The organism is Bacillus sp. FJAT-27245 (assembly GCF_001273955.1).
In the GTDB taxonomy this organism is placed as follows: Bacteria; Bacillota; Bacilli; order Bacillales; family Cytobacillaceae; genus Bacillus_D.
In genome coordinates this window covers 849,332-907,002 of the sequence record NZ_LIGI01000001.1, presented here as the reverse complement: position 1 = coordinate 907,002, position 57,671 = coordinate 849,332, and the positions used below count along the sequence as shown (strand labels likewise).

Here is a 57,671-nt window from a genome sequence, read left to right as displayed (position 1 = left end):
AAAATTGTAGACAGGGCTGAACGTGAGCGCCACCCCAAAAACAATGCCCATGATGATTTCCGTCGGGAAGCCCGGGTCGACTGTGTTCAGCCAGCCTTGGTAATAGTATGCGGCAGTCCCCAACAGGAAAAAGAGCACAATGACCAGGTGGCCGTTAAAAATATATTTCAGGTACCGGCCAAGCTCTTTCATCGTTTTGCCGGCTCGTTCACTCCACATCTTATTCCCGTCAAACATGGCTTTCTTCCTTCGTCAGCTGGATATAGATGTCATCAAGGGTCGCGCCCGGCATTGAGAATTCACGCCTCAGCTCTTCAAGTGTCCCTTTTGCCCGGATTTTTCCTTCATGGAGAATGACAAATTTATCGCAATACCGTTCTGCGGTTGCCAGGATGTGCGTCGACATCAGGATGCCGGCACCATTCTGTTTCATTTTATTCATCAAGTCCAACAGCGACTGAATGCCCAATGGATCAAGGCCCACAAACGGCTCGTCCACGATATAGAGGGACGGCTGGACCAGGAACGCGCAAAGGATCATTGCCTTTTGCTTCATCCCCTTCGAAAAATGGGCAGGGAACCATTTAAACCTTTTCTCCATCCTGAACTCCTTCAGAAGGAGCGGCATTCGTTCCTTATACTGAGCCCGATCGAGCCCGTACGCCATTGCCGTCAGTTCAAGATGCTCCTCAAGTGTCAGTTCTTCATAAAGGATTGGCGTCTCGGGGATAAAGGTAAATTGTTTTCGGTACTCTTCCTTATTCTCCTTAAAGGATTTGCCGTTTATCCTGATTTCGCCCTTGTGAGGCTCCATCAGGCCGATGATATGCTTAATGGTCGTACTTTTCCCGGCTCCGTTCAGGCCAATCAGCCCGACGAGCTCCCCTGCACCGACCTCGAAGGTGACATCCTTCAATACAGGATTTTTCGTATAGCCGCCTGTAAATCCGTCAATTGATAATAAAGACATAGTAAACGCCCTTCCTCGCTTAATACCTTCTATTTTAGCAAAAATTCCCCTTCTTGCGAAATATGGACCCTTTTTTAAAAAGAACTATGGAAATCGATTCCACCTATAGTCCACTCCCTTTTTGGCCATTCTATTGATGAAGGGGAACAAGCTTACACCAGATTGAAGAGGGGTGTCTGTCAAAGACAGTTTCGATTCAAGATAAGCTGCTTCCACAACGTTCAAACCGAGGGGATGGTTGTCTTGCACAGGCCTTTCGACCAATAACGGCACCGGACTGCCTGACTCGCAGGCGGCATTTTAAAAAAATGAGGTGTTTGCCAAAGAACATCAAACAGCCTTATACGTTGAAGACAACTTATAAGAGTTTGGAGATGGTCATCTTGGACGAATCCGTTTAAGCCTGTACATTTCATTGCCAAATGAGGTGTTTGTCAAAGAAACTTCCTGATTGGACGAAACAAAGAAGATTTCCCCTTCACGAGGGCGGGATTCCACGCGGATCCCGTCCTTTTCGGACGACCTTCCACTTAGCCGGCCATAATGGTTTTTCAGCTTGCATTTTTATGCTAAAATACGGGAAAACATTGAAGGGTGTGGTATGGATGGATAACTGCATTTTTTGTAAAATTATCAAGGGTGATATTCCGTCGGCAAAGGTGTACGAGGATGAACATGTCTTCGCATTCCTTGACATTAGCCAGGTGACAAAGGGGCATACTCTTGTGATTCCAAAAGTACATAAAGAAAACATTTACGAGCTTACCCCCGAAATTGCCGCGAACCTTTACAAAGCCGTTCCGGCAATCGCCAGCGCGCTAAAGGAAGAGTATTCGCCAATCGGTTTGAACACACTGAACAATAATGGTGAAAAAGCCGGCCAGTCCGTGTTCCATTTCCATCTTCACCTCCTTCCGAGATACGGGCAGGGCGATGGGTTTGGCGCGGTTTGGAAAACAAACGAGAGCGGCTATACAGGTGAAGATTTGCAAGCCATGGCCAAGGCAATCGCCTCACATATTCGTTAACCTGGCTGATTTTGCCTGATTTTTTGAAAATTAATCCTTTTCGCCAGCGGTTCTTTTATGCTATAATGACAACAAGTTTTTCGCTGCAGGCAACGAGCGCACTGCAGGAGGAACGAAACAAATTAGCTTAGATAAGCAGAGGAGAGATGAGAAATGAATACGAAGAACCTTGTAATCCTGTCCCTATTGATTGGTATCGGGGCAGTGCTCCACGCTGTCATCCCCGGAATCGGGAACGGCATGAAGCCGGATATGATGCTAACGATGATGTTCCTTGGGATTATGCTTTTTCCTGATAAAAGGAATGTCCTCCTGGTCGGGATCGTCACAGGCGTATTGTCTGGTTTGACCACCACATTCCCTGGCGGTTTATTCCCGAACATCATTGACAAGTTTGTTACCGCATTTGTGTTTTACCTGCTGTTCCTTGCGCTTAAGAAATTCAGCCAAACGCTTGTTGGGGCTGGCGCATTGACCGCCGTTGGGACGATTATTTCAGGAGCCATCTTCCTTGGCACAGCCCAATATCTCGCGGGCCTTCCAGGGTCGATGACATTCACCGCGCTGTTTGTTGGCATTGTCATTCCAACAACGGTACTCAACACAATTATCATTGCGATTGTTTATCCAATTGTCCAATCGATTATGAAACGGAGCGGCTATGTGCCAACAAATGCTGCTATCCAGGAACAGAAATAATTTATAGAACGCAAAGAGCCCGGACTGCACCGGGTTCTTTTTTTTTATTAAACATTTACCCGCATTTTTCGGCATTTGCATTTTTTCCAAACCCCTCCATTATCCCAAAAAAACAATCAACATGCCAAATATGAAAAAAAGTACCGCACCTGCAGCAAGGGCGGCTGCCCGTGCTTTCAAAAGCTGTTTTGGCGGATACATTCCTGGCCTTGTGTAAAGCGCAACTTGGTACAGGGCAGCAACCGCAAGCAAGGCCCCTGCCAAAAAGAATAGAAATGCGGCAGCCTTCATTTTAAAAGCCTCCTTTGGCTTTTTATCAAATATTCGCCTGCCAACGAGTTTAACGGGCGGCGCGGAGGTTTAATATTTTCGTTTTGTGCTATTAAAGACTATGGCTGGATTTGTCATCCTATTCTCAAATTGGGTAAAATATAGGGAAGGCAATTCATTTAGTGAGGTGTATAAAATGGGAGCAAAACGATTTTTGTATGGATTCCTTCTTGGAAGCGCTGCCGCCGGTCTGGCCACGCTGTTCTCGGCGCCACAGTCGGGCAGGGAAACCAGGGAAGCCATAAAAACGAATAAAGACCTGTTTGTCAGCCAATTGAAGGACTTGAAAGCAAGCATTATGGATGTAAAGGAAGCATCGGCACATGCCACCAAGGAAGGCCGTGTCCATGTCTCCCATTTCATTCAGGAAGTAAATACGGCAATCGGAAAATGGAAGGCCGAAACATTGCCACAGCAGATTGAAATCCAAAAGGAACTGGGTGAAATTGAGGCGGCGATCAGCCAGCTCGAAACCGAATTGGCTTCTCACCAACCAGAAAAAAGCGCCCACCACTGAAAAAAGTCCTTCTTCTGCCCACTGCAGAGGAAGGATTTTTTTAAAAAATTTGCTTTTTACGGAAAAATATATCAATTTCTAAAAATTTAGTAAATTTATATCTTTATTAATTTTTATTTTATTGGCATAATGATAATATAGAAAATAAGAATGTTTTGGCAAATATGCCCCTCCTGCCCTAAGTTTTACTGACGGCTTTAAGGACAGTGTCCCATGGTTTCGCCCGGGAGCCTCGTCAACTACATTTTTTAAGAGGTGAGAAAAAAATGGCTGAAAAACAATATAGCATGAAAGAAGCGATGCTCTTTAGCCAGCGAATTGCCCAGTTAAGCAAAGCCTTATGGAAATCGGTTGAGAAGGATTGGCAGCAGTGGATTAAACCTTACGATCTCAACATTAATGAACACCACATTTTATGGATTGCCTATCACCTGAACGGCGCGTCCATTTCCGATGTGGCCAAATTCGGTGTCATGCATGTTTCAACAGCTTTTAATTTTTCCAAAAAGCTAGAAGAACGAGGTCTGCTGCAATTTTCCAAAAAGGAAAATGATAAGCGCAATACGTATATTAAACTGACCGAGATGGGCGAATCAATTTTGCTTGAACTAATGGAAGCGTACGACCCCGGCAGCAATTCGGTCTTTTCGGGAGCGATGCCCTTAAGGGAGCTATACGGAAAATTCCCGGATATCATTGAAATGATGGCCATTGTCCGCAATATTTATGGTGATGATTTTATGGAGATTTTTGAGAAATCGTTCCATAACATTGAGTGTGAATTTACCGAAGAAGATGGCAAGCTTCGTAAAAACGGCAAATCAAGGGAAGTCGTCTAATTAAACATACTTCTTCAATTCACTCATTAACGAAAGATACAATTTTTGCTCTAAGCACGCATGGACAACGTCCCTGGGATTTAGCTTTGGAGATAATAACGATAGGAATTCCTGAAAAAGCGGATGAAAATTCAAAAACCCTTCCGCTTTTTGTTCTTCCAACCGTTTGTTCATTTCCTCACACAATAAGAAAAACTCGTTTGTTTCTCGTTCGGATAAATTGCTTTCGACCACTAGTTTCGTAAATTGGTATTTTGTGCCGCCAAGCACCTCGGCCATGATCCGAAGATGATACTCGAGTGTCCGAATTTTTTCGTCAATTTCTTTTAGATCCATTCCAAACCCTCATTTCCCCTTCCTTCTCCCCTTCTATTATTCACCTTTTCACGTTTAAGGTAAACCTTAAAGTAATAGGATTGCCTTGTGGCAGGAAGGAATTTGGAACTTTCCTTTTTAAAAATTTTTTGATATTGTAAATTAGCACGACATATACAAGGGGGGAGTCTTGGTGAACTACATTTTTATTATTTTTGCATTTTTTATCCTATATTCGGTCAATAGGTTGACAACCTCCCTTTGTATCCAAAAGGAAATACCCGAAGAGAACCAGCAAAGGGTTTTTAGGACCATCAACATACTGGTGACAATCCTGTTGATTTCATCTTATGTAGAAGTACTTTTTTCATAAAAAGCTGGTCGGCGCGATTAAACATAATGGAACATGGGGCTTACCTGCCTCCATGTCCCACTTGTTTATAGCCAGGCAGCCCCTACAATAATCAATAGAATGAATAGGACGACAATTAAAGCAAAGCCCCCACCGAATCCTCCATGGCCCATAACGGCACCTCCCTTACCGAAAGCTACCATATACTATTCCTTTCCTTCTCCTTTCGAAATAGGCAACCGTCCACATGCATTTCTTTAATTTCCCACAGCATTCCGGCTCTTTCAAATCATAACCGCCATCCGGCCGGCAATTTATTTTTCCCCGCAGATTTTTGGCACTCATGGCCATTTATGATATAGTAATGGATGTGGGTTAAAAACCTGCTAGAAATTTACTTTTTAGGAGAGATACATCATGAAAAAATGGATGCTTGCCCTTGCTCTCACTGGCGGGGTTATGACCCTTGGCGCTTGCAATAATGCAGCGAATGGAAACAGCGGAGAAACTGTTGCCGAAACGAAAGCCGGCAATGTCACTAAAGATGATATGTATAACCTTATGAAGGACAAGGCTGGACAACAGGCACTTCAGCAGCTTGTTTATGAAAAAGTTCTCTCTGATAAATACAAAGTGACCGATGAAGAAGTGAATAAAAAGATTGACGAATTGAAGAGGGATCTCGGCCCGAATTTCGAAGCAGCAATTGCCCAATACGGATATAAAAGCGAGGAAGACCTGAAAGAAACATTCAGGATTGGCCTTCTCCAGGAAAAAGCGGCCCTGAAGGACGTAAAAGTGACTGAGAAGGAAATGAAGGATTACTACGACAATTACAAGCCTGAAATCAAGGCGCGCCACATCCTGGTTAAGGATGAAGCAACCGCAAAGACAGTGAAAGAAAAGCTTGATAAAGGTGCAAAGTTCGAGGACTTGGCAAAAGAATACTCAACTGACACCGGTTCCGCAGCTCAAGGCGGCGACCTTGGCTGGTTCAGGCCTGGCACTGGCAAAATGGTCGAGGAATTCGATACCGCGGCTGCGAAGCTAAAGAAGGGTGAAATCAGCGAACCTGTTAAATCCGAATTTGGCTACCACATCATCCAGGTTACAGACATTAAAGAAAAGAAATCTTATGAAGATATGAAAAAAGACATCGAGTACGAAGTGAAATCTGCGAAGGTTACCCCGGAAATGATTAACGAAGCGATGCAGCGTGAGCTCAAGGATGCAAACGTAAAAATCAAGGACAAAGATCTGAAAGACACCTTTGAAACCGGGACGCAACAATAATCCAAAAGCGATATACGGGACAAGCCCCATTAAAAAAACCTGTGCAAAATTACTGCACAGGTTTTTTTGGTTCCATTTTCCGAACCGCCCCTCTGCCTTCCATGAGCTGCTTTAGTGGAGGTACTGAAATCCCAAAAAGGATCAGGATGACACCGAGCCATTGTAAAGTTGAAACTTGTTCTTTTAAAACAAAAATGGAAACGATGATGGCAGCAGGCAGCTCAGCGCCGCCAAGGATTGTCGCGAGGCCAGGGCCTGTTTTCGGCGAACCGATGGAAAAGAAAGTTATCGGGATTGCTACACCCAATACGCCTAGCATGATTCCATATTTCAAAAGTCCCTCTCCAAGCGAACCATCATAAATAAATCCCGGGGAATAACAAAAAATTAATAGCAACGTTGCACCGGCGGACATGCATAGTCCTTTTAATAAAAATGGCACATCAGTCCCCAGCCTACCGCTTATAAAAATAAAGAAAGAAAACGTGACGGCCGATAATAATCCAAATACAATCCCTTTTACTTCAAAATCCTGGGCGCCCTCACCTAACATTCCGCTGGCGAGCAGTGTCCCAATCAATAGAACGGCAACAGAGATAATCTTTTCCCTGCTAGGGAATCGCCTGTCGATCAATGCTTCAAGCACAATCCCAATCCAGGTAAATTGAAATAACAGGACGATGGCTATTGAGGCTGGAATGGTTTGCAGCGATATGCCATAAAAGATTCCGGTCAGGCTGCTGCTCGTTCCTGCCAGGATTAATATTCCGATTTTTTTTAAGGGGACCCGTTTCCTCGAAACCAAAAGGTATAGGAGCAATAAGAAAAACCAGCCAAAAAAATACTGGCTGGTGATGACCTGGCCAACCGTAAATCCATCCTGGTAAGCTAGCTTGATTATCGCGGCAATCACCCCGTAACTGCATGCTCCAATAAAGACAAAAAGCGGATATTTGATTGATTTTAACATAGATGCACCTTCTAAAATATCGTTAGGGGATCCCGCCGCAACCGATTGGAACCGGCGGGATGCATTAAGGGGAGAATTATTTTTTCAAATAGCCGATAAAGTCGTTAAGGAACCGTTCATGGTCGACTTCAACACAAATGCTGACATTCGGCTCTTTCTTAAGGATATTCCTGAAATCTGCAATCGTCTGGCCATAGCTCAATTCACTTTTTGTTTCAACATCGACATAAACCTTTTCCGTCTTTACGTAGCCAGGGTCGAAAGCTACGCCGGCAGCAAGCGGGTCATGCAAGGCGCATCCGTTAATGCCGTACAGCCCTGCGGAAAAATTCCTGTATACCTCGGTGCTTGTCCGGACAAAGTCATAATACTTCGTCCCTTTTAATTCTTCAATATGCTCTTCCATCAACAGAACCTGCCGCGTTACATCCAAACTTACGAGGGTAATATCCAAGCCTGAATGGAAAACGATCCGGGCTGCCTCCGCATCTGCGTAAATATTGAATTCCGATGTCGGAAGCGTGTTTCCTCTTCCGGCAGATTGTACTAACCCGCCCATGATAACGGCTTTGCCGATCCACTCTGCGATTCTTGGCTCTTTCCTTAAAGCCAGGGCCAGGTTTGTGAGCGGCCCTACCATGACGAGGGTCAACTCTCCTTTATGTTTCTTCGCCTGCTCGATGATAAAATCGGGTGCAAACAAATCGTTATCAGGCACATCAGCGTGAATATGGTTGAGCGCCCCGCCAATTCCATCATTCCCGTGGACGCGAAATTCATGATACGGCTGCCTGATAAGCGGAGCGGATGCCCCTTTGTAAACATTTATATTATTCTCAAGCCCCATAAATTTTAACAGGCGGTTTGTGTTGACTGCCACCTGCTCAAGCGGTACATTTCCGGAAACCGTGGTAATTCCGAGAATATCAGCTTGTCCGCTGTTCGCCGCATAAATCAGGGCCAGGGCATCATCCACCCCAGTATCAACATCAAAGATGACCTTTTTCATATCTATATTTCCTCCATTTGTTCTTTTAGAAATAGATTCCCGCAATAGCTCCGCTCATTAGGTTTGCAAGCGAACCGGCCATTAAAGCCCGGAAAGCCATGCTCTGAATTACACTTTTCTTATTAGGGGCCATGGAAGAGAGTGCTCCAACCAGAATCCCAATTGAACCAAGATTCGCGAATCCGCAAAGCGTGAACGTAATGACTGCCTGCGCTTTTGCTGAAAATTCGCCCATTTGCCCTGCATAGGAAGTAAAGGCAACAAATTCATTGAATACGAGTTTTTGGCCAATCAGGTTCCCTGCCATCACTGCTTCATTCCAAGGAATACCGATAATAAAGGCAATTGGTGAGAATAGATAACCAAAGATCAATTGCAGGGAAAGCTTGTCAAACCCGATTAAACTCCCAATTCCGCCAAGCAGCCCATTGACAAGGGCAACAAGGCCGATGATGGCAACGAGCATGACCGCAACACCGAATGCAATTTTTGCCCCATCATTCGCCCCATCCATGATTACTTCCAAAATGTTTCTTCTTTTCTTTGTTTCTTCCGATGCACCAGCAGCGGCTTTTAAATTAATTTCTGTATTGTCCTCAGTTTCAGGCATAAGCATTTTTGCCATAACGAGCCCTGCCGGAGCGGACATGAAGGATGCAGCAATTAAATATTCAATGGAGACGCCCATTGCCGCCAAGCCAATCATGACGGCCCCTGATACAGACGCGAGGCCACCTACCATAACGGCAAATATTTGTGACTTTGTCATATGGGGAAGGTACGGCTTGATAACAAGCGGCGCTTCCGACATCCCAACGAAAATATTGGCTGTTGCCGACATTGATTCCGTTTTGCTAACTTTTAAGATTCTTGAGATGAACCCGCCAATGATTTTAACAAAAAATTGCATAATGCCAAGATAGTACAATAGTGAAATTAAAGCTGATAAGAAGATTACGATCGCCAATACCCTGACCGCGAATACTGATCCGGCCGGCCCGGTTTTATCCGCCAGGCTTCCGAACACAAATGCCAGGCCGACGTCGCCATAGTGGATAACTTTATTGACACCATTCGAGGCCGCCTGCAGCACCTCACGTCCAAGCTGTGATTTTAACACAATATACCCAAAGACAAGCTGCAAAAGAAAACCAAGCCCTACTGTCCGAAAATTGATTGCCTTCCGGTTTCCCGACACGAGATAGGCAATGCTAAAGATAATGGAACAGCCCATTAAGCCCCATAAAATATTCATTTTGCTACACCCCAATGTTGTTTAATTTTTTTATTTTTGTTCTTCCATTCTTGCTGGCGATGAAATTCAATTGGCCAGCCCTTTTAAGTAACCGGTTTCATATACTTAGAAAAAAAAACGGCCAATAAGTGAGCAGCTTTTTTCCCAAGGTATACTTTTGTTGTGTAACCGATTACACATAGCTTCCACATCTATTCTTGTTGATGGCCTAAAAGATAGTATTTCTTAAGTTGAAATTCCCCCTTTTACTGTAACCGGTTACACGTAGTTTATAATTATTTTGCTAATGTGTCAATCGGTTTTTTTATTGAATTTTTGCTAAAGCGAAAGAGCCTTATATTTATAGCACAAATACAAGGCTTTTCCATTCTATTTTTTTCAGAGGCTTAATTAGCTTGAAAGTCCCCGCCGCTCTTTTTCTAGCTCCAGGCGTTTCATGTAGATTTCGCCCTCTCTTTCTATTATTTCGTGTTCAAGCTTGCGGTCCTCCTTGCCGGTTTTAACTGCCATTCCTGCGCTTACCGCGATGCCTGCGAGGATTGCATAAATCCAAAGTGGTATAGTCATAGTCGCTGCTCCTTTCCCTGTTATGGTTAATGGTTGTCCGCTACTGTATTCATATTTCAGGCCGGGGCGGAATATTCCCGCAGGGTGCGGGAAAACCGGATAAAAACCAGATTCTTGTAAACTGGAATTGTTCAAATATAAAATGCATCCCAAGTTATCATTTTTGATTTTAGTGGCCAGCCCCAGTTTCTCCCAATCCTGCCACTCATGCCTACTAAACTAGTATCCAAAGAAAAAAGCCCGTTTCCAGGCTTTATTTGTGGAAAACAGGCTTATAAAATGAACGGTTATCAAGCGCGTACACCCGCTCGGAAAACTCGCCGGGCTTCACACGCTCAAGCGCCCCGTCGAGCATATTCATTTTTGCATCAAGGTTATCGATATAATGGAGAATCTCCGCTTCCTTGATCAACGGCGGTTTTGGGCTGCCCCATTCCGCTTTTCCATGGTGGGAAAGAACCATGTGCTGCAGGATTATCACTTCTTCCCCTGCTATGCCCAGCTCTTCCGCGGTCTTCCCGATTTCATTGACCATGATGGTAATATGGCCAAGCAAATTTCCCTCGACTGTATACGTCGCTGAAATTGGCCCTGATAATTCGAGCACCTTTCCCATATCATGAAGGATAATACCCGCATAAAGCAAATCCCGGTCAAGGCTCGGATACAGGTTCGATATCACCTTGGCAAGGTCCAGCATACTGACGACATGGTAAGCAAGTCCTGAGACAAACTCGTGGTGGTTCTTTGTCGCAGCAGGATATTCCATGAATGCGCGCTGGTGCTTCTTAAGCAAATGGCGAGTAATCCGCTGGATGTTCGGGTTTTTCATTTCAAAAATATACTGGGTCAGCTTTCCGGCCATTTCGTCCCGGCTCACCGGCGCTGTCTCCAGAAAATCATCAATCTTGACCCCTTCATGCGGGCCAGCCGGTCGGATCTGCCGGATTTTCAGCTGGTTCTTCCCTCTATAATTCTGAATTTCCCCCGCTACTTTTACGATGTTTTGCGCGCAATAATTCCTCTCGTCATCCTCCCCGGCATCCCAAAGCTTGGCTTCAATCTCGCCGCTTTTGTCCTGGAGGATCAGTGTCAGGAACGGTTTCCCGTTACTGGCTATCCCTTTTACCGAGTTTTTTATTAGCAAAAATTGTTCGACCTGTTCGCCTGTCTCATGTTCGAGTATTTTTTTCCCCATCGTCACAGTCGCTCCTTCCCATATTATCACTATACCATACAGCCAAAAGCCACTTATCCCCGAACCTTTACTTGGCTTCTTGCAAGATGGTGGACATGACTTCCCCCGAAATGCCCAAGTAGATGGGGGTGGCATGTGAAAAACAGTACCTGGCGCCCATCAAGGCCTTTCAGGAGCTCAATCATCCTGGCAGTCCGCTCGCCGTCAAAATTGACAAAACTGTCATCAATGATAAACGGGAACGAAAATTTCTCATAGATTGTTTCGGCAAGCGCGAGCCTAAGTGATACATACACCTGCTCGGTTGTCGCCTGGCTAAGCTCATTCGCTTCGAATCTTGTGTTGTCCGACCGCTCTATCAAAAAGCCAGTGCCGGATGGGGCGAGGAATAGTCTGCGATAAGCCCCGCCTGTAAGGAAGCCAAGGTAGTCCCCAGCCCGTTTCAGCAGCCGCGGCAAATGGTATTCCTTGAACCTGCCGGTAGTTCTTCGCAAAAGTTCACTCGCAACTTTATACACGGCCCATTCCTTCGCTTCCTCTTCAAATTCTGATTTGGCCATCCTGAAAGAATGAAGCAGTTCCGAATAGGTGCCGCCTTCCTCAAGCACCTGTATCTCATACCGAACCTTGGCAAGCCGCTCTTGCAGTCTGTCGATTTCCTGTTTCGCGGCCTCGATTTTTCCATTTGCCTCCTGCAACAGTCCGGAGGCATTCCGGATAGGCAGAAGTGCTTCGATTTCCCCTTTTCCAAGCATTGAAAAAGATAGCTCAGTTCGCAGTTTATTCAGCCTAGCCTGTTTCTCTTCCAATGCCATGGCCAGTTCTGCAGCCGCATGGTACTCTTCCTCATTCTCAACCCCGGCTTGGGCAAAAAGTTCCTGAATGGCCTGTTCATGGATTGCCTGTTCTTTTTCAAGCTTTGCCAAATCAAATTCCATTTCTTCGAGCTTCCGCGACTTCTCCTCAAGGAGGATAGCCTTCTTTTTCTCCTCTTCCAGGGCTGTCCTGGCGGTATGGGCAACAAGGTGGATATCTTTCCCCGCTGTTTCCGGAAAAAGACGGCCAAGCCTTTCAACCCGCGCTTCAATTTCCGCCTGCCCCTCTTTCAACAATCTGATTTTCGCTTCAATCCGTTTCTTTTCAAGAATGGCGTTTTTACATTCTTCCATTATCCTAAATGCCTCTGCCGGCATATGCTTGCCAATTGTGCTGCTAATTCTTAGTTCCCTGCTAAGCAGGTCCACCTGTTCTCTGAGCAAGGCTTCTTCTTTTTCCAAATGGTCAAACCGCGCAAGGACTTTTTCATACTGGACAGTCTGCTGCTCAACGCGCGCCATCAGGCTGTTCACCTTCAGCCTCTGTATGTCATCCTGCTCAAGCTGGGATGCCGCGGCTTCCACATTCCCAGGCCTAATCGAAAGAAGCTCCTCTTCAAGCTGTTTTGCCTTCGCCTTTTGCCGGTCCAACTCTGCCGACGGTTTGGCTGATTTTGAAGGTATGATTCCTTTTCCAATAACGAGCGCAGCGATGCAGGCAAAAATGAGCCCCACTCCAAGCAGCAGCCAGTCAGCAGCCATGAAACCATAAATAGCGAGGACAAGCCCCCCGATTGTCATTGCCAACCCTGACATGCGGGACCTGCTCCTATAGGCTTCTTCCCTTTTCTCAGCTTCTTCGAGGATCACAATCCTTTCCTTGCATGCCTCTAGCTGCCCACGGACAATATCCTTGTTTCCCGCTTGGGCAAGCTTCTCAAACTGGCTTCTCTTATCCTTGGGTAAAAGTTGCGCCCTTGCGTCCTTCAATTCCTTTTCAGCTTGTTCCAGCCCAATCTTTTCTTCCTGAAAATCAGCCTCTAGCTGAACCTTTAGGGCGGCCGCCCTTTTTCGCCGTTCATCCGCTTCCTCCGCCTGCTGCTCCAGATAAATATCCGTATTGATTGCAGCAATCTCTTCCTCATCAATGCCAAGGTGCAATTTTCCTTTCGCCATTCCAATACGCTCTTCAAGCTGGGAAAGCCTTTCTTCGAGTTGGGCACATTCCCTTCTTGATTGGTCATAGACTGGCACCAGCTCGGCAAGCGCACCTGCTTCGGCCTCGTTTTCCAGCAGTTCCTTATGAAGAATGGTGGACTCAACTTCTTTTTGAAGCAATTCCATCCGTTCTTTAATGCCTTCTATTTGCAGCGAGTAGGGAGTCAGCATCTGTTTGCAGGTTTCGAGTCTTTCGATCCCCCGTGCAGGAAAGTTCTCTTTCTCAACGCGGCCAAGTTCATCGGCCAGCGCCGCTTCCTCACGGGCAATCCCCTCGATCCGTTCCCATTCCTTCAGCTTATCAGCTTCCCCGGCAAGGACTGGGATTTCTTCCCCAAGTGACCGAATTTCGTTTATGATTGCATCCCGTTCCTTGGTTAGCTCCCCGTATAAGGTATTCTTCTCTGCCGCTTTCCCAACCTCCGTCTCAAGCGCGCGAAGGCTTGCCAGCTTCGCATTTAGCGCCGGTTTTTTGCCGGATGGCTTGAACCGTGCTTCAAGCTCCTTTTGCAATTCGCTCTCCGCCTTTGCCAGCCTGTCTGTCCCAAGCGTTCCCGCGGAAAATAAAAAACGCCCGATATCTTCATCTTTCATTTGATGGACATTTTGCAGGCCGTGGAGGTTAAAAGAAAAAACGGCCTGGTATAGACTTTTATCGAAATTGCCGAGCAGGAGCTTTAACAACTCTTCCCCGCCGGAGCTCCCATCTTCAAGAAAAACGGTAACGTCACCCGCCGCCTTTCCTTTAACCCTTTCAACGACTACAAGCCCATAATCCGGGTGGCGCAAAGCCAGTTTCCCGCCGTACCTGCCTCCTCCCTTCGGTTCATAGCGAAGTTCCTGCTGCTGCTTCGTTGGGAAGCCAAACAGGATACCGTGGATAAAAGACATGATGGTTGACTTGCCCGCTTCATTTTCGCCGTAAAACACCTGGAAGCCGCCGAGATTTGAAATAACCAAATTCTCAAGCTTTCCATAGCCATAGATATGCAATTCTTCAATTTTCATAGACAATCTCCCCCCTATCCCTTTTCCCTCAGAAGATGCACGAGCAAATCCTCCGCATCTTTTAGGACACGGGTTTCCTCTTCTTTTTCAAGCCGTGAAAGGTATTTTCTCCCCGGCAGCCTTCCATAAAGGGGTTCGAGTACATCATCGAGACCGCCAAATTCCTCCGACATTTGAAAAAGCTCCTTGTAAAAATCGGCCTCCGCCGCGAGTTCTTCCCTTTTCCAGGAAGTTTCCTCTTCAATTGAAATTCTATTGACCCACACGAATGAGCATTCCTCTTCCTCGCCATCCTGAAGAAGCTCAGTGAGGCTGCTGTGAAGGCTATCCACTTCACTTCTATCCTCAAGGCTTACATCCTTTAGTGTCAGAGTCAGCAAGGTACCCAGTCCGTTCCTGCGCAGCTTTTCCTTCCGATCGAGACAAAGCCGCAGGATTGAATCAAAATCCAGGGCCCCCTTTGTACTGATGTCGATTTCTTTCCAGATGACATCATGTGATTCGATGAATTCCAAATTAGCCCCATTCTCCCCAAGCTGGACAAGATAACAGCCTTTTTCTCCTGTTTCCTTTCGGTTCCTCCCTTGTATATTTCCCGGATAAATAACAGGCGGGCTCTCTGAAAGGACAGCCCGTTTATGGATATGCCCAAGCGCCCAGTAGTCGAATTGCCTATCAATCAGTTCCCCGACCGTAAACGGGCAATAGCTTCCATGCTCTGAACTTGAACCATCATTTCCGTGGAGAATCCCAATATGGAAATCACCCCCGGCCCTTTTTTCATATGTTTGTACCCTTCTATCCATGACATGCCTAGTTGGGTAGCTGAATCCGTAAATCCAAACGTCAGCCCCGGACTTTCCCTTATGAAGGACAGCCTCCGTTTCGGCCCCAAATACATGTACGTTGTCCGGCATCGCGATTTTCACCCATGCCCCTCCAAGATGGTCATGGTTTCCATGAATCGCATAGACAGCAATGTTTTTTTCAGACAACCGTTCCATTTCGCTCCTGAATCTTGATTGTGCCTTAAGGCTCCGGTCGTCCCCGTCATACAAATCCCCGGCAAGGACCACAAAGTCCACCTCATTCGCGATGGCTGCATCGACAATCTTCTTTAAAGCTGCAAATGTGCTTTCACGCAGCCTTTTCAAGATCGGCTGCGGCAAATTTCTCAACCCGGCCATCGGGCTGTCAAGATGAAGGTCGGCTGCATGGATGAAACTCACTTTTTTCATAAAAACCATTCCTTTCAAAGCCCATGCCTTATTCCGGTCTGCATCCGGGCTATTCTTTCTTCTATTCTATCATCTTAAAAATACGAATGCACGTTCTGTTTCAAAGGAGAATGCTTTGCTCTTTTCGGGCGGAAACTTTGCGGAATTTTTAAGGATATGCAAAAATGGAACTAATTGAATGATCGGGGGGAACATGTTGAAAACCTATAAATTGACTGCATTTGAGCGGGATGGCGAAAAGCTGCTCGATGAAACATTCCAGGCAGAAAATGATAATGCCGCCAAGGAAATCGGCCGGAAAGCTCTGGAGGACAAAGGGCTTATGGAAAAGTCCCATCGCTGTACATCCCCGGCCGGTAAGCTGCTCCTTTTCCATTCATGAGTTTTTCAACAAAATTGGCACACACAGGAAGCCGGAATCACGGCTTCTTTTTTTTCGTCCGGGGGCTAAATGAAAAACGGGTTAACCACATTATTTTTATTAACCTATTTTTATCATGAGGCCTAAATCCATCGGCTATCTCCCGACAAATCTTGGTTTTCTTTTTTCGGCAAAAGCACGGATTCCTTCCTTATGGTCCTCGGTTTCCCTCATCTTCCGTTGGGCGTATTTTTCAAGCTCAAGCACTTTCAACAGGTGGGGACGGTTTACCTCCGCGAATATCTTCTTCGTTTTTATCATTGCCTGGATGGGGTTTTTAAGATAGCCGGCTACCCTTTCTATCAAAGCTAAGTTCAAATCAGCGGCCACTTCATGGACAAGCCCTTTACTGAGCGCTTCTTCTGCGGACATTGTCTTCCCCTCCCAAATCAGTTGCTTTGCTTTCCTTTCCCCTAGGTTTTTTGCCAGGAAAAAGTGGGCACCGCCATCGGGAATCAGCCCGATGCCAATGAAATTCATGGCAAGCTTGGCGTTTTGGTCTGCAATAATATGATCCGTTGCCAACGCAAGGCTAAAGCCAAGTCCCGCTGCCGGACCTGCAATTGCACTGATTGTTATCTTTGGAAGGCTGTACAAGGTAATGACAAGTTCGTTGATGCAATCCATGATTGAAAGGAATTCATATTCATCGTCAAGGGAGAGCATCGCCTTAATATCCCCTCCCGCCGAAAATGCTTTTTCCGTGCCGGTCAGGACGACGATGTCAATGTCATCGGAAACACTGATTTCCTTTAGTCTCGAAACAAGCCCCTTAATCATTTCCTTATCAAGTGCGTTTAAAGCATCGGGCCGGTTCATTTTGACTGTTGCAACCCGTCCGTCGATCTTGACATCGACTTTTTCGGTAACAAAATTGAATGGCAACTTCAACGCCTCCTCCTTTTTTCCCTCAATTCCATTATAGAGTTTGTTCAACCAACAAGGTATAATTTTCCTGTTTAAAAAAGATATATTCCGTTCCTATGGAGATGCCCATCTGAAAAAAGTAAAAAATGAGCCGCATCATAGCGATGCTGGCTCATTTTTTTCAGCAAAAAGTCCATCAAGTATTTTCAGTTTTTCATTTGTATAATGTTCGAAGCTGTCATTATATGATTTCGGGTCTTTCGGATTGGCAAAATGGGTAATCGCCCCTGTTCCCGGGTGCACAAATTTGCTTGATGCCCCGCATCCAAGCCCAATAATCGTCTGCATTTCTTCCATAATGATGATATTGTAGATGCTTTCCTGGCCGGGAATCGAGTAGCCTACGTTTTCAAGATTTCCGAGAATGTTTTTTTGGCGGTACAAGTAGTAAGGTTCATAGCCATGGCTCTTTGTCCATTCTTCGGCAAGGCCCATCATCCGTTCCACTTCATCGCGGTCCACTACTTTGTACCGGTCACGGTTCTTTGTCATTTCCGACGCCCGTTTAAACGATAGAGTATGGACGGTCAGCGATTCCGGCATCAACTTTTCGGTTTCGCCCAGCGTATGGGTAAACTCTTTCGTCCCTTCCCCCGGGAGGCCAATGATTAGGTCCATGTTGATATTGTCCATGCCCATTTCCCGGGCAAGGTTGAATTTTTCAACGGTTTCCTCAACGGTGTGATGGCGGCCAATCGCTTTCAATGTTTCCTGGATATATGACTGAGGATTAACGCTGATGCGATGGATATTCCACTTTTTCAAAACGTCCAGCTTCTCAGGGGTTATCGTATCCGGGCGGCCCGCTTCAACCGTTATTTCCCTGATTTCACGAGCATCCGGGAATGATTCATACATTTCTTCATAGAGCATGTCCATTTCTTCCGCGGTAATGCTTGTCGGAGTCCCGCCGCCATAATAAACGGTCGTAATTCTGATGCCTTTTTCCTTTAGCCAGCTGCCGATTGCCCTCATCTCGTGGTGAAGGCCGCCAAGGAAGGAATTGACCGATCCTTGCCGCCCGTTAATTGCATAAGCAGGGAACGTGCAGTATGCGCATTTTGTCGGACAAAACGGAATCCCGATATAAATGCTGACTTCTTTTTTCAAATCATACAGGTCAGGAACCGCCGCAAGCTGGCGGTCTACTATTTTTTGCATGAGCGTAGCTTTTTCCGGAGTAATCAAATACTCATCGGCAAGCTCCTTATGGGCGGTTTCAGGTCTTGTTCCGTCCCTTAACTTCCTGTGGAGAAGCTTTGTCGGCCTAACGCCGGTTAGGATGCCCCACTTCTGGGTGATGCCGGTCAAATCCTGAAGCAGTTTCAGGTACACATGCGCCACGGCATTTTTGATAGTCCTGAATTGGTCCTTTTCGGAAAGGGATGTGTCAACTTCAGCCTGGTGTTCTTTATTAATCCGGTCTTCTCCGCCCTTTTCCAAAATAGCCGAAACATGAAGGGCGCCTCCATTCTGTTCAAGCGTGAATTTTATGAAAAAATCTGCTTCTTCAAATCTATTTAAATGGATTTCGGTTTCCTCGAAAAACAGGTTGGCGATAAGCTGCAGCGGCCGCTCGAACCTGGCATCCGGGAGGCCTGTAATGGAAATTCGCACATTCAATCCACCTTTACAATTTTGCTTACTTTAGTGTACAGAATCGGGTAAGCAAGGTCAATATACTGGAAAATCTGCCAATAGGAAAAGGCGGCAGGAACAGTTCCTTCGCCGCCCTTTTATTATCTTTTAAGAATGTTCATCTTCTGCAGGAAGGCGATGGGGTGCTGCCTTCTGAAATGTTCCCTGACCATATAGGCGACGCCATGCTCGTTTTCCGAACGGGTTATCCAGTCAGCGGCGCGTTTTACTTCGTACGGGGCATTGCCCATGGCCACCCCAAGCCCCGCGGCCTGGATAAACGGGATGTCGTCCGTTCCGTCGCCAATCGCCACCACTTCCTTCAAACTGATGCCTAGACGGTCACAAATGTATATCAGGCCCGATAGCTTGGAGACGCCTGCCGGAACAATATCCAGCTTGCCCGGGGCGCTGCATGCCGCCTCAACCTCCTTGAACATCGTCCCCAATGCCTTGCGCGCATCTTCGAGGTCCTGTTCGGATTCAAAATATGCTTCAATTTTAGGCGGAGCCACAGGCGTATCGACAAGCGAGTCACTTAAATCGGTAACAAACTGGTGCGAATACGCAATCGGGTCCCCGGAAGTAAAAATAGCTTTAGCTAGAAGATTATTGTTCAAGTTGAGCTTGTTTGCGAGTGAAAACCTCTCATGAACCAGCCGGATCTGGCATTGGAAACTTTCAAGGAACCGGACAATCTCATAGGTAACGTCCTCGCTAATCCTTTTTACGAATTCCGGCTTGTCATGGGCGGTCGATATATAAGCTCCGTGATGGGAGGCGAATAGCCCTTTCAGCTTCAAGGTGCGCGCAACCTTTTTCGCGGAAGCAAAGTTGCGTGAAGTAAGGAGAGTGATATATACCCCCTTTTGTTGCGCATACCGGATTGCTTCCTTTGTTGTTTTATGAAGTTTCCCGCTGCTTTCGAGAAGCGTTCCGTCGATATTCAGAGCAAGCATTCGGTAAATCATCGTGGTGCCCCCTGTCCTCATGGAATCATCCTTATTTCACTTGTATGAATGAAAGGTTTTCAATAGAACAGGCATAGCAAAAAATAAAACGCCAGCCAATTTGGCCAGCGCTCCTATGAAAATCATTAATACCGTTAACGAAGCCGCCCCAGCATGAATCCGCCATTAAAATGAGTAGGCTCGTACGAAATCATGAAGGCTTTTGGGGAAAATGAGAGAATCAGTTTTTTTAGCTTTTGCTCATTCTTCCGCTTTGCGAGCACCTTCATTACGAGGCGTTTACCATCCTTCCCATCGGCCAGCCATGAAGTGACGCCATACCCTTTCTCCCGGATTTTTGTCGGGATGGTTAAATCCGACGAATCCACAATCACTTCCATGACAACATATCCAAGAGCCAGATACCCTTCGATTTTACTGCCAATAAAAACCCCGAGGCCCCACCCGAAACAGTAGGCGGCAATATTAAGAGGCTTGTCAAGATTATCAAGGACAATCGTCAAGCCCATCAGATAGACAAAGACCTCGCCCATCGACAAAATGGATGCAAGTGCCCTGTATCCTTTGATGACGATCATCATCCTTAAAGTAAACAGGGAAACATACAAAATATTAATTCCAATGATGGTGAGAATGATAGACGGCATTGTGTTCACCCCGATTATTAGTTAAAAAGAAATGTTTCCCTAGTCTTCCAGCACCCTCGAATCGGGGACCCTTGAATCCAGTTCCACAAAATTTCTTATCTGGCCGGTTTCGCCAAATTGAAAACGGCATTCCTTAATTCTATAACACAATACAGCTTTGTTAAACAAAATCGCGGGGAATCTTTGTTTTCCAAGTCTTAGTAAATGCCTGCTCCCTGCCTTCAAAGGCGGTAAGTTCGTTACTAAGATAAAAGTGTTCGGCATCCGCCGTCATCGTGCTTACGCTCTTTAGGCTGGTCTGCCAATCTTCACGGCCGACATCCAGCGTCCATTCACAACGGACCTCGGCGGAAAGTGGATCGTTTTCTTTAATTGTATAAACGTTCCGATTCGTGCTTCCGTATTCCAAGCCGTTATGCGGCAGGCGCCTGGCTCCTTCGTCGGAATAATCCTCAAGCACCCAGACCCCGCTGATCAAATCGTAATGGACTTGGCGGCTCCGGCTTTCAGCCCGCAAAATTTCCCGTTCCGCTACAGCGGCGGTTTCCGGCGGACCAAATTCATGAAGAATTTTATCCAGCTCGTGGGGCGGCCTAACCGGAAGCGCGAGTTTTGTGTTTTCTCCTGTAAAAACAGTTAATGTAGCCTGCTCCGGTGATGGCCACGCATGCGGCCAATAGGTTGGTGACAGTGCAATACGCCAGCGGTGCCCGGCTGGAAGGACGTGGCCAATCGCATTCAGGCGGACCTTTACATTATACTTTTCACCCGGTACAAGCGCTATTGGAAATTCGTGGCTCTCCCTATGGGTCAAATTAAGCATTCCCCAGCTAACGAGAGTCGATTCACCCGATGGGGATACATCGCATAGCCGGACCGTGAGGAGTGCATTGGGACGGTCGGAAGATAACTCTACCTCGACCTCCGGGAAACCAAGGATTTCCATCGGCTCCTTTAAAGGTTCTGAAGTAAAGCAGACTGCCAGGCCGTCTTCAAGCCTTTGGTCGGAGGCAAGATCGCCGGGCTGTCCGAACGGGCACCAGACCCCTGCATAAAGCCCGTGCTGCTGGACGCTTGAAACCATTACTTCCTCTGCTTTGGCAGGAACGGACTCACATAGCCCATCTCCGGATAGCCAGAATTCTTCGGGATTAATGTTCCGGGATGGCCAGGAAGCCTCAGCCACCCAACGTCCAGGCCGTTCGTCATAGTCCACCTTTGGCGGCACATTTTCCTGCATCCAGGCTCTTAGCATTGGTTCCTCCATGATCCCGGTGTCAATGCCTTTCAGCCAATAATCCCACCAGCGCAGGCATTCCTGCAGAAAACCGATGGCAGGACCAGGCACCGCTACTTCCGGGTACTCATGCGCCCAAGGGCCAATCAAGCCTTTCCTTGGGCCGGGAAGCCCTTCAAGAAGCCGGAATATTGCATTTGTATATCCATCTGCCCAGCCGCCGACGGCAAAAACCGGGATGGTAATATCCGAATAGTCCTCACAGACTGAACCGTGCTTCCAATAGGCGTCACGGCGCTGATGCCGTACCCATTCCTCGGCAAATGGCGGGGKTTTTTCAAGCCGTTCAAGCCAGGATTCGCGCCAGGCCTCTCCAACCACCTCTGGGTCCGCTGGGCGCCCGTTGTAGACAAGCATCGTCGAAGCCCACCAAAGCATATCGGATGCGAGCAGGGCCCCGCCCATGTAGTGGACGTCATCCGCATAGCGGTCATCCGTGGAGCAAAGGGTAATGATCGACTTTAGCGCGGGATGTCGCCTTGCAGCGACCTGAAGCCCATTAAATCCTCCCCATGACTTTCCAATCATGCCTACAGCACCCGTGGACCAGGGCTGTTCAGCAATCCAGCTCAGGACTTCAAGGGCATCGTCCTGTTCCTGAGGCAAATATTCATCATACAGGATACCGTCCGAATCGCCGGAACCGCGTAAATCGACGCGAATGCACGCATAGCCATGTCCTGCAAAGTAAGGGTGGCGGATTGAGTCCCTTAGTGCCGTAAAGTCATTTTTCCGGTATGGGATATACTCCAGGATCGCGGGTACAGGGTTTTTCTCGGCATCCTCGGGGAGCCAGATGCGGGCTGCAAGTCGCGTCCCATCCGACATCGGAATCCAGACATGCTCAATTTCGCGGATGTTCCGCGGGAACTCTGTTTTGATTGTTAATTGTGAATCACGCACGTTAAAAACCATTGGTTATCCTCCAGGCGCTTTATTTTTATAAGGTTTATCGTTGACATGAAATGGGGCACGGTGGACATGTTGATGCCCATCGCGCCCTTCTCTAAAACTTTTCGACTATATAGGTTGAAATAAAGATTGGTTTCCAAATGTGAACGGGGTGGTTGATTTCCACTCCCATTACAAGCGGGGAAAACTTTTAGCCTATCGTATATAAGATTTAGTCTTTAACCTGCCTTTTCTTCGAAGCCAACATCTTCTTCCCCTGCAGCTGGCGTCCCATAATCCTGCTTAAGCCATCTAACCAGCGAGATTGTGAGGAGCAAATAAATGAGAATGACCGGTGCCGATACGATGACTGCCGATGTTTGAATGACCTTCAAGCCGCCGATCATCAGTAAGGCAACTGCCATGACAGCAAGGACGCCACCCCAGAGCAGCCGATGCCAGCGCGCGGGTTCCTGTTGCCCTTCCAATTTCTTTGTAGCGATCGCTGAAAGGATATAGGTCGCCGAGTCGAGAGAAGTAGCGAGAAAAATGAAACCAAGGACAACAAAAAAGATTAAGACCAGCTTGCTGAAAGGAAGAGTCTTAAGCACCTCGACGATAGCTGCCGGCCCGCCCTTGTCCTCAAGAATTTGCGAAATAGGAAGGATGTCATTCAATTGGAGATGCATCGCATATCCACCGAACACCGCAAAATAAAGCCAGCTTCCAAGAGATCCCCAAAGCAGTACATAACTGATTAGTTCCTTTATCGTTCTTCCCTTTGAAATTCGCGCTACGAACAGGCCCATGAACGGAGCTGTTGCGGCAAACCAGGCCCAGTAAAAGACGGTCCATCCTTGGGGGAATCCTCCTTTTGAAACAGGATCCGTGTAAAAACTCATTTTGACAATATTCTGGAGCATCAAACCGAAGCTGTTGGTAAAGTAGGAAAGAATGAACAATGTCGGCCCGGCCAATAAAACAAAAATGGCGAGCGCCAGGGCAAGATACACATTGAAATCACTCAGTTTCCTGATTCCTTTATAAAGGCCCATATAGGCGCTTGAACAGTATATGATTGTCCAAATTGCAATGATGATTACACTTAACATGAGCGACTGCTTCAGTCCCAAAATTTCGCCAATGACAGCCGATATCATAGGGACACCAAGACCAAGGGATGTCCCCAGTCCCCCAACAAGGCTCCAGATGACGAGGATGTCGATTATTTTTCCGACCCAGCCATCCGCATGCTTACCCAACACCCCGCGGCAGGCAGTACTGATTTTCAATGAAGAATGTTTTTTTACAAAAAATGAATAGGCAATCGTGACGGTCGGCAGAGCATATAGCGACCAGGCGGATATGCCCCAATGGAACATGCCGTATGTAACAGCCCATTCTGCCGCTTCTGGCGAATTTGGCTTAATCCCGAACGGAGGCCCCGTATAATAGTAGATTGGTTCCATGATGGACCAGAACATAATGCTCGTTCCCATGCCGGCGCAGAAAAGCATCGCCCCCCAGCTGAAGTTGGAAAACTCCGGTTTCCCTTCCCCAAGCTTGACGCTTCCGTATTTTCCAAAAATAAGCCAGATAAGAAGGACAAACAATCCGGCGGTTAATAATTGAAAAGCCCAATCCAGTTTAAATGTAATCGATGTCATTAAACTGTTCAGCACAGGTTCAGCCGTTTCCCGGTTCAAAACGAGCATAAGCGTTGCAGCAACAATTACAATCAATGATGACCAAAATACAATCGGATCAATTTTTACCTTCCCCATTGTTTCACCTCTTCTAAGTTGTTAATTTACAGCAAAACAATTTCCAAAAGCCTCCAATCGTGATAAGATTGATTAGATAATAATCATGATTACCTTTTAAAGTATGATTATATTAACATATAAATTTAAAACAATACAAATTTTCTAAAAATATTTTTCGGTAGATGAGGAGGTTAGGCGTGGACAAGAAGAAAATCCAGATGAGCCGGATGTGGAAATATTTTGTGGAAGCGACAGCGGAGATTATTGAAGAAGAGGGTATGGACAAAGTCACAATCCGGAAGGTCGCCGACAAGGCCGGCTATAACAGCGCGACTATTTATAATTATTTTTCGGAAATCTCGCATTTAATCTTTTTCGCGTCGATGAAGTTTCTGAAGCCGTACACCGACGAAGTTCCCGTTTATTTGGAAAAGGGAGCCCATCCGCTTGAAAAGTTCCTACTTGCGTGGGAATGCTTTTGCAAGCACTCTTTCCGAAATCCGCAAATTTTTCATGCCGTTTTCATCATGGACCTTGGCAGCCAGCCGGATAAACTGCTTCAGCGGTATTATGAACTGTATCCGAATGAGTTGATTAAAATCCCCGAAGACTTGAAACCGATCCTGTTTGAACGAAACACGACCAAGAGAGGGAGATCGTATTTGGAAGCGGCACTCAGGGAGGGGTACATCCACGAGGAAAATGTCGATTCGATCAATGAAATGACCATCCTTGTTTGGCAGGGTATGCTCACCAATATCCTCAACAACCGGAGGGACTACAATCCTGACGAAGCGGCTTCGATTACAATGAACTACATTTCTGAAATCGTCAGAAATGAACGTGCTTTCGATTTTAAAAGCAACAAGTACCGCCTGGCTGACGAATAGAAAATCTTTAACGGAAAACATCCCGGCAAACATTGATTGCCGGGATGTTTCAATTGTTTGAACTGTGTAATGAGTCCGAAGCGGCCAAGACCCGTTACATTACCTGTTCGGATTTCCGTATAATTCTTCGAGCGGCTTCATGATGAGCTGGTTCAATTCTCCGATGACCATACCCATCCTCTGCTCCGCCTCCATCAGCTTGGAAATAACGGGATGCTGCTGGACTAGTGCAACAGATTTCTGCGCCTGGTCAACTTCTTCATGGCTGATTTCCTGGCCCATCATCTGCTTCTGCTGCAGGTTCATCTGAATATTGCGGAAATTTTCGAACATCCTCCGCGCTGATTCGTCGGCATTGACATTGTCATACATCTGCTTTAGCCGTTTGAATTCATCGCTCTGCCTAATCGCTTTTTCGAGCTCATAGGCGGCATCATATAAATTTACTGACATGGTAACACTCCCTTATGAAATGTGGCATTCCTGTCCACTATACCAAACGGGGGGCGTGAAGGAAATGCCCCGCGAAAAACGCCATAACGGTATATCCTATGAAAAAAGGATGGCGAATATACCTTGAAAAACACCAATCAGGCCTCCAAGCAGCGCGCCGAGATACGTAATCATCTTCAGTTCGCTCCTTGTGATGCCAAGGACCATATCCTCAAGCCGCTCAAGCGAAAAGGTTGCTACCTGGGCGCGGACAAGTTCCTGCAGATGAAGTTTTTCCATCATCATATCAATCCTTGAGGTCAGCCAGTCCCCGAGCATGACAACGAGGTTTGGCGCCATCCTTTCGAGAATCGTCTCTTTATAGGTGGCTAGCAATTGAGAAGCGGGAGCCGACAATAACTGCTCCGTCCCGGCCAGATTGATTGCATAGTCTTTCAGGGTGGATACAATTTTTTCCCTGCCGGCCATCTCTTCCAGCTCGGCGGCATCCCGTTCAAGCAGTTTTGTCCATTCCTTTTTGAGTATGCTCGTGATTAGGAGATGTGCCCCATCGCTTTTAAAAAACTTAATGATTTCAGGCTGGATTTTATCAGCGATGCTTACATTGCCAAGCACCATTTGAATCATATTGCCAATCATGCCTTTATCCTTGAAAAATTCGTCAAACATCGCCTGAATCCGCACTTTCCCCTCGTAACTTGAGAAGTAATCTTCCCCTTTCCCAAGGATATACGCGGTGATTTCCGGAATCTTCCGCTCCGCACCATCCAGGAGAGGCTGGGGAAGGACGTTTGCGATTGGCTGCCCGCGGTATTTTCCCATTGCCTTTTCATACACGCCTTCAACAAACCGGCCAATCCGGTTTTCAATCCGTTCCGTGCCGTTTTCAATTCCCGCTTTTTCAAGAAGTCCCTTTATTGTCATATCTGATTCAAGAAGTGTGCGAAGTTCTTTTTTGACTAGCTCGGTCATGTCATGCTGAAAATCTTTATCCATAAATTTAGAACGGATGCTTTCGGGCGTAACCAAATGCTCGACGACCATTCGCCCCATTTGCCGCGCGAGCTCATCCCTCCTCTTTGGAATCAGGCCCGGGGTGAAGGGGAGCCTCCATTTGCCAATATAAATCGGTTTATACGGACGGAATAGCATTTTAATCGCGAGATGGTTCGTAAATCCGCCGATAAGCGCGCCAATAACGACCATAAACAAGATTGTTATAAACATATTCATGTTGAATCAACCTTTCCGAAAAATAGCACGAACTTTTTGTTTGTCCTGTACATACGATACTATAACAGTTTTCGCCCATCTTTACCCCAAAATCGCAACGGCTCACCCTTTTTTATTAACTTTGAGTTTTGATTTCTCTTCTCGGAAAGCTTCATGTGGGTAAGAGCGCAAGTACAGGCGGTTTGTGCCTGATACGGGGCACACGCCTTCCTGACATTCATACGGTTTTGCGTGAAGTTGGTTCCAAACCATTTTCACGCAAAATCTTCCATCCTTTTAAAGCTAAGGACGTGAGTATTATGGTTAAGTTTTATTCCGTTGAAACGATCGAGCATGACAAGCCCATTGTTTATTATCCTGCCCGCCTTGGGCCAATGCCGTCGGTTCGAAGAGCGGCATTCGGTTCCGCGTCCATGGATGCCGCCGTCCTGCCCCAACCCGATGGCGAGGACAGTCTCGGGATCAGCAAGATGGTTCTTGATGCACTTCATATTCCTGAAAATGTCGTGAAGCTCGGCATCTTTTCAAATGATGACACCTTGTTTTTAGGCCCGCTGGTCGGCATTTTTACATCTGGGCTAATTGAATCTAGCGAAAAGCCGGCTGGGGAACGGACCAATTCGTTTTCAAAAATGCTCGAGACATGCAGTTCCTCAGGTGCTTCAGGTTTTCTCTTTACCGGGCAGGCAATTGATTGGGAGAAAAATTTAATTAAAGGCTACTTTTATAACGAAGGAACCTGGGAGACTCGGCTTGTGCCTTTTCCAAATGTCGTCTATGACCGGCTGCCGACAAGAAAAAGCGAAAGCAGGCCGGAATGCAAACTTGCAAAAGAAAGGCTTCAGCACGACTATTTAATTCCATGGTTCAACCCCGGATTCTTCAATAAATTGGATATATATGAGCTTCTCAATGACCATCGTGAAGCGCAAAAATACTTGCCGGAGACCCACCTGTACACTTCGATTGCCGAAACCAGGCGGCTGCTCGATAAGCACGGCTCCATCTACTTGAAACCGGTTAATGGTACGCTTGGGCTTGGCATCCGCCAGGTGATTGCCGAATTTCCGGGTTCCACTTGTTATTGCCGCTTCAGGGATCAAAATGGTAACAATAAACTATTGAAGTTCTCCAGTCTGTACGCGCTTATTTCCAAGATGTTCGGCAAACGCGGACTTAAAAACCTTTTGATCCAACAAAGGATTCTCCTCTTAAAAGTGGACGGAAGGCCTGTCGATTTCAGGGTCCATACGAATAAGGACGGAAAAGGCAAGTGGCAGATTTCGGCGATTGCCGGAAAAAAAGCGGGATTCGGCAGCATTACGACCCATGTGAGAAATGGCGGGGACGTCCATACGCTGAAGGAACTTTTCGGTGAAAAAGGTGCGGTGGAATACGAGCGGAAACTATCGAGGGCTGCGTTGGAACTTAGCGAAATCCTTGAGGAGCGGCTAGAGGGAATCGCCGGGGAATTTGGCTTTGACTTTGGCATCGACCGGGATGGCATTATTTGGCTGTTCGAAGTAAATTCCAAGCCCGGCAGGTCAATTTTCCACCACCGCGGGATGCGCAAATACGAATATTTAACAAGAAAGCTGCCAATCGACTACGCCATACATCTAGCCGAAAAATCCGTCAGGGCGCCGGAGGAAATATACAGATAATATGAAAAGGAACGAATCCAAAGCCATAATGTTAGGCAAATGAAGCAGGGGACGGATCCAGTGCCTCATTTTGAGGCGAAGGGATCGTCCCCTGTTTCATTGAAATAAGTTTGGTATGAATCAAAAGGTACGTCCCCAGCTTCACTACCCCCTTTGTCAGACCCAAATCCTGCGGCTGGCCATCCTCCAGGACACGGAAGCTGCGACGAGCATGATGAGGACGTAAAGATAATTGCCATATGGGATGAAGGTAAACAAATAATGGACGCCCATGAAACCGAACATTGGAATGAGGTAAAGAATGATTTTCCAGCCTTCGCTTTCCTGGCTTGCCTCGAATGATTCCGAAAACGGCAAAGACCCTTTAAGCAAATACGTGCAAAACACCGTATAGATGATTGCGGCAAGAAGAGCCCCGATTATATCCGGCAGCACCTGAAGCCCGAAAATCCAGCAAAAAACCATTCCGGAAATGGCGTAGACCGGAAAAAACAGCCGGCTCAGAAAAGCTTTCAGTGTTCCGCTATAAAATGGAGCAAATGTTTTTAAAGGTGCGGTTCCAAACAGCCAGGAGCCTTTGTAGCGCCCTGAATACTGCAGCATCATGATTGATGTAGGAATGACAATCGCCGCCATGTAAATTGATAAGTAGTACTTGCTGTGGACAAGGTTTTCGAATGAATCCCATCTGATTTGGTTTAAAAGGAGAATAAGCGGGACAACTAGCGAAAGGCCGATTGATGGATATACTTTTAGCCTGAAATCGCGTTCGGTTTTCATCATCGCCAATGCGAACCTGTAGAAAGCCCGCTCTTCCCTATCCCGGCACAGCAGCCTTGATGCAACCGTATTTAAAGGGGGAACCTTTACCCTGCTCGGACCGCTTCCAGAAGAGAGCTTTTGGATGCCGCTTTCAAAGGCCGGCATCTTTTTCACATATAAAGCCCAGGCTGCGGCCGGCCCCAAAACGGCCAAAAGCGCAAACAAAGCCAATTGGGGCGAAGAAATTCCATTCATGCCAAATTCGAACAGGGAGCCGAACCAAACCGGCGGAAGGATCGCCTGCCACCAGGCTGGATCGATTGCCTTTTCCATTTCAATCAGTTCAAATGTTCTCCCAACGAGCTGATACCCTAACGCGAGAGAAACAGTCAGGAAAATCTGTACATAGTTAATAATGTCCCTAAGCTTCTCTCCATCAAAAAAACGGAGAATGAAGTAATACACCAAAGCGGTCGCCGCCATGATCAGCAAATCAGCGAAAATAAGCGCAGCCGCAAGGATAAGAAAAAAGGCCAGCCCGTGCCTGAATAGCCCTGCAAGCAACGGCGCAGCCGCCAAAGAACCCGTCAGGAAGAACAAGTAAATAGTAACATGCACCGCACGGGCAAGGCTGATTGTCCTTCTGCCAACAGGCCCGGCCATAAGAATATTCCGGTCCCTCAAATCGAGAAGTACCGCCGAAAAGTCAGAAATGAGTGACGTCATGATTAGAAACATCAAAACGCCAAAAAAGGTTGTCATTTGAAAGAAAAAATGGTTTCCCATCAAAATCAGCGGCAACAGCAGGAGTCCGTAAAGCGAATAAATCCAAAGCGACTTCATAAAGCGGTTCTCTTCTTCATGGCTGTGATCGCTCTTGTTCCGTGCCCCTCCAAGGATTGTCGGCGCCCTTCTCTGGTCCATCGTAAGCTTCATCGCAAGGATACTCCTCATAACCGGATAGTCAGCCCCAAGCCGCTCAAACATCCATCTGAACTTATCGAGTACCCTCAACGTCCTTACATCCTTCAAGAATCACACCTCCCGGACGATTGAAACAAATTCATCCGCCATGTCCCTGAATTCATCAAAGCCTGTCAGCTGGTTGAAAATCTGTTCCAGGGAACCTTCCGCACTTTGTTCCTTCAATTGTTCGAAGCTTCCATCGGCGACAATTTTTCCACCGTTAAGCAAAATGATTCGGCTGCTGATTTTTTCGACCACATCCATAATGTGGGAGGAGTAGAATATTGTTTTTCCGCTGGCTGCAAGCTGGGAGAGGATTTCTTTAAAAATCATGACCGAGTTTGCATCTAGCCCGCTTAGCGGCTCATCGAGGAACAGGAGTTCAGGATCGTGCAGAAGGCTTGAGATGATCATCACCTTTTGCTTCATTCCTTTTGAAAAAGACGAAATCCGGCTATAGAACACATTATCGAGGCCAAATGCGCGCATCAGCTTTTTGGCCTTCACTTCCGCTTTTTCGGGATTCATCCCATACAGTTCACCCGTGAAGGTCAAGTATTCGATTGCAGTCAGGTTATCATAAAGCTCGGCAATTTCCGGGACATACCCTATTTTTCTTTTATACTCATAATCTCCGGGCTTGAGCTTTTGCCCAAAAATCTCTATTTCTCCCTGATAGTTTTCCTCAAGGCCTAGGAGCAGCTTGATCGTCGTACTTTTCCCCGCTCCATTCGCTCCAATATATCCGATGATTTGCCCTCGGTTAACAGTAAGGTCAATTCCCTGCAGAACCGGTTTTGCCCCATAATTCTTCCGCAGGTTCCTAAGTGCCAGAACGACTTCTTCATTATGTAAAATAAGGACCACCCATTTCTGTTAATCTAGGAATAGTTTAACATATAAGCTAGTTATTATTTGGAAAAAAAACACTACTGAAAGGTTCAACAAGAAGCACCATCTATCTCAATGTAAGTCTCGTCATCTCACTCTGCTAAAGTTTTTATGAGAGTCATTAAAAATCAAGGAAGGTTTTAATGTGTTAAAGTTGAATATTTATTTTGTATTGAAATATAAATTCAAACTTTCCGGTGGTCTCTGATTACTACTATATGAGGAGGAATATCTTGAAAAAAGGATTTATCATAACAATAACAATTATTTTTTGGTTAATAGTAATAGTTCCTCTAGGGTTTTTTGGATATATAAACTATCAGCTTTATTCTTTAAAGAAAGATACTTATGAGCATTTATTAAAAAAGTATAATGAAGACCAAATTCAAAAAGTAGAAGTTAGTCCCACAAAGGCTTCTTATCTTTATGCAGCTTTTGTTACTTTTAAGGATGAACCTGAGCATGTTTATGAATATATACGGCTTGATGGAAAGGTAAGACAAGGTTCACCTTTTCCAAATGGAGAAGAAGCTCAAAAATATAAACATTTAGAACCAGATGAATAAAAGTGGATTTGTTAAAAACCTTAAAAAGGCATAGGAGTTATGTTCCAAAATAAAAATTCCGGAGAACCGAAAGCCGCACCTAGGATTGATATGCTCCCCTTTAGGTAGACAGATTAAAAAATAAAAATCTGACTACTAAAGGGGAGTATTTTTATGTCTAAAAGAGCTTTCACTCCTGAGTTTAAGATTGAGGTATTAAAAGCTTGGGAAATTGGTTCTTTTTCCTTAGCGGAGATTGGTAAAAAGTATAATGTAAATGAAACTACAATCAGGGAATGGAAATATCAATTTGATACATATGGAACTGAAGGCCTTAAAGAATCTTCAACTTGGAAAAAGTATACGAAGGAACTAAAGCTTGCGGCTGTTCGTGATGTTCTGTCTGGTAATTACTCTTTACGTGAGGTTGCCAGAAAGTATGAAGTGTCTCATGAGTCGGTCCTCAGGAAGTGGATTAACAAGTATAATAGTCATAGAGAAATTAAAGATACATCAAAAGGAAGGTCGAGCTCTATGACTAAAGGGAGAAAAACAACTTGGGATGAACGAATCCAAGTTGTCCTTGATTGCTTGGGGAATGGAAAGGATTATCAGAAGACAGCTGACACTTATGAAGTTTCTTACCAACAAGTCTATACATGGGTTAAGAAATATGAAGTTGGCGGAGATGAAGCACTTAAAGATAAGCGTGGAAAGAAGAAAGAAGAAGCCGAATTAACTCCGGAAGACAAAATCAAATTTCAAATGAAAAAGTTAGAAAGAGAAAATGAACGCTTACGTGCGGAGAATTTATTCTTAAAAAAGTTAGAGGAGATCGAAAGGAGGCGAAAGTAAGTCGAATTCGATATGAAGATAGGTATGTGGCAATCCAGGAACTTAATGAGAAAGAAGAACTTAGTATTCTCACGCTTTGTGAAATAGCTGGTATTTCACGAGCTGCTTACTATAAGTGGCTCAATCGAAAACCGACTTCCCAGGATCAACTGAATGAAGAAATCATAAAAGAGATGAAGGCTCTCCATGAAAAAGTAGATGGTACCTTTGGTTATCGTCAAATGACCCTCCACATGAACCGAAAGTTCAATGTGCCGCTTAATCATAAGAGGATATATCGATTAATGAAAGTGGCTCATTTACGCTCTGTCATTCGGGTTAAGAAGAAACGTTATAAACGTTCTATCCCCCAACACGTTGCCGAAAATATCTTGAATCGGGAATTCAAGGCTGACAGCCCAAATAAAAAGTGGGTTACTGATGTAACTGAATTTAAATACGGTTCAAACAAAAAAGCTTATTTAAGTGCGATTCGCGACCTATATGATGGGTCCATCATCAGTTTTGTATTAGGGCAATCTAACAACAATAAACTTGTTTTTGAGACTCTGGACCAGGCAACTAAGTTCCTAAAGGGAGAACATCCACTCATCCATAGTGACCGTGGCTTCCAGTACACCTCACATGGCTTTAAACGAAGGATAGATAAAGCTAAAATGATCCAAAGTATGTCACGAGTAGGACGATGTATTGACAATGGACCTATGGAATCCTTTTGGGGGACATTAAAATCTGAGAAGTATTACTTGCATAAATATGGGACTTTTGAAGATTTATCTAAAGCAATAAATGAATATATCCATTTCTATAATCATGACCGATATCAAAAACGACTAAACGGCCTTAGCCCCTTGGAATACAGGGCTAAAGCCGCTTAGATCCTTTTTATTATTTCCACTGTCTACTTGACGGGGGGCAGTTCAGATAGTGTGCGGCTCTTTTCCATTATTAAAAATGCTTTAATCATAAAATAAGATACCTCTTCGGGAAGAAGCTCCTTAATTGGTTTTAATCGCTCCCGCCCGGCTTCGGCGACCGCTTTTTCCAGCAGCGGCAAAAACTCCTCAGGAATCAATTTCTCAAATTGCACCGGCATCCCCTGCTGGTGGCAGGTTAATAGATGGTTTTCAACAGTGCTAGCGGCTAGCCCGCGGCGGGCGGCAATTCCTTCAACCGATTGGCCTTCAAGGTGGAGGCGGTGTGTTTCGAGATGGGAGTCGCTCGTCGGCTTGGCTGCTGGGCGTTTTTTCGCGGTCCTTGCTTCTTCTTCAAAAACAGGCTCCCGGTCTGGATTCAAGGCCAGAAACTTCTGAATTGCCGATATGAACGGTTCACCGTACTTTTCAAGCTTATTCGCTCCTACCCCGTTTACCTCAAGGAAATCCTCATCCGATTGCGGCAGCTTCAGGCACATATCCTTCAGCGAAGCATCCGAGAAAACGACGAACGGCGGGACATTCGCGGCGTCGGCAAGCTGCTTCCTTATAGCCCTCAGTTCTTCGAAAAGCGGGTCTTCCACCGATATTTCCGCGGATCGGACGGCGACTTTCCGTGAAACCCGCTGCCTTCCCTGCAAAACTTCCTTCCCCTTGGGCGAAACATAAATAGTCGGATAGGTACCGTGTTCCACCCCGATCAAGTCCTCGGAAATCAAAAACTCGATAAAGCTGGCCGCATCCTTCGCGGTCCACTCCTCCATAATTCCGTATGTTGAGAGTTTATCAAAGCCAAATTCAGCGATCTTTTTGTTTTGCGAACCGGTCAAAACCTGGGCGGTGAGCGCCTTGCCGAAGCGTTGCCCCATGCGTATGATGCAGGATAGGGCCATTTGCGCTTCTTTTGTAACATCCTCGCTTTCCCGCGAATCGGTGCAGTTGCCGCAGCGCCCGCACGGTTCTGTGTCCGTTTCCCCGAAATATCGGAGAATGTATTCCTGGAGGCAGCTTTCAGTGTGGCAATAGTCCGCCATGCCCTGAAGTTTTTCCAATTCCGATGCGGTCCGGTCCCGCTCGACCGATTGTTCGATCAGGAAACGCTGGACCTGGATATCCTGCGGTGAATAAAGGACGATGCACGAGCTCGGAAGGCCATCCCGGCCGGCGCGCCCCGCTTCCTGGTAGTAGCTCTCCATGTTCCTGGGAAGCTGATAATGGATAACATAGCGGATGTTGCTTTTATCGATGCCCATCCCGAATGCGGACGTAGCAACCATCACGGAGGCTTCATCGCGCAGGAAACGTTCCTGTTCGCCGAACCTGTCCGCGTCGCTCATTCCGGCATGGTAGCGGGAAACCGAAATCCCGCCTCTTCTCAGGCTTTCATACAACTGGTCGACCGTCTTGCGGGTCGCGACATAAATTATCCCTGTTTCCTTTTCATTCTGCTGTAAAAAGCGTTTCAGAAACTTGCCGCGGTCCTGGCCTTTTATAACGGAAAACGAAAGATTCTCCCGTTCAAAGCCGGTAATGATCTCGTTACCAATTTCAATTCCGAGCGAGGTACAGATATCATCCCGGACAATCGGGGTCGCGGTCGCCGTCAGCGCAAGCATCACCGGCCGATTGCGGAAGCCCTGCGCCATTTTTGCAATATGGCGGTAGCTGGGCCGGAAATCGTGGCCCCACTGGGAAATACAGTGCGCTTCATCAACAGCGATGAGTGGTATGTCCATTTTTCCAAGCTGCTCGGTAAAATAAGGCGATTCCAGCCGCTCTGGAGCGATATACAATAGCTTGTACCTTCCCGCGAGAGCGTCCTCCATCCGTTCCGCCGCCTCCTGGCTTGATAGTGAACTGTTGATGTAGGCCGCATCAATTCCAAGCTCGATAAGGGCGTCGACCTGGTCCTTCATCAGGGAAATAAGCGGTGAAACGACAATCGTCGTCCCCTCAAGCATCAGCGCCGGTATTTGGTAACAAACCGATTTACCGCCTCCAGTCGGCATGACACAAAGAGTGTTCCTGCCTTCAAGCACCGAAGAGATGGCCCGCTCTTGTCCTTCCCTGAATGCCGGATAGCCAAAATACGTTTTTAAAAGATCGTTCGCTTTTTGAAGCATCAGTTTAGGACCCCCTTTTTACTTCCCGCAGCACTTTTTATATTTTTTTCCGCTCCCGCACGGACAAGGGTCATTGCGGCCGATTTTTTCACTTTTCCCTATCTGTTGCGGGCTTTTTTTCATTGTATTTCTATCTTTTTTTTCAAATACTTCCTCCCGTTCTACAAGAAGCTTTCTCCACGTATTCACGTAGGGGGAAGGGATACCTGCCATCACATGGTAGCCAAAAAGATTCAATTCGTACTCAACAACCATCCCGTCAGGGCCATTTTCCATGAAATCCTGAATCTCAGGAAGAGCTTCCGGGGAGAGGGAATGGCAGAGCGCTTCGAAAAAGAATTCCTTATCCCCAATATCGGCGATCTTGTAGTGTTCTTTTAATGTTTTCAACGACAGGTCAGTTTTTAGATTCGCCAAAACTGAAACTGCATAGATACAGGCATCTTTGTGATGTAAATAAGGTACAACCGCTTCAATAACTTCATCCGATTGAAACGCGATTAGGGCGTCGCAAGCCTCTTCCTGTACACTGAAATTATCACTAGCCAAAAGTTCCGCTATTAATGGAATGGAATCCTTTAACTTGAGTTTACCCGCCATGTAGGAGGCGAGCATTCCCCAAGAAGTATGCTGGATATCCTTTTCCGCATTGCCGGTCAAGACAGCTTCTATTTCACTTTCGTCCATCCAGCCTCTTTCAAGCATGGCATCTGCCATCCGCTTAGCCTTAGAATAGAGGAGATTATTGCCCCCGCCCTGGTCCAACTCGGCTAAAATTCCGGCATATTCTTCCCACATTTGATGCTCATCTTCGGCATGTACAATGAAATCAAATGTCTTCCACATTTCATCAGGCAAATAAGGCCCCAGTTCACGCTTCTTTTTAAGAGCGATTTCGGTACTTATGCCATAAAGTGATTGTTTAAAATACCCTAACGATGGACCTCCTCGCTCCAACCCCTTCAGCAAGATACCAATCGAGTCATCAGTCAACGGAAATTTTTCCATATTCGACAGGATTATATTGGCATTTCCCTCCGATTCCAAAGCCCTTTCAAACAGAGTTGTGGCCCAGTTTTCAGGAATTCCCGGATAATCCCGTACAATATTCATGATAAATTCAAGGAGAATGGGATCCGGCGTCTTTAAAAATGATTCTATCTTCGTAGTAAATTGCATTTTACACCCCATAAATAGTTGGACATATAGTTTCATTATACCGAAAAAGCAACCTGTTTTCCCGGGTACAGCGTATAATTCATTACATACTATAAAAATAAATGTTATTTTGAAGGAGCCGGTTTTCATGTTCAAAAATAAGCGGGTCTTGCCTTCGTTCTTGGTGGCATGTGCTGTGCATGCAGGGACGTTTCTTTATTTTTTTGCGCGGATGATTTCAGATGCTCTTGATGGTTCTCATCGTGAGTCATTTCTTGATTGGGTACCACTTGCAGTATTTCTCACCACCTTTGTCCTCCAAGCCCTTCCTCCGTTGCGTTCCGAGTGGAAGGAAGCACCGGTGAAAATGTTTCTTTGGATGGTTGCCGTTACGGCGGTTCTCGTTTGGATTTTCGCGTTTTTCATGAGGCTGCTGACATAGGCTGGCCGCAAGCCGGTTAGCTTCGTGCTTCCCCCTCGCTCGTTTTGTGGCTGTACGGTACAATTGGACTGGGGGGATTGCATTGCTGACACATTTTCAATTCAAGCCTTTATACAAAAATACGGAAATACCCGGCTGGGAGTTTTCATTCTTTTTCAAAAAACTGAAGCGGACGGGGCACTACCTCCAGGACGGAAAAATCGAATGGGGCCAGAATGCACCGGAAGGGCTTGAACGGAACGAATTGGAAAAGCAGATTCACGAGTTGATGCTGTTCCATGTGTATGACCGCTAGTGCCGGGTGAGCCCGGCATTTTCCGTTTTTGGCCACATTACTATAATTGAGTTAAATGATTTTTTAAAATAGGAGAACCGTTATGTTCGAAAAACTGCTGGCGCTATACCCTGGAGCCTTTATTACGGAGCATCCTCCGGTAAGGGCACAAACTAAATTCTATATTTTTTATGATGAATCCGAAAAAAATTGGATTTCTATTCCCGTGGAATCGATCAGCAAAAAGGAGCTTGACCTTCTAGGGGTGATTTATGTCCGTGAGGAGGCGCCATCTGAAAATCTTTCTCCCCTTTCGCGGCAATGGAAGGAATMCCTTTTTGAAGGCGTTGAACCGCCTGCAGGCTTTGAAGGTGAAGCCATCCGGCTCATCCAATTCGAGTTCCACGGAGAAAACCATGACCGTGAGGAGCTTGAAACGGCAATCAAAGGGTTTTTCCCTGAAGAGATTATGATCCTTTGGGAAGGTTCGGGAAGGGCTGTAGCAATTGAAATTGGTTCGTTTTTAGTTGACGAGCGGGACCTTGCTTTAGTAGCAGACGCGTTTGAAAGTGATTTTTACATACAAACAAGAATGTATGTTGGAAGGCAGCTCACAGTTTCCGATGCACTGCCGGGACAATTCAGGGAGGAGCGAAACTATTTTGATTTTGCTAAAAAAAATATTCCCCCGGAAGGGTATTACACTTTTGAAAAGGTTTTCCCTGCCTATGTCGCGTCACTGCTGCCCGGGCCGCTTGCCGAAGCGTTGAACGCTGTTTTCGCGGAGGCGTTCAGAAGTGACGACGAGATGTTCATTACGGTAAAGGGATTTCTCGAGAACGGGTCGAATGCAAGCCTTGCCGCAAAAAAACTGTTCATCCACCGCAACACGCTCCAATACCGGGTCGATAAATTCGCAGAAAAGACAGGGGTCAGCCTGAAGGATTTCCACTCCGCCTTCACCGTTTACCTCGCATGCCTTTTATATGAAAGGGACCGGGGAACAAGCTAAAGGCCGCCAGCACGTTTGGCGGCTTTTTTGTTTTCCAAAGGGGTCGTTCCCTTGACTTCGCTTCAAGGCTTTTCAATTTGCAGGAAAAATGTACCCTCTGGATTGTTTTTTTTATGAAGCCGGTTTTTAACAGTTGCCCAGGCACATTGCCCAAAACCGGGACACTTATCTTTGTGCAGCCTGTCCATATGGTTTTTTCGCTGTTTCACGTACACTTAAAATAAGAGATTATTTATATGGGAGGATTCAAAACATGGCAGAACTGATACTCGATCACATTTATAAAGTGTACGACAACAAAGTAACAGCCGTTGAAGATTTTAACCTTCACATAAAGGATAAGGAATTCATCGTGTTCGTCGGGCCATCCGGCTGCGGAAAGTCAACGACATTGAGGATGATTGCTGGGCTTGAGGAAATTACGAAAGGCGATTTTTATATCGATGGCAAACGGGTCAACGATGTTGCACCAAAAGACCGCGACATCGCGATGGTATTCCAGAACTATGCCCTTTACCCGCACATGACAGTCTATGATAATATGGCATTCGGCCTGAAGCTTCGCAAGGTTCCGAAGGCTGAAATTGATAAAAAGGTTAAAGAAGCCGCGAAAATCCTTGGCCTTGAAACATATTTGAGCCGTAAACCCAAAGCTCTTTCCGGTGGTCAGCGCCAGCGTGTTGCCCTAGGCCGCGCAATTGTCCGTGACGCGAAAGTGTTCTTGATGGACGAGCCGCTTTCCAACCTTGATGCCAAGCTTCGCGTCCAGATGCGCGCGGAGATCGCCAAGCTTCACCGCCGCCTCGACACAACTACAATTTATGTAACACACGACCAGACTGAAGCGATGACAATGGCCACCCGCCTTGTAGTTATGAAGGATGGCCTCATCCAGCAGGTTGGTTCTCCTAAAGAAGTATACGAAAAGCCTGCGAACGTTTTCGTTGGCGGCTTTATCGGGTCGCCGGCGATGAACTTCTTCCGAGGCACACTTGAAGATGGCAAGTTCGTTATCGGCGATGTGAAAATAGCCGTTCCGGAAGGAAAAATGAAATATCTTCGCGAACAAGGTTATGTCGGGAAGCCAATCGTACTCGGCGTTCGCCCTGAAGACATTCATGATGAGCCAGTGTTCATCGATGCTTCCGAAGGCTCAAAAATCACCGCTACCGTTGAAGTATCCGAACTGACCGGCGCGGAGACAATGATTTACTCAAGCCTGGGTGGCCAGGATTTCGTCGCTAGGGTTGATTCCCGCTCCGATATCCATCCGAATGACAAGATTGATCTTGCGTTCGACATGAACAAGGTTCACTTCTTCGATGTCGAAACCGAGCTGCGCATCCGCCCAGCCGCTGAACAATAAGAGCATTGCAAAAGAGAGAAACGTCCAGTTAGTTCGGTTTTAATCCAGAAAATAAATTTAGGATAATAATTTGCAGTCCAATTCACTGATGAATTGGACTCTTTATTTTATTAATACTTCAATGTTTAAGTAGAATTGGTATTCAAATCGAAGCAGCATATCAATTCGCATAAGGACAATAGCCATTGTACACTTGTTATTTTTAATTAAAATTATTGGGCTAATTTACGGGCTAAATATATATGAAAAAACCACAAAAGTAATGTTTCTTGTGGTTTAATTGCAATTATTCCTAATTCACTTCCACAATCACCTTTATTGGAGAGTGATTTTCAATTTCTGACACAAAATCTACTTTGGGAGATTCAGACGTGTAAAACCAACATAAGCCACCTTTTGGCATTCTATGATAGTTAGGCTTTTCGGGTAAACTTCCATCTTTGTTGTAATTGTACCTAACGCCTACCATTTCCCCATAAGATTAGCCGGACTACATTCTATGATTATCTTAAAAGCCGTCTTGTAAGCTAACCAAGGAATATAATAATAAAATTTTATTCGAGAAAATAAAGCTCTTAGGAAGGAATCCCCTATCCCGTTGTCGAATATTGGTAAATATTCATTTAAATAGGGAGGAATGGGAATGACCGTCCTAACAAAAGCAAAAATAGACATAAAAAATGGACTAATTGAATTGGAAGGGTCGGAGACTTTTGTTTCCGAAGGCATTAAATTATATTCTGAATTGTTGGTTAGTTACAATGAGAGAACTATTGAAACTACTCCAGAATATGTTGAAAATCATGTCTCGGATTTACCAAAATACGTAGACAATGTAGTAAATGAAGTGTTTAATAAACATTTTGGTGTAGATGAAGAAACTCTGAACCAGATAATTCACACGGAAGAACAGGGGTTTAAAATCATAACAAATAAAATTAAGGGTACAACTGCAGAACGCCAGATTGGATATTCCTTATTATACTGCCTGGCAAATGACTATTATGGTAATCCTAAAACAGAAGTGTCTACATTAAGAGAACTGTGCGAACAATTTGCATGCTTGGATTCAAGTAATTTCGCTACTTACTTTAAAAGGAACCCAACGTTTTTTATAATTGAAGGTTCCAAAGGGAGTAAAAATAAAGAAATTAAACTTACTATTCCAGGAAAAGAAGAAGCAAAGCGAATAATTAAGTCGTTAATTCATGGCGAATAAAAATGATTAATGATATTAAAACTATTTTATCCGAAAAATATCCAGAAGAATTGGTTGATGCGCTATTAAATGCCTATATAGAACTGAAGAGAAATTATTCATTACGACTCTTTAAGCCTAGTGAACTTGAGGGCGGCTTTTTTGTAGAAGTAGTACGAAGGTTGATCGACATTGAACTTTTCTCAAACCATATTCCCATTGGGAAAAATTTGAATAACTTCAATGACGTCGAAATGAGGAGGTATGAGCAGGGGACTGGAGATGAATCTTTTCGGCTGCATATTCCAAGGATATTGAAATCAATATACAACCTCAGAAACAAAAGGGGCGTTGGACATTTATCCTTGGTAAGCCCAAATTTAATGGATTCAACATTAATTGTATTTTCTTGTAACTGGGTGCTAGCTGAATTAATTCGACAGAATTCTAATTTACCTGCTGATAGATGCCATTCCATAATTGATGGAATTATGGAGAAGGATTTACCTCTTATTTTTGATAATGGAGAGGTTCAACGTGTTTTGGATCCTAAAATACCATTGAAAGAGGAAATCTTAATTCTTCTTTATCATAACGACAATAAATTAAATGTTGATGATCTACTTAGATTTACTGAATACAAGAATTCAAGTCGGTTTAAAACTGTTGTTCTTCCCACTCTTCATCGGGAACGGTTAATTGAGTTCGGGGATAAAAAATGCGAACTAACAGCATTAGGAATTAAGTGTGTAGAAGAGTACATGAATAAAATGGAAAACCGGCTTTTGAAGGCTTAATTATTTTGTTTCCACCTTGTTGAGTGTAATCATTAACAGGGTTCAAGAAAAAACTGTACTAGGCAGAGACAATGCTGAAATAAAAAATGACAGGAACTTATGCTTCCCTGTCATTTTTTTATTTACAATATTATTAACTGTTTCTGCTAAGACCTTTATTTCGTTCTTCCTTGCCATTTCGATTTCGCGTCATCGCAACTCCTCTCCCCATTTCTTTTTTACTTTTTCTCTAACACGAATGATAAAACCGATAACTTCTTCCAAATAGAATTCATTTACTCGTTGTTCATTCTCTCTTTCATCAAAAATTGGTGTCCGTATTGTTACTTTAATCCCATATTCATCTTTCATCGAATGTTTTTCCTTAAGTTTTTTATGCACTCCTCTGTACCGTCTTTAGCAAGGTAATACACCTCATCAAATATCTCCCCAAATTACTTTGTGCTTACAATAGCTATCATAATGCTTTGATTCGATTTCTACTTCTTTATTTGCTCTTATCCCATCAAGCAGTCTGCTTTCGTACTTGTTAACTTGAAAAAGGATTCTTAGAATTGACTCAATCAAAATAACTCCTCCTTTTTCTAGCCATTAAATATATATTCTATTAAAAACTTTGGATTCATTTATTAATTTCGAATGCCCTTTATACGAATAACACTCAGAACCGCATCTGTATTTCCTTGGTGCGCTGCAACAGTGGATGTAAAAAACCAGAAAAATAATTGCTGAAATTAAAAAATCTTACTCAATATAATCCCAGCCCCCATACACCCAATGTTACCACAAATACCCAAATATGAGTGCGGAATTCCTTCTCATATCAAAAATCTCCCATAAAAGGCTAAGTAGCGTCAAAATTTCAACAATTTAGTTTATACTGAAAAAAAGTGACTAAGGGGTGTTATTTGTGGACTCATCTGCTTTTTTTTGGTCGGTGATCGCAAGTTTTGTTGCAGCAGTATTTTTAGGTGCAACGTATAAGATTGTTAATAAAAACAAAACAAAAAAAGAAATCAATCAAAAAGGTAATAACAATACCGCATTTATAGATTCGTCTATCAATATCAATAAAAGAGATAAAGAATGATGGTGAATATAAAATGTTTGGAGATAAGACCACTCTCAAGCAATCGGGCAATAACAATTTAGCAATCCAAAACTCTGAAGTAACTGTGATAGTATCCATTTTTGATGAAATAAACCGTTTATCTAAGGCTGGAAAATGGGATGAAGTTATTCAGTTGATGAATGAAGCAAAAGACTTAATTGGAACAAAACATCCACTTTATCCCCATTACCGATATAAGCCTGTCCAGTTTGGCAATACAACTGTTTTGGCCCATGAGCCATTAACGACAGATGCTGTTGAAAAATACCCACTTTCATACAGAGGAAATTTTACACTTTCAAAAGAAAAAATGAAGGCCTATAAAAACTTCTCCGAATTGATAGAAGATGCCTATTTTAATCAGCAAGAAATTGAAATAAACATGACATCCATAACAGCCTGGATCGGAGACCAGCCAGTTGATACGCCTAATCTTAATGAAACATTAACAGAAGGAAAATGGGTAATCCCGCCAAGACCACTGCCTAAACCAATCCTATTAAAGTTTTATATTAAGGGTCAGCCCGAAACTACAATATTGGATTACCTGGAAATGAGCATTAGCGGCAGTGAAAATTATTTTGTTTTTATCGATAATAGTCGTCAATCATCATCTAAATTGTTAGTCTCTCTTAAATTGCCGATAAAAGACAAGAGTAAATCGAATACAGCGAAAATCAATGTAAAAATAAGAGAAGAGTTTCGTAACAATGTCGATTCAAATAGGATCCTGTTAAGATTTTTAAAGTTGGCCACAGGAGAACATCAGGCATTTGCTTTTAAAAACCTTGAAAGCAATGAGGATTTTCTGGTCGCCCCTAATTTCTCATTTGAAGGGAATACGGAGAACCTAGAAAAAGACCTTCGCTTTATTGAAAGACTTTATGCACTTGAAAAACATTTCAATTTGACTTTCGTAATACCAGATTCAGTATCCAAGGAAGAATGGGAAACCATTGATATCCTTGAGCATGTTATGAAGAAAAAACCAATTGTAAATTCTCTTCGAAATCTAACCGCAGAGATAAGGGACAAGCAAACGATTATAAATATAATTGATACATTCGAATCTAGGAACAATGAGATAGGAGCTCTGTTTGAACAATCCGGTCTTGAAGCTAGATTTGAATTATTCGGTGAGGCTATACCGATTGAAAAAATTCAATCTGAGTATAGGAGTCTGAAGATTAACGGGTTAGAGAGGTTAAAGCAAAAGGTCGAGTTAATGGACGAAGGGGAAATCATAAAAATAACCTTTTTACCAGGTAAAGATAGCTCGTACCAAGAAACCTATGTATTAAAGTAAATATTTTTAGCGGTTTACGACGAACGAAACCATCGCTTAAAATGGTTTTTTCTTACTACTTAAAGAGAAAATATGTTCTATAATTATTTTAAGACAGACAGGTGAGTGAGAATATGGAAATACTTGACCGAGGGATATTGAAGGGGAGAACTGCCTCGACATTAACCCATCATTTTTCATTTATTACAGAAACAAGTGGGAGGTCTCAAGCGTAGAAATTGCAGTTTGTCAATTTAAAATCACCAAAGAGGTACTTCGCTAAGTAATGAGAACAGATAATAATAAAATTTGGTTTGAGATTATTCAAAACATGGAATCCCCATCCGGTTCAGCTTTTCCTGGTGGACAAAACAAGGTATTATTGTAAGCCCAGTTTGTTACTTATTTTCACAAAAAGAAGGGATGATGGCTACAAGGTTATGTTAAAGACAAAGCAGGTTGATAATCTGGTATGAGGCAAGCAGCATTGCGTGTTTTTCATTTAAAAAAGACAGTCATAGAATATCGACTGTCTTTTAACTGGGAACTAAATCCTTCTTTGTATTATTGCTTTTAAGATTTTTACCTTTTTGGACTGTTTTTGCTCTTTTTATAATCTGAACCATTATTATTCCTATTTGAATTTTATACCGTTCAACTTCCTCGATAGAAGTCGCGTTTTCTAGTTTCTTTTCATAGATTTCAATTAAGTCTTTTTCACGAGGAGTTAATAAGTTCCAATAACTATTTTTTGACATGTCTCATCACTCCTTGGGTTTAGTCGAGTCTGAATTTCCATTATCCATATTCTCGGGATTTAAATCAACTTCTCCCGGTGTTTCTGGTGGTTCCAAATCACCAAAATCAATCTCAGACTCATAGTCTTCAATTAAAGTTGTATCTATATTATAGGTCTCGTTAATTAGAGAAGCAAGTTCTTCAATCGTTAATTCATTATCATTTTTTACTTCTTCTTTAGCTGAATAGTGATCTTCCAATGTTTCATTTTTTATACCATTTAATATCTTATCTTCAACTACCCCCTCTACTAGGGAACTTCTCAACAGGAACGTGATGCCACTTAATCCCGCAATAAAAGACAATGTAGTAATCTGTGCAAATGTCCCCTGGGGATTAATCAAATTAACTGCAGCAAACCCTGCTAAAGCTCCGGAGATTATAAAAATCCAAGAATAAGATTTTAAAATTTCATGGCGATGATTTTTTTTAAGATTAACGTGCTTCGGATTCTGTTTAGAAAAGTTTTCCAAATTTATTGTTGATACGATTAATCTAACCCAGCAGCCAAGTGCACCAAAAAGCAATGGCAAAATAACCTGATTTATAATTCCGTAATCGTTTTCAAAATATTGAGTTTCAACCGACAAACAATTCAAAGCACTCGTTATGTACATTTCCCATTCTCCAGTAAAAAAAACATTCTATATACCCCTCTCTAGCTAAAGGATAACATAAAATGTCATTTTTCTGATTGATTTTTTTCTTTTTCAATTGTTTTTCTTAAAATTATTCTTTCTAGAATAAGGCCAATTTGTTCCTTGTAAAGCTGAACTTCTAATACGCTTTTAGCACTTTTAATTTTTTGTTCAATTTCAGAAATTTTTACCCGTTCTCCTTTGGTTAGATATTTATAATACATATCATCACACCCACATCAAAAGTTTTATATTATCAATATTCCTGATATTTCCCAGTATTCCTTACTGCTAAATATTTCATTCCTGCTGTAAACAAAGTGTGTCAAAGACATCCCTGCTGCCTTATACAGTAGGTTGAGGTGAGCAGATTGGCATAAAAGATTGAGTTCATCTATCACCCACACACTGATGAAGTCGATGAGGAGAAAGTCAGAAAGGCGCAAAAAAGTTTTTGAATTCCTGGTCCTCATCGCAGTGAAAAGAGCCTCCGAAAATGGGAGGCCCTTTTTTTATGGTAGAAGATTATCGGACTTAGGAAGATACTTGCAATAATCAAAGCCAGAAGACAAGAACAACCATTTTCCCTCGTTTTATTTGTTCTCTTCCTGCACATTCCGGATTTCAACATTTGTCCACATAATAAAAAGTCCTATACCGTCCTTGTTTCTCTTCTGAATTTTAACAACCGTTTTCTCCTGGCATTTAAGGACGTGGGAATCAACCGTATCAAGACCAACCTTAACGCATTATTAGATAAACGCGATATCCCTTTGATATGAAACGAGCATCGACGGAAATGTTTATAGAAAAAAATTAGTATTGATGCGCTTAGTGACAACGTAGGAATAACCGTTAAAGGAGTCCTTGATGACATTGCTTTACATTCCGCAGCTTCAAAACGATGTGAAACTCTCCTGTGAAACAAGAAAATTCGGGGAATGACAGGCATTGTTCATATTTTCAACCCCCATAAAAATAATTTATCGTGAGCGAAATCACTGTCTATTCTCCTATGAGAATCACACTATCTGTCCCGCAGGCTGGACAGCGGTAGAGGTGGGGGCATTGGCGGTTTCTATGGTCATCGGGKATGCCGTCCTCAAGTTTCATTTGGTCGATGGGCATGTAGGGGCTGTAGTCGTCGAAGTAGTCCATGTAGCGTCCCTTTTCTTCCATTAGGTTCGTGCAGTTTTCGCAGTTGATATCCACTTTCTTTAGTCCATTGCAGACCGGGCAGACTCCCATGTCCAATCCCCTCCCTTTTTGGTTAGTGTTTACGGCACTCTTGTTTCTATGCGAAATTTTCCTGACTGGCCTAGAATAAAGCAGCCGCGAATGTCCAAACTAGATAATGCGGCAGGCCACCATCCAATTTATATAGGATTCAAAGAATTGGATGGTGCATTCATCTTCGCCCGTGAAACATCCTGTTAAACAAGATTTTTCGGGTTGTGCAAGCAATGTTCGTATTTTCTGCCTTTTATCGATGGGTTCCAGTGCCAGGCTACTCCGTTTGTCCTGGCGAGCCGGTGCGACTCCGGCCAGCCCAGCCAATAGCAAAATGCCTCCTTATATCGAGGGGGCATTTTGCTTTCAAAAGGTTCTAAAATGACACCCGTGAACACTCCTCTTCCAAAGCCCTTCGCAATCTTATTTACACCATATTCTCCGGACGTACCCATTCGTCGAATTCCTTTTCGGTCAGGTAGCCGGTCTTGAGGGCTGCCTCTTTCAGGCCAAGGTTTTCGTTGAAGGCAAGCTTGGCGATCTGGGCGGCTTTCTCGTATCCGATGTGCGGATTGAGCGCCGTGACGAGCATGAGCGAGCGTTCCATTTGCGCCTTGATGGCTGTTTCATTCGCTGTAATGCCCACCGCGCAATTGTTATTGAATGAATCCATTCCATCGGCGAGGAGCCGAACGGATTGTAAGAAATTATCGATGATGACCGGCTTGAATACATTCAGTTCGAAATTCCCCTGGCTGGCGGCAAAGCCGATTGTTGCGTCGTTCCCGAATACCTGGCAAATCGCCATCGTCAGCGCCTCGCTCTGGGTCGGATTCACCTTTCCAGGCATGATGGAGCTGCCTGGTTCATTTGCCGGGATCGTTATTTCGCCGATTCCGCTCCTTGGACCGCTCGCAAGCCACCTAATATCGTTGGCGATTTTCATCAAATCCGCAGCAAGTCCTTTCATCGCGCCATGAACATATACGATCTCATCATGGCTTGTCAGAGCATGGAACTTGTTCGCGGATGAACGGAACGGATGGCCGGTAACCCCTGAAATTACCTCGGCTACCTGATCCCCAAAGTCTGGTGCCGCATTAATGCCTGTCCCGACCGCAGTCCCGCCGATTGCCAAATCAAGCAGGCTCTTGCTCGCTTCCTTGATCATTGCCGCGCTTTTTTCAAGCATCGCCCGCCAGCCGCTGATTTCCTGGCCCAATGTTAGCGGGGTCGCATCCTGGAGATGAGTGCGACCGATTTTAATCAGGTTTTCGTAATCCTTTTCCTTTTGCCGGAAGGTTTCGGCAAGCCTTTCAACCGCAGGCAAAAGTGACGAAACAACTTTTCCGTACGCCGCGATGTGCATCGCTGTCGGGAAGGTATCGTTCGAGCTTTGCGACATGTTCACAACGTCATTCGGATGGATTCTTGTACTGCTGCCTTCACTCTCAAGCAGCGCGTTTGCCCGGTTCGAGATGACTTCGTTGACGTTCATGTTCGTTTGGGTGCCGCTGCCTGTCTGCCAAACCGCAAGCGGGAAATGGCTGTCGTACTTCCCTTCAAGAATTTCTGCACATACGTGGACAATGGCGTCCTTCTTTTCATCTGAAAGCCTTCCCGCCGCGTTATTCACGACTGCCGCCGCAAGCTTGACAGTAGCCAGGCTGTAAATGAGGTCGAGTGGCATTTTTTCCGTGCTGATTTTAAAATTCTCCAGGCTTCTTTGCGTCTGCGCGCCCCAATGCTTGTCAGCCGGGACCTTCACTTCGCCAAGTGTGTCTTTTTCAATACGGTAATCCATTTTTCTCCTCCCATTTCTCGCCGTTGTATACGGCCCTTATTTTTCGCAAAGGCTGTTTCCAATATCAAAATGTGTTTGCATTCCCTATTCCATTTTCCCCGTTTTTCTTTTTAAAAGCCAAATAAGGGGTTTTCTTTTTATAAAAAGAAACGCTTAGTGAAATTTCAGGTATCCAAAAGGCAAATGCTAAAATAAAGTAAAATAACTTTACTTGCCCGTATCTTTTTGAAAACTTCCTTCGTTATAGAGGGCAGAGAGGCAAAAAGGAGTGACGTTGTATGGTTGCCAGCAAGAACATACCAGCTGAGGAGAATATCATTGCGAACATTGAAGACGAATGGCTTCAAGGGCTGTGCGCTTCCCTGCAGAAGTATTGCCGCTTTCTTGCCAGGGATCAATGGGAGGCTGATGAACTTTTTCAATCTGCAGTCCTGAAAGGAATCGAGCATTACCCGCCTAGCCAGTTAACTGCTCCCCTTGTGAAAAAAATCGCCTACCATCACTGGATTGACCTTGCAAGGAAGGGGCGGCATGAGGTTGTCGGGGTTCCTGCAGAAACGCCTGAAAAGGAACAGAAGCCCAATGACAGGCTGGACGCTGTGAAGCTATTGCTTGAGAAACTGACTCCGAAGCAAGCGGTCATGTTCTTTTTAAAAGAAGGCTTCCGCTATAAGGCGGTCGAAATCGCGGATTTACTCGATACGACGGAAATGGCTGTAAAGTCCCTTCTCCATCGGGCAAAAAACAGGCTGGAAAAGGGACGCTCTCTCCATGCCTTCGCCCCGCTGCAGCCGGATGAAAGCAAGGACTTCATGGAGGAATTATTTTTGGAGGCGCTTCACCAGGGCGATCCGGCCATCCTAATAAAAAATCTTCCTAAAATCGCATCGCTGGCGGAAGTCCGGAAACCGGCACCACAAAAGCACTCCCGTTCATCTCTCGAATTTTACTGCGTGGCGGCGTAACCATTCAGGCTGGCCGGACGCAATCAGGGAGGAATTCATTTGGCAGCAATCCCATATGTAATTGAACAATCTAGCCGCGGGGAGCGGTCCTATGACATTTATTCACGCCTTCTGAAGGACCGGATTGTCATTATCGGGGACGAAATCAACGACCAGGTCGCGAATAGCGTCATTGCCCAGCTGCTGTTCCTGGAGGCTGATAATCCGGAAAAAGACATCTCCATTTACATCAATAGCCCGGGCGGTTCGACAACCGCAGGGTTTGCGATTTTTGACACGATGGAGCTCATCAAGCCGGAAATCAGCACGATTTGCATCGGGATGGCCGCTTCATTCGGTGCGATGCTGCTCCTTGCCGGGACGAAAGGAAAGCGATATGCCCTGCCAAACAGCGAAATCATGATTCATCAGCCGCTTGGCGGTGCCCGGGGCCAGGCCACCGAAATCGAAATTTCAGCGCGCCGCATCCTGAAGCTGCGCGAGCATGTCAACGGCATCATTTCCGAACGCACAGGCCAGCCCGTTGAAAAAGTCGCCAAGGACACGGACCGCGATTTTTTCATGAGTGCACAGGAAGCCTTGGAGTACGGGATTATCGATAAAATCATTAGCAAGAAGTGAGTTGTTTATTTGGACGGCTTACAAAACCAGAACCCTTTCCGGACAGTGGAAAGGGTTCTTTTTCTGATAATAAACAATAAACCAGTCCGCATAGAGACTCACTCTCTATATTATTGATTGAACGCGTCAGCGTATTCAACAGTTCCGGATACCCCATCAAGAGATTTCGCGCGAAGTTCCAGTGCCATGAAGACTTCATCCGGGACATTCCACGGCGCTTTGATTCCCCACAGGGATGCTTTTTTAAAGCCGAATTTCCGGTAATAGCCAGGGTGGCCGAGTACAATTGCCGATTCATAGCCTTGCTCCTTTGCCTTCTCCAATCCTTTATTGATAAGTAGTCCGCCAATTCCACGATTCTGGTATTCCGGCAGGACAGATACCGGCGCGAGAGCCAGCGTCTCAGCATCCCCAATCCGTGCTTTTGTAAAAAGAATGTGTCCAACCCATTCGCCAGTCGCTTCATGAACCGCTACAAGCGAAAGTTCCGGGATGAACGCCATAGAGCTACGTAACCTTTTAACGAGGTGATGCTCTGTCTTATCACTGATTGCCACATCGGAGAATGCCCTCTCGATTACTTCTTCCACAGCTTGATAATCCGCTTCTTTCTCCTGCCTGATTGAAATGTCCATATAACCCTCTCCCTTCCTCAATTCCATCATACCACCTCTAATTTTTGCAAAAAACTTCTATATAGGAGATGATTATTACAAGAATATATGTTCGTAACAAACGTCATGGAGGATAGCCGATGCAAAAACATAAGTACATACAAAACTGGGATTTGAACAGCATCTTTAAAACATCCGGAGAACTTGCAGAACACATCGCTTGTACAGAAAACATGATTGACAGTTTGGAAGCTGAAATGGACTCGGCAAATATAGAGGATCCCTTTGAAACTAAGAAACTGTTGGATTCCCTTGGGGACATCCGCATCCACCTCTCCCAGGCAGCTTCGTTTACTACATGCCTAATCGCACAAAATCCAAAAGACCCGGATGCATTATCCCTCCAGGGAAAAGCCGCCGCTTTGAATGGCTTTTACGATAAATCGGAAAAACTTGTCCAGAGCAAAATGATAACCTTAACCAACGAGGCCTGGGAGCAGCTGCTTTCATCAAAAGAGTTGGATGATTACGGATTCCTTTTAAATCAATGGCGTAAAAAAGCTAAATGGCAGCTCTCTGAAAAAGAAGAAAAGCTGTTTGCAGATTTAAGTATCGACGGGTACCATGCATGGGCCCAGTTTTACCAGACCTTAATGAGCAGTATTAAAATTTCAATTCCACTGGATGGAACGGAAAATGTAATGTCTGTTGGCCAGGCCATCAATTTGCGCTCCCACCCGGACCGATTTGTGAGAAAAATGGCGCATGATGCCCTGGAAAGTGCCCTGGAGGAAAAAGAGGAGCTTTTCGCGAAAATACTCAACCACATTGCCGGTTTCCGGCTCGAGATGTATAAAAGACAGGGCATTGAAGACGTTTTGGAGATTCCGTTGTACGAAAACCGTATTACAAAGAATACCCTCAACGCCATGTGGAGCTCCGTTACGAAATATAAAGCAGTTTTCACCGAATATTTGGACCATAAAGCAAAGCTGTTTGGCAGCGAAAAACTGCAATCCTATGATTTTTGGGCTCCGGTCAATTCGGCTTATCAGGACATTTCCTTTGATGAGGCAGCGGATTTCATCATTGAACATTTCGGCGCTTTTGGTACGGAAATACAAAGCTTCGCGCGCAACGCTTTTGAGAATGGATGGACTGAAGCCGAAGAACGCTCCGGAAAAGGAAGTTACGCATTTTGCGCAGGGTTTCCATTGTCTGGCGAGTCCCGAATATTTCTTACCTACGGCGGCAGGATTACAAATGTATTGACCCTCGCCCACGAACTTGGACATGCTTTCCATAATCATGCCTTGAAACCGGTGCACGGGCTTAATCGGTATTATCCATTGAGCTTGGCCGAAACTGCATCCACTTTTTCGGAACTCGCAATACTAAATGCTGCCTACGAAAAGACCGATAACAGAGAAGATAAACGATTTATCCTTGATGAAAAATTAAAGCGGAGTGTCATGAACTTCATGAACATCCACGCGCGTTTCCTTTTTGAAGAACGATTTTACAAGGAACGGAAAAGAGGCTATGTACCGGCTAATCGGTTGAATAGGCTGATGCAGGAAGCAATGGATGAGGCATATATGGGTTCAATCGACAGCCCTTCCTTCCGCTCATGGATTTGGACGCCGCATTTTTACCTGACAAGATCACCCTTCTACAATTTCCCTTATACGTTTGGCTATTTATTCTCTCAAAGCATCTATGCGGCCGCCAAAACGAAAGGACCTAACTTTGAGAAGAGTTATATCACTCTGTTACGGGATTCAGGGAAAATGGCGGTAGAAGAATTGGTGATGAAGTATTTGAGCGAGGATATTACCAAATCCGGCTTCTGGGAAAAGGGGCTCCAGTTATGTGCCAGGGATGCCGAGGAATTCCTCACCTTGGGCTCCCAGATATAAGAAAGACCCAAGCATCCGAAGCTGGACAAAAAAACTGCAGACAGCCGTCTGCAGAATCAGGGTTTTGCAATCATATATCCGATATAATAGACAAGGATCATTAGACTGCCGATCGTAAGCGTTACCGAAAACATTTTACAGCACCCCTGTTAAAAAAAGTTTCTTCCATTCCTAAAATACCATGAATGGTAAGGGGCAAAATCACAATCCAGTGACAGAAAGGTGAATTTTTCATGAACATATGCCTGTTTGGCGCAACCGGAAGGGTCGGCTCGGTCATCCTCGAAAACTGCCTGAACGCCGGTAATGGAGTCCACGCTCTTGTGCGAAATCCAGGAAAACTGAAGCATAACGGCCCCGGACTAAAAATTTTTAACGGAGATGCCACAAACACTGACGATGTACGAACCGCGATGAAAGGCTGTGATGCGGTAATAAGCTCGCTGAACACCGGTGGATCAACCGTCCTTTCAGATTCAATGCCGCATATTGTTTCCGCCATGAAGGAAAACGGATTGAGGCGAATTGTCTTGGTTAGCACAGCCGGCATTACCCAGGCCCGGACAGCACCTGAGCTTTACCGTTTCCAATCCTCGGAGTCACGGAGAACAAGCACGAAGGATGCGGAAGAACATTTAAAGGCCTGGCTTATCCTTAAGAATTCTGGCCTGGATTGGACCGCTGTCTGCCCGACGTATTTGCCAGTGGGCGAACGGCTGGGCACATACCGGGTCGGCCGTGACGTGCTGCCCGAAAACCCGACCTCCATTTCCATTTTTGACACAGGTGACTTCGCGTTCAGCCAGCTGGGGAGTGCCGAATATCTCCACTGCCGGGCGGGACTGACGTACTAAAATMCCGCCCCTAATAGAAAAAGGATTCACAGCGCGCTTGCCACGCCGTGAATCCTTTTTTAGTTCCAATATTTAGCCCGCCAGGTTCCCTTTCCCAAACTGAAGCTGGTACATCTGATAGTAGCGGCCTTTTTGTTCCATCAATTCATCATGACTTCCTTTTTCGACGATTTCACCTTTATCGAGGACGAGAATCTGGTCGGCATTGCGGATGGTCGATAGCCTGTGGGCGATGATGAACGTAGTCCTCCCTTTTTTCAGGACCTCCATCGCCTCCTGGATGACGGCTTCCGTCTCGCTGTCGATGCTGGAAGTCGCTTCGTCAAGTATCAAGATGGCCGGGTCGAACGCGAGCGCCCTCGCAAATGAAATCAATTGGCGCTGGCCGCTTGAAAAAGTCGCCCCTTTTTCGGTGACCGGCTCGTCATAGCCTTTTTCAAGATGCTTGAAGATTTCCTCCGCACCGACATCGCGAAGTGCTTTTTCAACCCGTTCCCTTGAAATTGAAGGGTCACCGAGGCTGACATTCGAAGCGATTGTGCCTGTGAACAGGTACGGATCCTGGAGCACAATGCCCATTTGGCGGCGCAGCGCGTTACGGGTAATCGTTTTGACATCAACGCCGTCAATCGTGATGGAACCCTTTTGGCAATCATAGAACCGGAAGAGCAGATTCATAATCGAGCTTTTGCCGGAGCCAGTGTGGCCGACAAGGGCAACCGTTTCTCCTGGACGCGCCTCAAAATCGATGTTTTTCAGCACCCACTCGTTTTCCTTGTAGGCAAAAGACACGTTGTCAAAACGGACATTCCCTTTGTAATCCGGAAGGTTGGCTCCATTGTCCTCCTCTTCGGATTCATCCAACAGCGTGAACACCCTCTCGCCGGCGACGAGGGCCTGCTCCAGGTTCGCCAGCTGGTTGACGACACCAACAATCGGCTCGAACAGGCGGTTGATATAATCAACGAACGCATACAGCATACCGAGCGATATTGCCGCCTCCGCATTCAGCGCTTCCCCGCCAAAGTACCAGATGAACGCGACGAAAACAATGTTCCGAAGTACATTTACAAGATTATGGGAAGTGAGGGAATTCAGGTTCAAGAGCTTGTTCTGGTTCCTGAAATGGTCATTATTCAATTTTTCAAAATCTGCCACGGTTTCTTTTTCCCTGCCGAATGCCTGGATAATGTTCATTCCCTGGATGGACTCGTTGACCGTTGCATTGATTTCACTGTTACGCGACCGGATGATATGGTTGTATTTCGAAGCGAACTTCCGGTATACAATAATCCACGCATACAGGATTGGCAATAACAGCAGGCAGACCGCCGCAAGCTTTGGGCTAAGGATGAACAGGGCGATATAAATGCCCCCGATATAGATTGTGCTTGTAAAGAAAGTCGACAGTACGGTCACATAAAGCTCCCGTACAGCCTCTGTGTCGTTCGTAATCCTTGCTACAACTTTTCCGGCCGGCAAATTATCAAAGAAGCGGACAGGAAGCTTCTGGATATGCGCGAAAACGTCCTCGCGCATTTTCTGGATGATCCGATTGGCGGATTTTTGCAGCGTGAACCTCTGCCAGTATTGGAAGAATGCCGATACGAGCAGCAGGCCGAAATACATTGCCAAGAGGCGGAAGATGTGCGGTAATTCCGGCGTCGAAAACTTCATTACGTCTTTCGCTGTCAGGACGGTTGCACGATATCTTTCAGTCCGGCCATCCTTTTCGATTTTCAGGACCCCATCTTTAAAGGTTCGTTTTCCATCCGCTTTTACCGCCTCTCTTACGAGGACAAATTTCGAACCCGCCTGGAGAATTTGGGCGGCCTTCCCCCTTTCTTCATCTTTGTTAAAATAAATATCCCTTTTGTAATAGCGGCCGTCAAACTCGACCGCTTCGCTTCCCATCGAGGTTTCGTACCAGGTGGATTCAATGCCGAGAATATGATTATCAATGACCCGCTTGGCGATAAACGGCCCGGCAAGGTCGGCGGCCGCAGATATGGTAAGCATCGCCAGGGCGGCGAAAATAATCATTTTGAATTGAAGCGCGTATTTGTATAATCTTTTTCCCGTCGTCATAGTGACACTCCCTCCTCCGCGGCCGTTTCGGCAAGCTGGCGTTCGTATTGCTCCTTGTACCAGCCCCCGTTTTCCATTAATTCTTCATGTGTACCTTCTTCAATGATCCGCCCGTTATCAAGCACAATGATCCGGTCGGCATGCTGGACCGCCGACATCCTATGGGTCGTAATGACATTTGTCTTTCCGGCGCGGTCCCTGCGGATATTCTCGATGATTTGCTGCTCTGTTTTCGCATCGACCGCGGAAAGCGAGTCATCAAGGATTAGAATTTCTGGTTTCTTGATTATTGCGCGGGCGATTGAAATCCGTTGCTTTTGCCCGCCGGATAGGGAAACGCCCTTTTCACCGACAAGTGTTTCGAGCCCTTCCGGCAAATTGGCCAGGTCTTTCCGGAAATCCGCTGAGTCAATCGCCTGCTGAAGCTCAGTTTCGCTAGCCTCCCGGTTTCCAAACAAAATGTTCTCGCGGATTGTCCTTGAAAAAAGCACATGGTCCTGAGGGACATAGCCAATCCAGCCACGGACATCTTCTAGCGGCTGGTCCTCGATTGGTACATCCGCAATCGCTAGCCTGCCTTCCCCCACAGGATACTCGCGCAAAAGCTGCTTGATGAACGTTGTTTTTCCACTGCCCGTTTTTCCAACGATGCCAAGCGTTTCACCCTGGTTAAGGCGGACATCTATATTGACAAGATTGTCATGGCTTGAGCTTGGGTATCGGAATGTCACATCATCATAGTGGATGCTGTCAGGCGATTCGGCGCTAACCGTTTCCTCCTTGTCTTTCACATCCTCCTTGTAAGCAAGGATTTCCTGGACGCGGTCCAGCGATGCGTTACCGCGCTGCATAATATTGATCAGCTCACCCACGGCAAACATCGGCCAAATCAGCATCCCGAGATATACGTTGAATGAAACGAGGTCACCTAAGGTTATCTGTTGGCTGAAAACCAACTTCGCGCCATAGCCAAGCCCGATCATATAGCTGAACCCGACAAGAATTTTAATCGTTGGATTAAAGAGCGAGTCGATTCTAGCAACGGCTATGTTTTTTTCAAAAAGGCTTTCAGTCAAGTTGTGAAATGTCTTCCGCTCTTCCGTTTCCTGTACGTATGCACGGATGACGCGTATCCCGGCAATCGACTCAAGAACACGGTCATTCAGCTCGCCAAACGCATTTTGCGCCTTCATAAAGCTTCCGTGAACCTTCTTTCCATACACGTTCATCAGGATTGCCATAATCGGCAGCGGAATGATGGACACGAGTGTCAATTTCCAGCTAATCGTAAACCCCATTGTTAAAAGGATTGTCAGCATCCAAACAGTCGAATCGACAAGAGTTAGAATCCCGAATCCGGCAGTCATTGAAATCGCCTTAATGTCATTCGTCGCTCTTGCCATCAAGTCCCCAGTGCGGTTCTTTTCATAAAATGGCGGTGCCATCCTGAGAAGATGGCGCATGAAATTGCTCCTGAGCTTCCTCTCGACGAGGAATGCGCCGCCAAACAGCTTGTAGTGCCAAATATACGTAATTGAATACGAAAGTACTGTTACCACTAACAGTATCCCAACGTAGCGAAGAATGGTTTCCTTCACCATCTCTCCTGTCTGGATGTCGTCAATTGCCATCCCGATCAGTTTTGGCGGAAGGATATCAATCAGCCCCGCGATGACCAGGAGCACAATTGAAACCGCGTACCTTTTCCAATTTTCTTTAAAAAACCAGCTCAATTTTTTCAAAACAGAAAACATGTAAAACCAGCTCCTCTTTGTTAACCGTACCCTGTGCCATTTCAATGATATTTTTCCGAAGACACCAAAAAGGACATACCGCAGCATTGCGATATGTCCCTGAACAATCATTTACTTTGGGAGACAAACCATGTTGCGTTCTATTGGAACGCAACCAAGCCTGCCTGAACAGCTTTGCCACTTACCTAATTAAAGGGCGGCAAAGGGCGGAAACAGGGGCAGGGTGCAATTCCATCCATATTCAGCT

56 protein-coding genes (1 of these 56 cut by a window edge) are annotated in these 57,671 nt (G+C 45.3%); 23 read left to right on the top strand and 33 right to left on the bottom strand.

Annotated elements, in window-relative coordinates; translation table 11 throughout:
* Positions 1 to 237, bottom strand: partial view of an ABC transporter permease gene (locus ADU24_RS04415; RefSeq protein WP_053365487.1) — the start only. 975 nt of this gene lie to the left of the window's left edge; the window shows 237 of its 1,212 coding nt (coding positions 1-237); the start codon lies at positions 235 to 237; its stop codon lies beyond the left edge, outside the window.
* Positions 230 to 970, bottom strand: coding sequence for an ABC transporter ATP-binding protein (locus ADU24_RS04410; protein ID WP_053365486.1), 741 nt, complete (start codon positions 968 to 970; stop codon positions 230 to 232). The genes ADU24_RS04415 and ADU24_RS04410 overlap by 8 nt, the downstream gene beginning before the upstream one ends.
* A 605-nt stretch (positions 971 to 1,575) precedes the next feature.
* Between ADU24_RS04410 and ADU24_RS04405 the strand changes: the two genes are divergently transcribed.
* Together ADU24_RS04405 and ADU24_RS04400 are read left to right on the top strand one after the other, a co-directional pair.
* A complete protein-coding gene (locus ADU24_RS04405; RefSeq protein WP_053365485.1) occupies positions 1,576 to 1,998 on the top strand; it encodes an HIT family protein in 423 nt (140 codons plus the stop codon).
* A 153-nt stretch (positions 1,999 to 2,151) separates the two neighbouring features.
* The gene (locus ADU24_RS04400; protein WP_053365484.1) at positions 2,152 to 2,697 is read left to right on the top strand and encodes a tryptophan transporter; all 546 of its coding nucleotides are present in this window, start codon (positions 2,152 to 2,154) and stop codon (positions 2,695 to 2,697) included.
* Positions 2,698 to 2,796: 99 nt separating this feature from the next.
* On the opposite strand, the gene ADU24_RS04395 is transcribed toward ADU24_RS04400, so the two are convergent.
* Positions 2,797 to 2,988, bottom strand: a complete 192-nt coding sequence (locus tag ADU24_RS04395; protein WP_053365483.1) for a hypothetical protein — start codon at positions 2,986 to 2,988, stop codon at positions 2,797 to 2,799.
* 175 nt (positions 2,989 to 3,163) lie between these two features.
* Between ADU24_RS04395 and ADU24_RS04390 the strand changes: the two genes are divergently transcribed.
* Together ADU24_RS04390 and ADU24_RS04385 are read left to right on the top strand one after the other, a co-directional pair.
* Positions 3,164 to 3,544: a YtxH domain-containing protein gene (locus ADU24_RS04390; protein WP_197277471.1), complete on the top strand. Its 381-nt coding sequence runs from the start codon at positions 3,164 to 3,166 to the stop codon at positions 3,542 to 3,544.
* A 266-nt stretch (positions 3,545 to 3,810) separates the two neighbouring features.
* Entirely contained in the window at positions 3,811 to 4,383 is a 573-nt protein-coding gene (locus tag ADU24_RS04385; protein ID WP_053365481.1) for an HTH-type transcriptional regulator Hpr, read from the top strand.
* On the opposite strand, the gene ADU24_RS04380 is transcribed toward ADU24_RS04385, so the two are convergent.
* Positions 4,384 to 4,719 (bottom strand): DUF1878 family protein, encoded by a 336-nt coding sequence (locus ADU24_RS04380; RefSeq protein ID WP_053365480.1) that lies wholly within the window; start codon positions 4,717 to 4,719, stop codon positions 4,384 to 4,386.
* Between the two features lie 172 nt (positions 4,720 to 4,891).
* On the opposite strand from ADU24_RS04380, the gene ADU24_RS04375 reads away from it, so the two are divergent.
* Positions 4,892 to 5,071: a hypothetical protein gene (locus ADU24_RS04375; protein WP_053365479.1), complete on the top strand. Its 180-nt coding sequence runs from the start codon at positions 4,892 to 4,894 to the stop codon at positions 5,069 to 5,071.
* A 65-nt stretch (positions 5,072 to 5,136) separates the two neighbouring features.
* Here the strand turns inward: ADU24_RS04375 and ADU24_RS04370 are convergent, their stop codons facing one another.
* Entirely contained in the window at positions 5,137 to 5,223 is an 87-nt protein-coding gene (locus tag ADU24_RS04370; RefSeq protein WP_156324665.1) for a YjcZ family sporulation protein, read from the bottom strand.
* 244 nt (positions 5,224 to 5,467) lie between these two features.
* Here ADU24_RS04370 and ADU24_RS04365 point away from each other — a divergent pair, with 244 nt between their 5' ends.
* The gene (locus tag ADU24_RS04365; protein ID WP_053365477.1) at positions 5,468 to 6,343 is read left to right on the top strand and encodes a peptidylprolyl isomerase; all 876 of its coding nucleotides are present in this window, start codon (positions 5,468 to 5,470) and stop codon (positions 6,341 to 6,343) included.
* Positions 6,344 to 6,392: 49 nt separating this feature from the next.
* On the opposite strand, the gene ADU24_RS04360 is transcribed toward ADU24_RS04365, so the two are convergent.
* The 7 genes from ADU24_RS04360 to ADU24_RS04330 form a co-directional block, all read right to left on the bottom strand.
* Positions 6,393 to 7,313: an EamA family transporter gene (locus tag ADU24_RS04360; RefSeq protein ID WP_053365476.1), complete on the bottom strand. Its 921-nt coding sequence runs from the start codon at positions 7,311 to 7,313 to the stop codon at positions 6,393 to 6,395.
* Between the two features lie 76 nt (positions 7,314 to 7,389).
* A complete protein-coding gene (locus ADU24_RS04355) occupies positions 7,390 to 8,322 on the bottom strand; it encodes a nucleoside hydrolase (RefSeq protein WP_053365475.1) in 933 nt (310 codons plus the stop codon).
* Between the two features lie 25 nt (positions 8,323 to 8,347).
* A complete protein-coding gene (locus ADU24_RS04350; protein ID WP_053365474.1) occupies positions 8,348 to 9,577 on the bottom strand; it encodes a NupC/NupG family nucleoside CNT transporter in 1,230 nt (409 codons plus the stop codon).
* A 390-nt stretch (positions 9,578 to 9,967) separates the two neighbouring features.
* Positions 9,968 to 10,144 (bottom strand): sporulation YhaL family protein, encoded by a 177-nt coding sequence (locus ADU24_RS04345; protein WP_053365473.1) that lies wholly within the window; start codon positions 10,142 to 10,144, stop codon positions 9,968 to 9,970.
* 253 nt (positions 10,145 to 10,397) lie between these two features.
* Positions 10,398 to 11,342: a 3'-5' exoribonuclease YhaM gene (gene yhaM / locus ADU24_RS04340; RefSeq protein ID WP_053365472.1), complete on the bottom strand. Its 945-nt coding sequence runs from the start codon at positions 11,340 to 11,342 to the stop codon at positions 10,398 to 10,400.
* Between the two features lie 53 nt (positions 11,343 to 11,395).
* A complete protein-coding gene (locus ADU24_RS04335; protein ID WP_053365471.1) occupies positions 11,396 to 14,383 on the bottom strand; it encodes an ATP-binding protein in 2,988 nt (995 codons plus the stop codon).
* Positions 14,384 to 14,397: 14 nt separating this feature from the next.
* Positions 14,398 to 15,621 (bottom strand): metallophosphoesterase family protein, encoded by a 1,224-nt coding sequence (locus ADU24_RS04330; RefSeq protein WP_053365470.1) that lies wholly within the window; start codon positions 15,619 to 15,621, stop codon positions 14,398 to 14,400.
* Positions 15,622 to 15,817: 196 nt separating this feature from the next.
* Between ADU24_RS04330 and ADU24_RS04320 the strand changes: the two genes are divergently transcribed.
* A complete protein-coding gene (locus ADU24_RS04320) occupies positions 15,818 to 16,003 on the top strand; it encodes a YhzD family protein (protein ID WP_053368774.1) in 186 nt (61 codons plus the stop codon).
* A gap of 135 nt (positions 16,004 to 16,138) precedes the next feature.
* On the opposite strand, the gene ADU24_RS04315 is transcribed toward ADU24_RS04320, so the two are convergent.
* From ADU24_RS04315 to ADU24_RS04290, 6 genes are all read right to left on the bottom strand, one after another.
* Positions 16,139 to 16,927, bottom strand: coding sequence for an enoyl-CoA hydratase (locus ADU24_RS04315; RefSeq protein WP_053368773.1), 789 nt, complete (start codon positions 16,925 to 16,927; stop codon positions 16,139 to 16,141).
* Between the two features lie 138 nt (positions 16,928 to 17,065).
* A complete protein-coding gene (locus ADU24_RS04310) occupies positions 17,066 to 18,586 on the bottom strand; it encodes a coproporphyrinogen III oxidase (protein ID WP_053365468.1) in 1,521 nt (506 codons plus the stop codon).
* 122 nt (positions 18,587 to 18,708) lie between these two features.
* On the bottom strand, positions 18,709 to 19,578 hold the full coding sequence (locus ADU24_RS04305) for a Cof-type HAD-IIB family hydrolase (protein WP_053365467.1): 870 nt from the start codon (positions 19,576 to 19,578) through the stop codon (positions 18,709 to 18,711).
* A gap of 134 nt (positions 19,579 to 19,712) precedes the next feature.
* On the bottom strand, positions 19,713 to 20,225 hold the full coding sequence (locus ADU24_RS04300; protein ID WP_053365466.1) for a DUF2179 domain-containing protein: 513 nt from the start codon (positions 20,223 to 20,225) through the stop codon (positions 19,713 to 19,715).
* A gap of 160 nt (positions 20,226 to 20,385) precedes the next feature.
* Positions 20,386 to 22,437 carry a CocE/NonD family hydrolase gene (locus ADU24_RS04295; protein WP_053365465.1) on the bottom strand — a complete coding sequence of 684 codons (2,052 nt, stop codon included), beginning with the start codon at positions 22,435 to 22,437 and terminating at the stop codon, positions 20,386 to 20,388.
* Positions 22,438 to 22,652: 215 nt separating this feature from the next.
* Positions 22,653 to 24,197, bottom strand: coding sequence for a BCCT family transporter (locus tag ADU24_RS04290; protein WP_053365464.1), 1,545 nt, complete (start codon positions 24,195 to 24,197; stop codon positions 22,653 to 22,655).
* A 179-nt stretch (positions 24,198 to 24,376) separates the two neighbouring features.
* On the opposite strand from ADU24_RS04290, the gene ADU24_RS04285 reads away from it, so the two are divergent.
* A complete protein-coding gene (locus ADU24_RS04285; protein WP_231689561.1) occupies positions 24,377 to 25,069 on the top strand; it encodes a TetR/AcrR family transcriptional regulator in 693 nt (230 codons plus the stop codon).
* 99 nt (positions 25,070 to 25,168) lie between these two features.
* Here ADU24_RS04285 and ADU24_RS04280 read toward each other — a convergent pair whose 3' ends face one another.
* Positions 25,169 to 25,522, bottom strand: a complete 354-nt coding sequence (locus ADU24_RS04280; RefSeq protein WP_053365463.1) for a YlbF family regulator — start codon at positions 25,520 to 25,522, stop codon at positions 25,169 to 25,171.
* A 96-nt stretch (positions 25,523 to 25,618) separates the two neighbouring features.
* Positions 25,619 to 26,755, bottom strand: coding sequence for a DUF445 domain-containing protein (locus ADU24_RS04275; RefSeq protein ID WP_053365462.1), 1,137 nt, complete (start codon positions 26,753 to 26,755; stop codon positions 25,619 to 25,621).
* A 299-nt stretch (positions 26,756 to 27,054) separates the two neighbouring features.
* Here ADU24_RS04275 and ADU24_RS04270 point away from each other — a divergent pair, with 299 nt between their 5' ends.
* Positions 27,055 to 28,419 carry a YheC/YheD family endospore coat-associated protein gene (locus tag ADU24_RS04270; protein WP_053365461.1) on the top strand — a complete coding sequence of 455 codons (1,365 nt, stop codon included), beginning with the start codon at positions 27,055 to 27,057 and terminating at the stop codon, positions 28,417 to 28,419.
* Between the two features lie 156 nt (positions 28,420 to 28,575).
* On the opposite strand, the gene ADU24_RS04265 is transcribed toward ADU24_RS04270, so the two are convergent.
* A complete protein-coding gene (locus ADU24_RS04265; protein ID WP_053365460.1) occupies positions 28,576 to 30,213 on the bottom strand; it encodes a hypothetical protein in 1,638 nt (545 codons plus the stop codon).
* A gap of 3 nt (positions 30,214 to 30,216) precedes the next feature.
* Positions 30,217 to 31,014, bottom strand: a complete 798-nt coding sequence (locus ADU24_RS04260; RefSeq protein ID WP_082306809.1) for an ABC transporter ATP-binding protein — start codon at positions 31,012 to 31,014, stop codon at positions 30,217 to 30,219.
* Positions 31,015 to 31,271: 257 nt separating this feature from the next.
* Here ADU24_RS04260 and ADU24_RS04255 point away from each other — a divergent pair, with 257 nt between their 5' ends.
* The gene (locus ADU24_RS04255) at positions 31,272 to 31,604 is read left to right on the top strand and encodes a DUF3139 domain-containing protein (RefSeq protein ID WP_053365459.1); all 333 of its coding nucleotides are present in this window, start codon (positions 31,272 to 31,274) and stop codon (positions 31,602 to 31,604) included.
* 153 nt (positions 31,605 to 31,757) lie between these two features.
* A protein-coding gene (locus ADU24_RS22480) for an IS3 family transposase (RefSeq protein ID WP_156324512.1) occupies positions 31,758 to 33,316 on the top strand; the annotation gives its coding sequence in 2 pieces (ribosomal slippage) (positions 31,758 to 32,400 and positions 32,400 to 33,316; 1,560 coding nt in all).
* Between the two features lie 23 nt (positions 33,317 to 33,339).
* On the opposite strand, the gene recQ is transcribed toward ADU24_RS22480, so the two are convergent.
* Complete coding sequence (gene recQ / locus ADU24_RS04240; protein ID WP_053365457.1) at positions 33,340 to 35,496, bottom strand: DNA helicase RecQ; 2,157 nt, start codon at positions 35,494 to 35,496, stop codon at positions 33,340 to 33,342.
* Between the two features lie 18 nt (positions 35,497 to 35,514).
* Positions 35,515 to 36,675, bottom strand: coding sequence for an SEC-C metal-binding domain-containing protein (locus ADU24_RS23630; RefSeq protein ID WP_053365456.1), 1,161 nt, complete (start codon positions 36,673 to 36,675; stop codon positions 35,515 to 35,517).
* A gap of 127 nt (positions 36,676 to 36,802) precedes the next feature.
* On the opposite strand from ADU24_RS23630, the gene ADU24_RS04230 reads away from it, so the two are divergent.
* The 6 genes from ADU24_RS04230 to ADU24_RS04205 all read left to right on the top strand — a co-directional run bounded on the left by ADU24_RS04230 (position 36,803) and on the right by ADU24_RS04205 (position 41,743).
* On the top strand, positions 36,803 to 37,096 hold the full coding sequence (locus ADU24_RS04230) for a hypothetical protein (protein ID WP_053365455.1): 294 nt from the start codon (positions 36,803 to 36,805) through the stop codon (positions 37,094 to 37,096).
* 82 nt (positions 37,097 to 37,178) lie between these two features.
* Positions 37,179 to 37,391, top strand: a complete 213-nt coding sequence (locus tag ADU24_RS04225; protein ID WP_053365454.1) for a YheE family protein — start codon at positions 37,179 to 37,181, stop codon at positions 37,389 to 37,391.
* A gap of 82 nt (positions 37,392 to 37,473) precedes the next feature.
* Positions 37,474 to 38,382 carry a PucR family transcriptional regulator gene (locus ADU24_RS04220; RefSeq protein WP_053365453.1) on the top strand — a complete coding sequence of 303 codons (909 nt, stop codon included), beginning with the start codon at positions 37,474 to 37,476 and terminating at the stop codon, positions 38,380 to 38,382.
* Positions 38,383 to 38,635: 253 nt separating this feature from the next.
* On the top strand, positions 38,636 to 39,748 hold the full coding sequence (locus ADU24_RS04215) for an ABC transporter ATP-binding protein (protein WP_053365452.1): 1,113 nt from the start codon (positions 38,636 to 38,638) through the stop codon (positions 39,746 to 39,748).
* Positions 39,749 to 40,391: 643 nt separating this feature from the next.
* A complete protein-coding gene (locus ADU24_RS04210) occupies positions 40,392 to 40,967 on the top strand; it encodes a hypothetical protein (RefSeq protein ID WP_053365451.1) in 576 nt (191 codons plus the stop codon).
* Between the two features lie 2 nt (positions 40,968 to 40,969).
* Positions 40,970 to 41,743, top strand: a complete 774-nt coding sequence (locus tag ADU24_RS04205; RefSeq protein ID WP_053365450.1) for a hypothetical protein — start codon at positions 40,970 to 40,972, stop codon at positions 41,741 to 41,743.
* A gap of 189 nt (positions 41,744 to 41,932) precedes the next feature.
* Here ADU24_RS04205 and ADU24_RS22910 read toward each other — a convergent pair whose 3' ends face one another.
* Both ADU24_RS22910 and ADU24_RS22905 read right to left on the bottom strand, forming a co-directional pair.
* Positions 41,933 to 42,094: a hypothetical protein gene (locus ADU24_RS22910; RefSeq protein ID WP_156324511.1), complete on the bottom strand. Its 162-nt coding sequence runs from the start codon at positions 42,092 to 42,094 to the stop codon at positions 41,933 to 41,935.
* Positions 42,095 to 42,160: 66 nt separating this feature from the next.
* A complete protein-coding gene (locus ADU24_RS22905; RefSeq protein WP_156324510.1) occupies positions 42,161 to 42,310 on the bottom strand; it encodes a hypothetical protein in 150 nt (49 codons plus the stop codon).
* Between the two features lie 343 nt (positions 42,311 to 42,653).
* Between ADU24_RS22905 and ADU24_RS04200 the strand changes: the two genes are divergently transcribed.
* Together ADU24_RS04200 and ADU24_RS04195 are read left to right on the top strand one after the other, a co-directional pair.
* Positions 42,654 to 42,833 carry a hypothetical protein gene (locus tag ADU24_RS04200; RefSeq protein WP_053365449.1) on the top strand — a complete coding sequence of 60 codons (180 nt, stop codon included), beginning with the start codon at positions 42,654 to 42,656 and terminating at the stop codon, positions 42,831 to 42,833.
* 13 nt (positions 42,834 to 42,846) lie between these two features.
* The gene (locus ADU24_RS04195; RefSeq protein WP_053365448.1) at positions 42,847 to 44,160 is read left to right on the top strand and encodes a hypothetical protein; all 1,314 of its coding nucleotides are present in this window, start codon (positions 42,847 to 42,849) and stop codon (positions 44,158 to 44,160) included.
* A gap of 515 nt (positions 44,161 to 44,675) precedes the next feature.
* Here the strand turns inward: ADU24_RS04195 and ADU24_RS04190 are convergent.
* From ADU24_RS04190 to fumC, 4 genes are all read right to left on the bottom strand, one after another.
* The gene (locus tag ADU24_RS04190; protein ID WP_053365447.1) at positions 44,676 to 44,897 is read right to left on the bottom strand and encodes a hypothetical protein; all 222 of its coding nucleotides are present in this window, start codon (positions 44,895 to 44,897) and stop codon (positions 44,676 to 44,678) included.
* Between the two features lie 6 nt (positions 44,898 to 44,903).
* The gene (locus ADU24_RS04185; RefSeq protein WP_053365446.1) at positions 44,904 to 45,554 is read right to left on the bottom strand and encodes a hypothetical protein; all 651 of its coding nucleotides are present in this window, start codon (positions 45,552 to 45,554) and stop codon (positions 44,904 to 44,906) included.
* A gap of 65 nt (positions 45,555 to 45,619) precedes the next feature.
* Positions 45,620 to 45,799, bottom strand: a complete 180-nt coding sequence (locus tag ADU24_RS04180) for a hypothetical protein (protein ID WP_053365445.1) — start codon at positions 45,797 to 45,799, stop codon at positions 45,620 to 45,622.
* A 1,433-nt stretch (positions 45,800 to 47,232) separates the two neighbouring features.
* Positions 47,233 to 48,609 (bottom strand): class II fumarate hydratase, encoded by a 1,377-nt coding sequence (gene fumC / locus ADU24_RS04165; protein ID WP_053365442.1) that lies wholly within the window; start codon positions 48,607 to 48,609, stop codon positions 47,233 to 47,235.
* A gap of 278 nt (positions 48,610 to 48,887) precedes the next feature.
* Between fumC and ADU24_RS04160 the strand changes: the two genes are divergently transcribed.
* Positions 48,888 to 49,574 (top strand): sigma-70 family RNA polymerase sigma factor, encoded by a 687-nt coding sequence (locus ADU24_RS04160; RefSeq protein WP_053365441.1) that lies wholly within the window; start codon positions 48,888 to 48,890, stop codon positions 49,572 to 49,574.
* 39 nt (positions 49,575 to 49,613) lie between these two features.
* Positions 49,614 to 50,195, top strand: coding sequence for an ATP-dependent Clp endopeptidase proteolytic subunit ClpP (gene clpP, locus ADU24_RS04155; RefSeq protein WP_053365440.1), 582 nt, complete (start codon positions 49,614 to 49,616; stop codon positions 50,193 to 50,195).
* 110 nt (positions 50,196 to 50,305) lie between these two features.
* Here the strand turns inward: clpP and ADU24_RS04150 are convergent, their stop codons facing one another.
* Complete coding sequence (locus ADU24_RS04150) at positions 50,306 to 50,830, bottom strand: GNAT family N-acetyltransferase (RefSeq protein WP_053368769.1); 525 nt, start codon at positions 50,828 to 50,830, stop codon at positions 50,306 to 50,308.
* A gap of 119 nt (positions 50,831 to 50,949) precedes the next feature.
* Here ADU24_RS04150 and ADU24_RS04145 point away from each other — a divergent pair, with 119 nt between their 5' ends.
* Complete coding sequence (locus ADU24_RS04145; RefSeq protein WP_053365439.1) at positions 50,950 to 52,728, top strand: M3 family oligoendopeptidase; 1,779 nt, start codon at positions 50,950 to 50,952, stop codon at positions 52,726 to 52,728.
* A 233-nt stretch (positions 52,729 to 52,961) separates the two neighbouring features.
* Positions 52,962 to 53,582: an NAD(P)-dependent oxidoreductase gene (locus ADU24_RS04140; protein WP_053365438.1), complete on the top strand. Its 621-nt coding sequence runs from the start codon at positions 52,962 to 52,964 to the stop codon at positions 53,580 to 53,582.
* A gap of 72 nt (positions 53,583 to 53,654) precedes the next feature.
* Here the strand turns inward: ADU24_RS04140 and ADU24_RS04135 are convergent, their stop codons facing one another.
* Both ADU24_RS04135 and ADU24_RS04130 read right to left on the bottom strand, forming a co-directional pair.
* Entirely contained in the window at positions 53,655 to 55,670 is a 2,016-nt protein-coding gene (locus tag ADU24_RS04135) for an ABC transporter ATP-binding protein (RefSeq protein ID WP_053365437.1), read from the bottom strand.
* Positions 55,667 to 57,424, bottom strand: coding sequence for an ABC transporter ATP-binding protein (locus ADU24_RS04130; RefSeq protein ID WP_053368768.1), 1,758 nt, complete (start codon positions 57,422 to 57,424; stop codon positions 55,667 to 55,669). The genes ADU24_RS04135 and ADU24_RS04130 overlap by 4 nt, the downstream gene beginning before the upstream one ends.
* Positions 57,425 to 57,671: the final 247 nt, after the last annotated feature.

Coding starts and splice junctions, on each gene's coding strand:
- ADU24_RS04390 (WP_197277471.1), top strand. CDS start 3,164: ATGGGAGCAAAACGATTTTTGTATGGATTCCTTCTTGGAAGCGCTGCC.
- ADU24_RS04360 (WP_053365476.1), bottom strand. CDS start 7,313: ATGTTAAAATCAATCAAATATCCGCTTTTTGTCTTTATTGGAGCATGC.
- ADU24_RS04355 (WP_053365475.1), bottom strand. CDS start 8,322: ATGAAAAAGGTCATCTTTGATGTTGATACTGGGGTGGATGATGCCCTG.
- ADU24_RS04345 (WP_053365473.1), bottom strand. CDS start 10,144: ATGACTATACCACTTTGGATTTATGCAATCCTCGCAGGCATCGCGGTA.
- ADU24_RS04405 (WP_053365485.1), top strand. CDS start 1,576: ATGGATAACTGCATTTTTTGTAAAATTATCAAGGGTGATATTCCGTCG.
- ADU24_RS04370 (WP_156324665.1), bottom strand. CDS start 5,223: ATGGGCCATGGAGGATTCGGTGGGGGCTTTGCTTTAATTGTCGTCCTA.
- ADU24_RS04215 (WP_053365452.1), top strand. CDS start 38,636: ATGGCAGAACTGATACTCGATCACATTTATAAAGTGTACGACAACAAA.
- recQ (WP_053365457.1), bottom strand. CDS start 35,496: ATGCTTCAAAAAGCGAACGATCTTTTAAAAACGTATTTTGGCTATCCG.
- ADU24_RS23630 (WP_053365456.1), bottom strand. CDS start 36,675: ATGCAATTTACTACGAAGATAGAATCATTTTTAAAGACGCCGGATCCC.
- fumC (WP_053365442.1), bottom strand. CDS start 48,609: ATGGATTACCGTATTGAAAAAGACACACTTGGCGAAGTGAAGGTCCCG.
- ADU24_RS04280 (WP_053365463.1), bottom strand. CDS start 25,522: ATGTCAGTAAATTTATATGATGCCGCCTATGAGCTCGAAAAAGCGATT.
- ADU24_RS04145 (WP_053365439.1), top strand. CDS start 50,950: ATGCAAAAACATAAGTACATACAAAACTGGGATTTGAACAGCATCTTT.
- ADU24_RS04140 (WP_053365438.1), top strand. CDS start 52,962: ATGAACATATGCCTGTTTGGCGCAACCGGAAGGGTCGGCTCGGTCATC.
- ADU24_RS04190 (WP_053365447.1), bottom strand. CDS start 44,897: ATGTCAAAAAATAGTTATTGGAACTTATTAACTCCTCGTGAAAAAGAC.
- ADU24_RS04380 (WP_053365480.1), bottom strand. CDS start 4,719: ATGGATCTAAAAGAAATTGACGAAAAAATTCGGACACTCGAGTATCAT.
- ADU24_RS04365 (WP_053365477.1), top strand. CDS start 5,468: ATGAAAAAATGGATGCTTGCCCTTGCTCTCACTGGCGGGGTTATGACC.
- ADU24_RS04180 (WP_053365445.1), bottom strand. CDS start 45,799: ATGTATTATAAATATCTAACCAAAGGAGAACGGGTAAAAATTTCTGAA.
- ADU24_RS04290 (WP_053365464.1), bottom strand. CDS start 24,197: ATGGGGAAGGTAAAAATTGATCCGATTGTATTTTGGTCATCATTGATT.
- ADU24_RS04210 (WP_053365451.1), top strand. CDS start 40,392: ATGACCGTCCTAACAAAAGCAAAAATAGACATAAAAAATGGACTAATT.
- ADU24_RS04230 (WP_053365455.1), top strand. CDS start 36,803: ATGTTCAAAAATAAGCGGGTCTTGCCTTCGTTCTTGGTGGCATGTGCT.
- ADU24_RS04385 (WP_053365481.1), top strand. CDS start 3,811: ATGGCTGAAAAACAATATAGCATGAAAGAAGCGATGCTCTTTAGCCAG.
- ADU24_RS22910 (WP_156324511.1), bottom strand. CDS start 42,094: ATGAAAGATGAATATGGGATTAAAGTAACAATACGGACACCAATTTTT.
- ADU24_RS04410 (WP_053365486.1), bottom strand. CDS start 970: ATGTCTTTATTATCAATTGACGGATTTACAGGCGGCTATACGAAAAAT.
- ADU24_RS04275 (WP_053365462.1), bottom strand. CDS start 26,755: ATGAATATGTTTATAACAATCTTGTTTATGGTCGTTATTGGCGCGCTT.
- ADU24_RS04205 (WP_053365450.1), top strand. CDS start 40,970: ATGATTAATGATATTAAAACTATTTTATCCGAAAAATATCCAGAAGAA.
- ADU24_RS04185 (WP_053365446.1), bottom strand. CDS start 45,554: ATGTACATAACGAGTGCTTTGAATTGTTTGTCGGTTGAAACTCAATAT.
- ADU24_RS04305 (WP_053365467.1), bottom strand. CDS start 19,578: ATGATTTACCGAATGCTTGCTCTGAATATCGACGGAACGCTTCTCGAA.
- ADU24_RS04335 (WP_053365471.1), bottom strand. CDS start 14,383: ATGAAAATTGAAGAATTGCATATCTATGGCTATGGAAAGCTTGAGAAT.
- ADU24_RS04350 (WP_053365474.1), bottom strand. CDS start 9,577: ATGAATATTTTATGGGGCTTAATGGGCTGTTCCATTATCTTTAGCATT.
- ADU24_RS04400 (WP_053365484.1), top strand. CDS start 2,152: ATGAATACGAAGAACCTTGTAATCCTGTCCCTATTGATTGGTATCGGG.
- ADU24_RS04395 (WP_053365483.1), bottom strand. CDS start 2,988: ATGAAGGCTGCCGCATTTCTATTCTTTTTGGCAGGGGCCTTGCTTGCG.
- ADU24_RS04300 (WP_053365466.1), bottom strand. CDS start 20,225: ATGCCGTCTATCATTCTCACCATCATTGGAATTAATATTTTGTATGTT.
- ADU24_RS04135 (WP_053365437.1), bottom strand. CDS start 55,670: ATGACGACGGGAAAAAGATTATACAAATACGCGCTTCAATTCAAAATG.
- ADU24_RS04195 (WP_053365448.1), top strand. CDS start 42,847: ATGTTTGGAGATAAGACCACTCTCAAGCAATCGGGCAATAACAATTTA.
- ADU24_RS04130 (WP_053368768.1), bottom strand. CDS start 57,424: ATGTTTTCTGTTTTGAAAAAATTGAGCTGGTTTTTTAAAGAAAATTGG.
- ADU24_RS04160 (WP_053365441.1), top strand. CDS start 48,888: ATGGTTGCCAGCAAGAACATACCAGCTGAGGAGAATATCATTGCGAAC.
- ADU24_RS04150 (WP_053368769.1), bottom strand. CDS start 50,830: ATGGACATTTCAATCAGGCAGGAGAAAGAAGCGGATTATCAAGCTGTG.
- yhaM (WP_053365472.1), bottom strand. CDS start 11,342: ATGGGGAAAAAAATACTCGAACATGAGACAGGCGAACAGGTCGAACAA.
- ADU24_RS04270 (WP_053365461.1), top strand. CDS start 27,055: ATGGTTAAGTTTTATTCCGTTGAAACGATCGAGCATGACAAGCCCATT.
- ADU24_RS04330 (WP_053365470.1), bottom strand. CDS start 15,621: ATGAAAAAAGTGAGTTTCATCCATGCAGCCGACCTTCATCTTGACAGC.